Below are 56,250 nucleotides of genomic sequence, written 5' to 3'. Positions count from 1 at the left end.
CCGGTGTGAGGTGGTCGAGCGGCGAAACCAGCAGCGCCAGGCCGGTGTTGAGCAGCTCGAAGGGGGCGCCGACCACGGCCAGGGCGGTGTTGACCCAGTGGCTGACCACACCGACTTCGCCCTGTTCGGGCGGCGGCGCTTCCTGGAACGGTTGGGCGGTGTTATTGACCACCTCGGCCAGGGCATCGACGCTGGTATCGCCGGTGGGGGCGATCAACGGTTCCGCGGCCGGTTGTTCGCCCGCTTCGGGGAGCTTGGCGGTGGTGTTCCAGTTCATTGGACCGACTCGACCGGAGCGGTTTTCGGCGTGCCATCGTCCAGGGCGGCTTTTTCTGCCGTGAAGCCGCGTACCTGTTCACGCAAACCGGCGTCGGCACAAAGGGCGATCAGGCGGTCGAGGATCGAGCGGCAGGGTTCGAGGCAGCCGAATTGCAGGGCCAGGTCCTTGGCCGTCACCCAGGTGCGCGCCGCTTCGGTGAGCTTGCCGGCCCCCCGCTGCGCTTCACCGAGTTGCTCCAGCGCGTCGAGCTTGGCGTTGAGGAACATCAGCTTGTCGGCGCAGCGCTCGGCCAGTTCCAGATAGCCTTGCGCTTCGCCGCAGCGCCCCAGGCGCAGGCAACTACCGCCCGCAGCCATCAGCAGGTTCAGGGTGACACTCAGGTCATTGCCGTCGGCGGCTTGCGCAAGCGCCTGCTGGTAGCGCTGCCTGGCCAGGGCATGATTGCCCTGGCGGGTCGCAACGTCACCCGCGCCACCGAGGGCCAGCGCCTGGCCGATGCTGTCGTCCTGCTGGTGGTGGTAGGTATGCAGCAGGGCGTATTTCTGCGACGCCTGATCGAGGCGGCCATGGGCCAGGTCGAAGGCCGCGAGCTGGGTCAGGGCCTGCATGCGCTCGGCCACTGGCAGCGCGGGGTCGTTGACGCTGCGGACCAGACCGTCGGCTGCCCTGGCGACGGAGAAATCGATGCTCAGTACGCAGGTGTGGCGGGCCGGCGCGTCGGCGAGCCGGGGCAGCAGGAAGGGCGCGGCTCGGTCGTCGCGGACGATGAAGCGCTGGCCTTCCATCCACGGCTCGACGTCTTCGAGCGCCAGCAGGCGGATGATCAGTTCCAGGTAGCCGTTCGGGTCGCCGATCGAAGCCGGCGCGAATCCCCAGACGATACAGGCGTGCGCCGGCACGCAGCGGCGAATGTGCTCGATGGCGGCTTGCAGCCGCGCTGCCGGCTGGCCCTCAGGGTCGGAGCAGGCCAGCGGCAGCGGCGGCCACGGTGTTTGCTCGTCCTCCACGAGGAATTCGTTGCCGGCGCGAATCTGCATGGCCAGCGAATCGATGCAGCACTGCAGGTAGGCGACACTGTCCGAGCAGTCGAACGGAAAGAGCAGGAAGATATGGCTGGGCCATTGCCGGTCCCAGTTCTTCAGGACGCCGAGCGGGAAGGCACTGTCGCAGTCGGCCATGTCGAGGATGAGCGTGGGCTGGTCGGGTTGTTCGATGAACGCCTGCAAGCCGGCTTCCATCGTGGCGAATTCACGCTGCATGCATCAGCCCCCGTGGTCAGTTCAGCCGGATGAAGCGGCCTCGCAGCACGGTTTCGGCATCGGTACGGATATCGACGCCGCCACGCCCGCCACGCAGTTCGATGGCCCCGGCCCGCAGCCGCAGTTTGCCGTCGACCTGCAGGTCGACATCGTCGCCGATCAGGCGAACCACCGGCCCGTGGCTGGAGGCCTGGACCTCTATCAGCGGGTTACCGCGGGCATCGGCGATGCGCACGCACTGGCCGGACGGCACCGTGATGGTCTGGCTCGCTTCGCTCGGGGGCGGCTGTATTGCGCCGGGATAGGGTGGCTCCAACGTGGCGACCACCAGGGCTTCGGGCCAGTTGGCGGGCTGCTCCAGCAGGACGCGGTCACCACGGTGCGGCACCACGGTGCGGACGCACTCGAGCCATCGTGCGACCTGTTCGCTGCCCGCCGACCAGCGCACGAACACGTAGCCGGGCAGCTCGGGATGATGGGTATCGATGACTTCGCCGAGCAGGGACCGGGGGCGTTCGCTGATGGAACTCGGCGTGGCTTCCAGTTCCTGCCGGGGCGGTGTCCGGCTGCGTTCCAGCAGGTCGCGCAGGGACGCGACGGGATCTTCCGTGGAGGTTTCGGAGGGTAGGGGAGTGGGGATGGGTAGCATGTCGGTCGCCTTTTGTTGGGCTCCGCCCGGAGGGAGCCGGAGGTCACGTCATGGCGCCGACAGCGGGAACTGGTGCCGGTGGGGTAGCGAGGGGAGGACGTTCTCGGCCGGGTTTCTGGGCCGAGCGCTTGGGTTCCATTCGAACGCGCCTGCACATCACGGGCTCGTTGGCATTTCACACGGCGTGCGGGAAGGACTTGAAACTTTCGGAGAGAACCAATGGGGAGGGTCAGCCAATCTGCCAAACGCCGGTAGTTTGCGGCGAAACATCCTTTGCATTTGGCTGAACGATAAAGGGCGTCATCGATCAGCGTGTTCACTTTGAATAATCCGTTATTTGCAGTGATTGATTTCCATTAGTGAGAAACGGTAGCTCAAGGCGAGGTTTGACTTCAACGAAACCGAATATAACGATTATTTATCGATGAGCCGCTGGCATGTAATGTGTGGAATTTGTATGTATTTCATATTTAGCGTGACCGGGCAGAGATGCTTTGTTTTTTGTTCTTTTTTTCTTATGTATTTCAATGATTTGCAAGTTTCGAAATTGCAGTTCGCTGGACGCCCCATGAAATCGAAAAGCAGGCGAAACGAAATCTAGATAAAGTCTTATGGCCAGCATTCTGATTGCTAATAATGCTTTCATACTGACGCTTATCATGAGTGCTTATTGCAAAATAATCTTTCAACAAACGAAGTCATCCAAGCATTCAGGGAGCAATCTGAATTGAGGCCTCGGCTTTTGGCATAGGAATAGAAAGCCTGGATCGCCCGCAGATGTGCCGCAATAGTGTTGTAAGCGCGGTACCTGAGTTTGAGTTGTACGTAGATGAACGGGACAAGTATCAGCAACGGTGCCGCATCTCCAGTTCGCACGAGCAACGGTACACGCTGACCGGAAGAGAAGCGGCACTCAAGGACTCGTCATGAACACGAAGGACATGGCCTGACACGAACACTGGGTTTCTTCATGCCTGAGGGCTTGTTTGTGGTTCGTAAGCCCTGGCGGGGGAATGCCCTTGCCATTTGAGTGCATTCTCAGACTGTTGGGTGCAGCGCTATTTCTGGCGGCATTGCCGTTGTCACTCGTCCGCCGATTTCTTGATTCTTGAAGCAGGGAAGGGTTGTGGTACCTCCTGACGCTGCGACTGGCTTTGCAAGCGCTTTTTACGCCGTGTCCACATGCCGGATCATGCTAATGCCATAGAACCGTTTATTAAGGAAAAGTGCGCAGGTTGTTCGGCATTTCTCGCGTTATGTCTTAAAGTAGCCGGTTGCCGAAAGAACCGTCATGGCCATAGCCATGAAGGGCTTTCATCCTTTACAAATAAGTGTGGTGAAGATGAACAAGCCTTTCATTTCGCTGTGCCCTGAAATTACTCGGGCACATGCGCTGACGTTGAAGGATTGGTTGGAGGATGAGCGCGTCACTTGCTATCTGAGCGATTCACGTGACGTTTCCCGCTCCATCGAGCAAGTCATTGATCGGACTCAATTACCGATCCTGACCCATCTATTCAACCGGGGTGGCCGATTCTTCATGGCCTATGACCGGCATGACGCCCCGGTGGGCTTTGTCCGTCTCATCAAGACCGGCTCGAATTGCGAAATAGTCCTGGTCATCGGAGACAGCGACAAATGGGGCCGAAACCTTGGCGCCCGCACGATCCGCGAAGGCATGAAACTGGCCTTCCTCGACATGCGGGCCGAGAAGCTCATCGCCAAGATCCACCCGGACAACGCTCGCTCGCTGAAAGCCTTTCTGCGCAGCGGCTTTCTGCTTGAGAGCGAAACGCCGGCATTGAAGTCGTTTTCCATGACGGCGGGGCGCTATCTCCAGTTATTGCGCGAAGGTGCCGTTGGCGACTCCACGGGGATCTACATCACTGAAATCGACAAGGCCAGGCTCGAGAGTCTGATCGCGCTTGAGCAAGGCCCGGCCGTTGTTGAACTCGAACATGAGCTTGAGCGAGCCATTGTCGTCAAGCCGCAGCAGGTGGCGCGCAATGTCGTCACGATGAACTCCAGGGCCTTGCTGCAGTTGGACGACGAAGAGATCGAAGTGGCCTTGGTCTACCCTGACGACGCGGACAGCAGCGCCGGGAAGCATTCCGTGTGTTCCGACATCGGCGCCGCCATCCTGGGCTATCAGGAGGGGGACGCCATCGACTGGCGAATTTCTGATCGGACCCGCCGGATTGAGATCAGGAAAGTGCTTTACCAGCCGGAGGCCGCGGGTGATTTCCACCTGTAATTGCGCCTTTAGCTCAGTGTTCGTCCATCAGGCGCGAAGATCCCCCAAAGGACGGGGCCTCGAACTCCCGCGTTGAAGTCGAATGCATGGCGGTAAAATCCTGAAAGTAAATTTGATGGTCTGCTGATTCGCTCTCGATCACGAGATGATCAACTTCAGTGATGTGATCCAGGCGACAGGGGTTGCGGTTGCATCGCTGGAGATTGTCGATTGCCGACTCAAGAACTGGGGCATCCGCGACGGCAGACCAGGACCTGTGTGTGCTCGTCCAGATCGAGACGCAAGCGGCATTGGACAAGATCGAAGAAGTCGCAACTGAGAGCAGAGCATCGACGGAATCTTCATTGCCCGTTGAGAGAGTGGACATCAGAAGCAGGTTTGTCGAATCAGTGGTTTAACACGCTCATGAACATACATAACACATGATTTAACATAATATACATTATGCGAATCATCATATGCAGAGCTGAGGCTAAGTTGGCCAAATTTTCAGCCTGGCAAAGCCTCCATTCTCGTAATCATGCACGGTGTGGCGTCGGTTACCGCTGCACACTTGAATGCCGTCCTCAGAAACAACGCCGTTGGCATCCCTCCGCCTCAAACCATGACGACAGCAATTGGCACCACGCCGATAGAAATCGCTAACTCTTGGGCAGCTCTCCCCACAGAAAAACCCAAGCATTTACCAGCTTGTCAATAGTGTCGTTGAGCGACTGTGCGGGAGGCAGCGCAATGGTAGGTTTTCATGGCGCCACACTACGCGAGTGCCCGATCTGTTCAGATTATTGATAAAGGCAGGTCAGGCCGATGTATAAGCCGCATGTCAGATAACTGAAAGGATTCGAACATGAAAAAGCCCATAACTTCTCTGGCCGTATCCGCGACGCTCGCTTTCACCGCAACTGTCGCGAACGCTTCCGTGCATCCGACCACCATCAAGGCCCCCCAGACCGTCAATCAGGTGACAGCTTCTATTGACACTCCTTTCGGAACCCATCAAAAAGCTGGCGAAATCCAGATGGCCAGCCTGGCCAGAAGTTGCTCCGATGAACGATATTCCTGGTGGGAATACAGCGGTTGGGAAATCGTCGGCTGTCTCATAAGCGGCCAGTGGTAATTATTGACGGGCCTGGTGCGTGACTTGCGTGGTGAGCGTGCACCAGAGCCTGTTGTAGGCTCCTCGATTTGCCGCGTAACTTGCTGACAACGGGCCTCAACAAAAGATACGAAAGTCTGCATTTTCAACCTTGCTGTCCCAGTGATCATTGCCTTCCAAGTCCAAATGAATTCCTCTGGCGGTGGTTTATCGCCACAACACACATCAATAGAGTATCCAGACAGGGCATGCTTCCGACTCCGTCCTGGTTGATGGCGCGCCATATCCTGGCGCTGCCCCCCTCCCCGATCCCGGATGTTGCCGGGTGTTTGGAGCTCTGCAATGAAAACTCGTACCTTCCTTGTCACCGGTGCCAGCAAAGGCATTGGACGTGCGCTCGCGAACCAATTGTCCCAAGCGGGCCACCATGTAGTCGGCATCACTCGCAACAGCAACGATCCACACTTTCCCGGCCCCCTTATTTCCCTCGATCTGGGCGACCGGGCGCAGACCGAAAGAACGTTGGCGGGGCTCGTTTCTCGTTATGACTTCGATGGTTTGATCAATAACGTTGGCCTGGTACGCCCGCAGGCATTGGGCGATATACAGCTCGATGACTTTGATGAGGTCATGCGGATCAACCTGCATAGTGCCTTGCAGGCAACGCAAGCACTGCTACCGGGTATGCGCAATCGCGGTTGGGGACGGATCGTCAACATCTCCAGCCTGACCATTCTGGGAATCCCACACCGCACCGCCTATGCCGCGGCAAAAGCCGCGCTGGTCAGCTTCACGCGGTCCTGGGCATTGGAGTTGGCAACCACCGGGATCACCGTCAACGCCGTTGCTCCAGGCCCCACGGAAACCGAATTGTTCCGCGCCGGCAATCCGCTGGGCAGCGACGGTGAAGCCCGTTACCTGGCGAGCGTTCCCATGGGCAGGCTCGGTCAGCCGGATGAGGTCGCGGCGGCTATCGCCTTCCTGTTATCGGAACAGAGCGGCTTTATCACTGGCCAGACATTGTTTGTCGATGGCGGAGCGTCCGTTGGCAAATCGATGTGCTAATACAACAGCGCCGAGCCCTGCGTCGCCCTTGCTGGTCTGCTCAGCGATTACCTGAAGTCGTCCGCACGATCGAGGTCCCGTGTGCTGGCAGTGATCAGCTCTGCAAATGACATCGCACGCGCTGCTGCTCATTCTCCAGCAAGGCCTGGGGCTTTTCGCAGCCAGCGGTGCACAGGCCGCAACGTTCGCGGAAGAAGCAGCCACTCGGTAGCCGACGGTTCCCTGGTAATTCGGTAGGCGCCGCGACGTGTTCGGCATGCAGCGGCACGCCTAGTCGTGGTACCGCCTCGAACAACAAGCGGGTATAGGGATGGCGTGGCTGATCGAGAACCTGGGCTGCGCTGCCAAGTTCAACGATTTGCCCCAGGTACATCACCGCTACCCGGTTTGCCATATGGCGGACTACTGAGACGTTGTGGGAAATCAGGATATAAGTCAGGTTGCGAGCGCTTTGTAACTCCACCAGAAGGTTAAGGATCTGTGCCTGAACCGAAATATCCAGCGCCGATGTCGGCTCGTCCAGGACAATAATATCCGGGTCTGATGAGAGGGCTCGGGCAATGGCAATCCGCTGTCGCTGACCACCGGAAAACTGGTGGGGAAAGCGGTCCAGGTACTCCGGGCGGATGCCGACTTGGGCCGCGACCCGGGCCGCCACATCGCGCATCTGCGCGCGGGAGGCGTGACCTCGGGCGTATAACGGCTCGGTGATGATTTTCCAGACAGGCAAGCGTGGATCAAGCGAAGACTGTGGGTCCTGGAAAACAATTTGAACGTTGCTGCTGCCCTCGCCGCCGCTGCGACTGGCCCAGTTCAGCTCGCCGCTGCTGGGCGGCACCAAGCCCATCAATAGCTGCGCCAATGTGCTTTTGCCACAGCCTGACTCGCCCACTATTCCGAGGGTTTCTCCCGCCCGTACCTGAAGGTCAATGCCGTTCAGAGCGTGGGCATATCCCCGCGGTCGACCGAGCCAATCATTACTGATGGGGAAACGGACGCGAACATCGTCAAGTTGGAGAATCGTGGGTGCCATTTGGGTGGTGGTATGAATGACGGCATTGTTCATCACGAAAGCTCCTTAACCGGTAACCAGCACGCACTTTTACGTTGGTCATTACCATTAATGCTGTTGAGGTTCGGGCGTTTGCTACAAACCGGCATGACGTAGGGGCAACGCTCCTGAAAGGTGCAGCCCCCAGGCAAAGACGCCAGGTTTGGCACTTGACCGGGGATGGTCAGCAGCGGCTGACCCGGCTCGACCATTTCCGGAAGGCCACTGAGCAACCCTTGCGTATAAGGATGTTGCGGGTTGCCCATCACTTCGACGGTACCGCCCTCTTCAACCACCGCGCCGGTATACATCACATACACCCGGTCGCAGAACTGTGAAACCAAGGCCATGTCATGGGTAATGAGCAGAATGGCGGTGCCCCGTTGCCGGGCTTTTTCCCTCAGCAGCAACAGCACCTGGCGTTGCACGGTAACGTCGAGGGCGGTGGTCGGCTCGTCGGCGATCAGCAATTGCGGCTCACAGGAGAACGCCAGCGCGATCATCACCCGTTGCCGCATGCCTCCGGACAGCTCGAAAGGGTAACTCTCCAATACTTGCTCCGGGCTGGCGATGTGCATGTCACGCAACAATGCAATTGCCTTGAGACGGGCTTGGGCAGCGCTGATCTTTTGGTGATGGATGATCACGTCGAGCATTTGCCGACCGATGCGCCGGGTCGGGTTCAGGGCCGTCATCGGCTCCTGGAAAATCATCGCGGCATCGCGCCCACGCATCTGTAGCAGCTCCTTTTCAGGAGCCGCCAGCATGTCGCGACCGAGCATGCTCAAGCTGCCGGCGGTGATCCGATAACTGCGCTCTGGCAGCAATCGCATACTGAGCATCGCCGTGACCGACTTGCCCGACCCCGACTCGCCTACCACGCCGACGATTTCGCCGGGATTGACGTGCAACGACACGCCGTTCAGGGCCTTGACGTTATTTTTGTAAGCCGGGAATTCCAGGCTCAGGTTATCGATGGCCAGTACTGGACTCGAAGTGTGCATGGTCATTTCCCCTGTTGCCGTGGATCGAGCAGATCGCGCACGCCATCGCCCAGCAGGTTGAAGCCGGTGGCTGTGATCAGAATCGCCAGACCCGGAAAGGTCGAGTACCACCAGTTATCCAGGATGTAGTTACGCCCGGTAGCGACCATCGCGCCCCACTCGGCCGTGGGCTGTTGTGCCCCCAGGCCGATAAAGCCCAGGGCCGAGGCCATGAGGATCGCACTGCCGATATCCAGGCTCAGTTGCACCAGCAATGGAGGCATCGCGTTGCGTGCCACGTGCCAGTGCACCACGTGCCAGCGTCCAGCCCCGAAGGTCTGGGCGGCCTTGACGTACCCCATCTGCCGGATGCTCAAGGCCTGGCCACGGGCCAGCCGCACATAGGACGGAATTCGCACGAGGGTAATCGCCAGCATGGCGTTGAACAGGCTCGCGCCCAACGCCGCCGCCAGGGCCATAATCAGTACCAGCGACGGCACCGACAGCATGATGTCCATCAGGCGCATGATTAACGCGTCGAAACGACCACCGACCACTCCCGAAAAACATCCCAGCAACCCGCCAATGAAACAGGAGGCAAAAGCCACGAACAGGCCGACGCCCACCGACTGCTGGCTACCGAACAGCACGCGGCTGAACAGGTCGCGGCCGACTTCGTCGGTGCCGAACCAGTGGTCGCTGGACGGTGGCGCCAGGCGTTCGGCGAGGTTCAGTGCGTTGGGATCGTGGCTGGCGAGCCAAGGGGCGAAGATCATGCACAGCAACACGATAGAAGTGATCGTCAGGCCCGCCATGGTCAGCGGGCTTCGGCGGATCTGGTAGGCCAGGTAGGCGGTTTTTTCGCTCCAGCGCGGGCGGCGCGCTGCCGTCAGGGTTACGGACATTTCAGTTCACCTCGCCGATGCGTGGATCGATCACGCGGTACAAAAGATCGATGGCCATGTTCAACAGCACGTAGATGAACGAAACCAGAATGGCGAAGCCCATCACCGCGGGGAAGTCCAGCGATTGGATCGACTTGACGACATAGGCGCCCATGCCAGGCCAGGCAAATACTGTTTCGGTCAGCACTGCGCCATACAGCAAATCACCCAGGGTCAACCCGAGGACAGTCACCGAAGGAATCAGGGCGTTGGGCAGTGCGTGGCGCAGGATCACGGTCCATCGGGACAGGCCATAGGCGCGTGCGGTGCGGATATAGTCCTCACCCAGTTGATCAAGCATGGCTGAACGAATCTGTCGTGCGACGACACCCAAGGTCACGAACCCCAGCGTTGCAGCGGGAAGAATCAGGTGCTCCACAGCATCGAGAAACAGTCGGCCATCACCGGCGAGCAGCGAGTCGATCAGATAAAAACCGGTGATTGTCGGTGGCGGTGCCAGCCCTTCGGACAACCGGCCACCACCCGGTAGCCAGCCAAGGTGACCGTAGAACAGAACGATTGCACCAAGACCGAGCCAAAAGGCCGGCGTGGAAATTCCAGTGACCGCAAGGGTACGGGCGATCTGGTCAATGACCCGGTTGTGATAAACCGCTGACAGCACGCCAAGCGGGATGCCGACCAGAACCGCCAGCACAAGCGCTACCAGCGCCAGTTCCAGGGTTGCCGGGAAGAACGCTTGCAAGTCTTCCAGAACGGGACGACTGGTGCGTATCGAGGTGCCCAGGTCTCCGTGCAGCAGGTCCATCAGATAACGACCGTATTGTTGATACAGCGGCAGGTCCAATCCCAGCTGATGACGGATGCCGGCCACCAAGGCATCGCTGGCACGGTCGCCAGCGATCAGTCGGGCAGGATCGCCCGGAATCAAGTGCGAAATTGCAAAGGTAATCAGCGAAACACCGAACACGACCAACAACAGGCCGAGCAGACGCTTGCGCAACAAAGTCAGGAAGGCCATTTGGCACCTCAGTAACACGAGCGACGAGAGTCAGAAGCCGCGCCAGCCGCGAACAGCTGGCGCGAGGAAGCAGGTTTACTTGCTCATACTGCCCAGGTTGAACACCTGTTCGAGCATGGGGTTGAACAGGTAGCCCTTGACCGAATCACGCATCGGCAGCGTGTAGCTCTTCTGATAGAGGTAGGCGTAAACGCTGTCCTTGAGCACCACCTTCTGCGCGCTCTGGTACAGCTCGACGCGCTTGGCGGTATCGCTGGTAGCGGCTGCTTCGCGGATCAGTTTGTCGACTTCCGGGTTGCTGTAGAACGAGCGGTTGCCTTGCAGGCCTTGCATCTTGGAGTCGAACCAAAAGTTCATGAACATGTACGGGTCCGCGAAGTCCGGGCTCCAGGCCCCGGCAGCGATGTCGTAGTCCGCCTGGCCGACGCGCTCACGCAATGTCGCGTTGGCGAGTTTTTCCAGCTTGAGGTTGATGCCCAGTGGCGCCAATGCGGCTTGCAGAGTCAGGCCGATCGGTTCCCAGTTGGGATCCTTGTCCGAATACATGTAGCTGAGGTTGGTGATTTTCTGCGGTGCCTTGGCGAGGCTGTCCTTGGCGGCTGCCATGTCTTGCCTCATCGGCGACAGCGAGCTGTCATAAGCCCACATGCCGTCCGGGATCGGCCCGTTCATCAGCTTGGCTTTGTCCTTGAGGATGCCTTTGACTATGCCGTTGTAATCCACGGCTTCGGTTATCGCACGACGGGCATCGACGCTGGTCAGCGGACCCTTTTTGTTGTTCAGGTACAGGTAGGTCACCCGCAACGACGGGAAATCCTTGACCACGACGCCCGGCTTGCTGGCGAGAGCGCCAAGCTGGTCTTCGGGCATGTCTTCGATGATGTCCAGGTCACCGCGTTCCAACTGCAGGCGGCGCACGGAGGGCTCACCGATGATCTTGATGACCACGGTTTTCAGCGCTGGTTTGGGGCCGGCGAAATAGGTGTTTGGCTCCATGGTCAACGACTGGCCTTTTTGCCAGTTGCTCAGGCGGAAAGGACCGGAGCCCGCGGTGTGGCTCGACAGCCAGGCGTTTACGTCCGGACTCTTGTTGACCACATCGGGGTTGATGATCGAAGCACCGTTGTGGGCCAGGGTAAACAGGAACGGCGCGAAAGGCGTTTTCAGGGTGAAGCGGATGGTCTGCGGATCGACGACCGCCACCACCATGTCCTCCGGAAATGCGCCGGAAGGCCCTTGCTTGAGGGTCATCAAGCGATCAAAGGAAAACTTTACCGCTGTGGCATCTACCGGGGCACCGTCATCGAATTTATTGCCCGGTTTGATTTTGAACTCCCAGACCAGGCTGTCTGGGGAAACGGTCCAGCTCTCGGCCAGATCGCCCTGCACTTCAGTGCTGCTTTTATCACCCTCGACCTTGTAGCCGACCAAGCGTTGATACGACGGATAGGTGATGGTCCAGTCGTTGTTATCAAAGGTCACGGCCGGGTCGAGGGTCTGCGGATCGGCGGGTTTGCCGATGACCAGCGTGTCTTGGGGTACAGCCGCCGCAGCAGCCTGCCAGGCACCGAGGCTCAATGCACTGCACAAAACGCTCAGCAGCAGATTGCCGGCGCCGGGAAAGGTTTTGCTGGTCACGGTGTTCATTGGGTTCATGCCGGTTTCCTTGATCATTCGATAGGGAAGTAGGTCAGGTTTTTTATAAAAGCTATAACCGGGCAGTTGCAGGTGAAACGTAAGTGATGCTGGTTTGTTGTTGTTATCAGCCACATTGAAAGTGGGCTGTGCAGTGTGCTTTTCGAAAACTCTGTGGTTTTTCCGGGGGCGGTGTTGCGGTTCGATTGGCTTGTAAAACCCGTGGCTTACTCGTCCTCCAGCAATGGGTAATCGTCGGCGTTCGGTAGTTCGTAATGCCACCACTCGGTGGGAATTGCCTGGAAACCAGCATCCAGCATGATCCCCAGCAGCAGCAGACGATTGCGTTGCACGTCTGCTGGCAAGTCGGGGTAGAACTGATGGGACTTTTCTTCCATCGCGTCGAATGCGGTGCCCATGTCCAGTGGCTCACCATCGGCGCCCACCAAGGTCAGATCCACCGCCACCCCACGGCTATGGTGGGAGCCCAAGTGCGGGTCACGCACATAGTCGTTGTCTGGTAGCGCTTCCCACAACAGGTACTGGGCGTAGGGTGGCCGGTAGGCGTCGTAAATGCGCAGGACAAACCCGGCCTGGCGCGCGAGCTGGCTAGCTTTTTCCAGGCAAGTCGCAGCCTGACGGTGCAACCTGCAACGAGCATTCGGATAGATCACTTTTCCAGCCAGATTTTCTGCGCCGGCGTAGATCAGGTCGATTTGCACCTGATAGCGCTGGGCATCAATCTCTACAAGTGGGCTGTTGTTCACGCAAACACTCCAGTTGGGATTCGGTGGGACGATGGGATCAGCTTTCGAACTGACCGAAAGCTTTTTGCAATTGACGGTTCTTGGCCAAGCGCTCATCGAGGCGATCGCCGTATTTCTCCGCGACGGCCGACACGATGAGATTTAACAGGCAGGCCAAGGGTGCAAGGGAGTCCCAGAACTGCCCGACATCGGTTTTCAGTTGCAAGAGGTCAAGCGGGTAATCCCTGGCCCAGGGGCACTGCAGGTCTGTGATCAGGGCCAGTGGCAGGTCGTTGTCTACCGCCGCGTCGCAGAAGGTCTGGGTCACGCTGGAATAAGCACGGAAGTCCGAAATGATTGCGTAGGGATTGGCGAAGCCGGAGTTCAGGGTTTCTGCGTAGATTCCTGACAGGCCATCGACGTAGTAGACCTTGGGCCGAATGTATTCAAGGTGGCTATGAAACGCTGTGAGAATCCCGCGAGTGGACTGGATTCCGAGGATGAATACGGCATCAGCTTCGTAGATGCGCTGCACGATATCGGCAAAGGCACTGCTGCGCGCTAGACCGTACACGTGCCGGATGGCCTCGATTTCGCGACTCATGGAACGATCGAGAGCGTCTTCCTGATTGCTTTCGGCACGAAAGGCACCGATGCGGTCGGTAATCAGCCACGAGGTGGGCGTTTCACCGCGCAGGCTCTGTTTGACTTCATCAATGTTCTGGTAGCCAAGGGAGCGAAAAAAGCGCCCCACGGAAATCCCTGTGGTGGAGGTCCGCTGCGCGATGCTATCGGCCGACTCGAACGGAAGCTGTTCCGGGTTACCCAACAGATAGCTGGCGATGCGCTTGCCGGTAGGGGTCAGGCTGGAGAACTCCTGCTCCAGCAACTGTAGGAAGCTGTTCTTTTCCGTAGGCATGTCAGAGCCCCTGAGCACAGATTGTTATTGACTTGTCATCAATTTATGCAATGTTAAAAACATAACATGCGTTTTCGAGACAACACAATGCCTTTTTTCAGCAGGCACCCTAGGGCCCTATCAGGCAAGTGGATCTGCGCCGTTTCGGCTCACGTCAAAGGGTGACTCGGCGACCCGGAGCCAGATCGGGGGGGCTTCTTGCGATTAGTGGGCGTTCAGCCGGACAGCTGCTTTGCATGAGTCCAGAAACGCTGGTGCTCCTCTGGAAGCACGAGCGAGACGCCGTATCGGCGTTCGTGACCTCGAGGTCTTCAAGGTCTTCGAGACAGGTTTGAATGGAGTCCACTGCCATCAGCAGCTTGTTGAGCTAAGGCGATGCCGTTGAAGCCTCTGCGCTGTACGCCTAGTACGCGGCACATTTTAGGCTGCTGGCCGAGGCCCACCTGCACATCAAGGCACTGAAGGTGGGCTTTGGGTAACCGCAGGCCAAGCGTGAGGCGGTCACCAGGTCAAGTAGCCTACCGACAGAGCTCTTTGTATTGATTCACGTTGGAAACTGCAGAGCTTAGTGCTGTTGTTTTGTATTGATAGTAGCGGATTGCATCTGCCTGAGCGGGTCCAACATTACCGAAATATTCTTCCCAAGCGTTACTCTTAGTTAGCAAGTCAGAGAGCATGGTGCTTAGGTCGTTTGCCGTCCAAACTGTCTTGTAGCCTTTAATCTCGCCAGGGGCTGGATGGATATGTTTGACATACTTATCCACCGAGTACCCATACTCGTCGCCCTTTTTATGCTCGTAAGCCATAAAGACCGTATACACCGTCCCGACTGACTGCTTGTACCAAGGGATAACGACAAAGTGATGAACCGCTGACCCCGTAATAAGAAAGTGCCAAACAGCTGTCTGCGAGTGATCACCACGAAATAAAAGTGCTTGTTCGATTTGGTACTTCATGCTCGCATTGTTTTCGATGACATCATTTCCAACATCATCTTGCACCTTCCCGTAAACAGCGCAGCTCATTTGAGCTGGCACACCAGGACAATTCTTCAATCCCATGAGTGTTGTGTTGTTGTTTATAGCCCTGATCAGATCTTCCCCTGTCATGTCTCTTGGCTCCTGCCCGGATATTTAACACGTACTTGGAAATAATTAAGCTCACTGTCCTTGGTGAATATAGCTTCGATCCGCCCTTTATCAAATTCATCCAGTGGGTGAACAAAGATGTCAATGGTGATCAGTGTCGTGCCATTTTTCTAAAACTAAACGTTCTTAAGAACCACAATAAAAAAGGTGTCGGCCTACGGCTGATGCGTACCTTGGCAGGCGGAGACTGGCAACCCAGGGCGGTGCTGCGCCACCCTCCCCTTGTTGCCCTGCGGTCGGGCCACGCTCGAAACCTCGAGAGGACGGCGATGGCGTCCTCTCTTCTAGCGGGTTCGCCTGCTACATCAGTTCCGCTGTTTCGGCTTGCCTCTGCTTGACAGGAATGATCTTGAACCAGATGGAGTACATCGCCGGCAGGAACACCAGCGTCATGATGGTGCCGACAAATGTACCGCCGATCAGTGTGTAGGCCAGGGTCCCCCAGAAGACCGAGTGCGTCAGCGGGATGAACGCCAGGATGGCTGCCAACGCTGTCAGCAATACCGGGCGGGCACGCTGTACCGTGGCTTCGATCACTGCGTGGAGCGGATCCAGTCCTTCTTGTGCGTTGTGATGGATTTGCCCGATCAGAATCAGCGTATTACGCATCAGGATGCCCGAAAGTGCGATCAGGCCGACCAGGGCGTTGATCCCGAATGGTTGCTGGAAGATCAGCAACGTCGGCACCACGCCGATCAATCCCAGCGGCGCGGTGAGAAACACCATGATCATCGCCGAGACCGAGCGTACCTGCAGGATGATGATCAGCAGCGTGACGGCAATCATGATCGGGAGCAGCGGCAAGATCGCCTGGCCGGCCTTGCCCGACTCCTCGATGGCCCCCGCCTGCTCGATACGATACCCGGCAGGCAAGGTGTCGATGACCGGCTGCAGCTCCTTCATGATCACGCTCGAGACGTCCGGTGGCTGCAAGCCTTCGGCAATATCGCCGCGCACGGTAATGGTCGGGGTGCGGTCACGACGCCGAAGGATCGGATCCTCCATGCGCACATCCACCTCTCCAACCTGGGACAGGGGGATACGCTGACCCGCCGCTCCCACCAATGTGAAGCCTTCAATCCGGGCGGGGTCGAGCCGGATGTCACCCGCGGCGCGCCCCATCACCTGCACTGAACGAATATCTTCACGAACCGCCGTGATCGGCACCCCGGCCAGCAGGAACTGCAACTGCTGGGCGACTGCGTTGGATGTCAGGCCAACCGCCTGCAAACGATCCTGATCCAGGCTGAAATGCAGCGTTGGCGTCAGTGGTCCCCAGTCGCGGTTGACCGTCCTCATCATCGGGCTCGCTTGCATGACCTCTTGTACCCGGCCGGCAATCTCGCGCAGCGTCATCGGGTCAGGCCCCATTACCCTGTAGGCGACGGGGAATGGCGAATAGGGACCAAACACCAGTTGCGTAACCCTGACCCGCGCTTGCGGGGCAAGCCCTTCAGCAATGGCCTCGCGCAGACGGAACTTGAGGGCCTCGCGCGCCTCCTGGCTGTCCGTCAACACCACGATCTTGGCGAACGAGGGATCGGGGAGCTCCGGCGCCATCGCCAGGTAGAAGCGCGGCGCGCCTTGCCCGATATAGGCCGTGACAATTTTTGCTTCATCCTGTTTGTGCAGCCAGGCCTCGACCTTTGCGGCAGTGGCACTGGTCTGCTCGATGGAGGTTCCATAGGGCATTTGCACTTCGACCAGCACCTCGGGACGGTCCGAGGTGGGGAAGAACTGCTTCTTGACCAGGCTCATGCCGAGAATCGCCACGACAAACGCCGCGATAACCGTGCCGGCCACCAGCCATTTGCGAGCGATGACCCGCGTCAGAATCCGGCGAAAGCGATTGTAATTAGGGGTGTCGTAGATGGCCGCATGACCACCTTCGACCGGCTTGATGTCCGGCAACATTTTCACCCCCAGATAGGGGGTAAAGGCCACCGCGACGACCCAGGAGGCGATCAGGGCAATGCCCACGATCCAGAACATGTTGCTGGTGTACTCGCCGGCGGTGGACTGGGCGAAGCCGTTGGGCAAAAAGCCGATGGCGGTCACCAGCGTACCGGAGAGCATTGGCGCGGCCGTATGACTCCAGGCGTACGCGGAGGCTTTGATACGATCGTAGCCCTCCTCCATTTTCACCACCATCATCTCGATGGCAATGATGGCGTCGTCCACCAGCAGGCCAAGCGCCAGAATCAGCGACCCGAGGGTAATACGGTCAAAGTTCTTGCCCGTGGCCGCCATCACCACAAACACCACGGCCAGCGTCAACGGCACAGCGGCGGCCACCACAATACCTACATGCCAGCCCATGCTGAGAAAGCAGACAAGCATCACAACCAACAGGGCGACGAAGAACTTGACCATGAACTCGTCGACGGCCGAACTGATGTTCACAGACTGATCGGTGACCTTGGTCAGCGTCATGCCCAGCGGCATGCCTTCATTGATTTTGCTCGTCTCGGAGTCCAGCGCCTTGCCCAGGTCCAGGCCGTTCCAGCCGTCTCGCATCACGATTCCCAACAACAGAGCCTCTTCCCCGTTATTGCGCACAAGGAAGGTTGCTGGATCTTCATAGCCCCGTTCGACAGTTGCCACGTCAGAGAGCTTGAGCGTGCGCCCCTGGACCACAATCGCAGTGTCACGAATCTTCTGCACCTTATCGAAGGCACCGTCGAGACGAAGGAAGACTTGCGGCCCGTCGGTTTCAATCGAGCCGGCAGGCGTGAGCGCGTTCTGATTGTTCAGCGCGGCAAAAATATCCTGGGCAGAGACGCCCAGCGTGGCCAGCCGATCATGGGAGAAGGAGACAAAGATGCGTTCGGCCTGCTCGCCGATGATGTTGACCTTCTTCACGCCTGGCACGTGCAGCAGGCGCTGGCGTAACGACTCCGCATCACGCACCAACAGCCGCTGCGGCTCGCCTTTGGCTTTCAAGGCGAAAAGCGCAAATGTCACATCTGAGAACTCGTCGTTGACCATCGGGCCAATGACCCCCGCCGGTAGCTTGATGGCCTCGTCGTCGAGCTTTTTACGCGCCTGATAGAACTCGTCCTGCACTTGCGAGGGCGGCGTGCTGTCAAGCAACGACACCATCGTGAACGCGAGACCTGGACGCGTGTAGGTTTCCGTGCGGTCGTACCATTTCAGTTCCTGCAGGCGTTTTTCCAGGGGCTCCGCAACCTGGTCCTGCATTTCCTGCGCCGTGGCGCCCGGCCATGCGGTAATGACCGTCAGCTGCTTCACCGTAAACGGCGGATCTTCCGCCCGCCCCAGCTTGAAGAACGCCAGGGTGCCAGCAACAGCGATCAGGAAGATCAGGAATACCGTGATCGAACGTTCGCGAACGGCGATCGCCGAGAGATTGAAGCGCCCCTGGCTCATGGATGGCTCCCGGCAACGTTGACGTCACCCTGTTGAGCCAGTCTCACCTCCTCACCCTCGCGCAGCAGATGCGCGCCCAAGGCCACAATCCGTTCGCCGGCCTTGAGATCGCCGGCAACTTGCGCTGCGTCGTCGCTCAAGCCCAGGACCCGGACAGGTCGCCAGGCCACCTTCGCCGGTGTGCCAGCAATGACCCACACGCCAGTGCCTTGGCCCGGGTCATGAATGGCGGCGATCGGCACTTGCAGCACCTGTCCATTGGCGCTGCCCTCGGCGATCCGCAGGGTGACGGTCGAACCCAACGGCGCATTGGCCAGCGCGCCCTCAAGCACATACCGCGCCTCGAAGGTGCGTGTCATCCGGTCGGCCGAGTCAGAAAGCAACCTCAGCTTTGCTGTAACAGCTTGCGTGGTGTTGCCATACAGCGTCGCCTGCGCGATGGATCCCGCTGCCGGACGTAGCGTCTCGGGCAGGTGCACGATGGCTTCGCGCTGCCCTGCCCGCGCCAGTCGAACCACGGGCTGCCCCGGGCTGACGACTTGCCCGGGCTCGGCCAGCGTCTCCACCACCACGCCATCGGAATCGGCAAACAGCACCGCATAACCAGAAGTATTGCGGGCTACGTCAGCCTGCGCTTCGGCGGCGCTGAGCTGCGCCTTTGCGGTATCGGCTGCGGCTTTGACCTGGTCATAGGCCGATGCAGAAATAGCCCCCGCGGCGACCAGGTCGCGATAGCGCGCCTCGTCATCGGCTGTCTGCTTGGCTCGGGCCCGAGCGGCGATGACCGCCTCTTGCTGCGCTCGCGCCTGCAGTCCCAGGTCGATTGGGTCGAGACGCATCAGCGGTTGCCCCCGCTTGACGGTCTGGCCCGTGTCGACCAAGCGCTCAAGTATCTTGCCCGATACCCGAAAACCCAGGTCGCCCTGGACGCGGGCCGCCACGACGCCAGTGAAAGAGCGTGAAACACCGGACGCCCCCTGCACCGCAGAGGACCTCACCAGAGGGGCCTGCGTGCGTGGATCTTCAACGGTGGATGAGTCGCCACACGCCGTCAGGACTAGAGGCAACAGGCAAGCGGCAATGGGGACAGATCGGAGCCGGCGCATAGGTTCCCTTACTTGAACAATAGGACATGCAGCACATTCTCAGCATAGTGACCATATCTGTCAATGGTCACAGCCTGTGACGTATCAGGATTCTCCAAGCCCATGGGAAAGGCGCAGTATTCATTGAGCAAACTTTATAAGTTGATCAAATTGTACTGATTGACAGAGTGTGACCATAACGTAATATGGTCACAAACATCCTCGATTTAAGGAGCCTCAATGCCTCCCCTCCGCCCCATTGCTCTTTGGGTGAGCGCCAGCTTGATGGCAGGCTGCGCGGTCGGTCCGGACTATCAACGTCCACACGCCCCGCTGCTGGATCGTTACCTGGGTCAATCTGCCGTCGAGCAGAGGCCTGTGGCGAGGCCGGCCAGCCTTGTGGCCTGGTGGGAAGGTTTTGGTGATCCCGTGCTGACCGACTTCGTCTCCAAGGCGCTTGAACAGAACCTGGATCTGGCGCAGGCATCGGCGCGAGTCACGCAGGCTCGGGCAGGATTGGGTGCCGCAAATGCCGCCTTGCTGCCCTCGGGGAACATCAGTGGCCAGGCCGCGCGTTCCTACCAATCGATCGAGACCCCGCTCGGCCAGGTGTTGAACCCGACGCCTGGTTATGATCGGTATGGAAACTCCTACGAGGTTAACCTCGGTGCGGGCTGGGAGGTCGATGTCTTTGGCGGCCTGCGACGCGGACGCGAAGCCGCACTCGCCGAGTACCAGGCTTCCGAGGCGGGCGCCGCCGCCACACGGCTGGCCATCGCCGCGCAGACCGCCGATATCTACATCACCCTCCGCGGGTTGCAGGCCCGGCTGGACATTGCGAACCGCCAAGTCAAAACGCAGCAGGGGCTGCTAGAGAAAGTCCGCTTGCTTTACGGCAAGGGCCTCGCTGCCAACTATCAGGTTCAGCAGACCGAGGGCGCGCTATCGCAGGTCCAGGCGACCGTGCCGGTCCTGCAGACCGACCTGGATGCTGCCATGAATGCACTGGATGTCATGCTCGGCACACCGCCAGGCACTCATCGCGCGCAACTGGCCAATGCAGGGAGCATTCCTCTTGCGCCGCAGATAAAGGCCACGGGAACGCCGGCCGATCTGCTGCGCCGCAGGCCCGATCTCATCGTCGCCGAGCGCCAGCTTGCGGCTTCCAACGCGCGCATCGGGGTGGCGATTGCCGAGTACTACCCGAAATTCTCCCTCAGCGCATTGCTGGGTAGCGCTACGGCTGTCTCCGCCGGCAATCTTTTCACCGGCGGCGCCAATCAGTCGGCGGGGGTGTTGGGGCTGCGCTGGAGACTGTTCGACTTTGGCCGCATAAACGCTCAAATCGATCAAGCCAAGGGCCAGGAAGCGCAAGCCCTGGCCGCTTACCGTCAGTCCGTACTGCGCGCCACCGAGGATGTCGAGAATGCCTTTTCCGCCCTGGTGAATCGGGAAGTCCAGGCAACCACCCTGAGCGAAGGCGAAACCTCCCTGACGCAGGCTCGCCAATCGTCGTTCATGGCCTACCAGAAAGGTACGGCCAGCCTGATCGATGTCCTGCACGCCGACGAAACGATGCTGCAGGCTTCCGATGCCCGAGCGCAGGCGCGAACGGAATCGGCACGGGCGGCGGTTGCGGCATTCAAGGCCCTCGGTGGTGGCTGGCAACCTCCTGACACCCGGTCCGTGGCGACTCGATGACTTGACCAGGCGACGCAGCGCTTTATGCACGCCCGCGACTACCCGTTCGAGAGGGGGCTATGAAAGCGAGCGAGAATTCCTGGGTGCTCATCACCGGAGCCGCAAGCAGATTTGGCGAGGAGTTTGCCCCACGCCACGCCGATTTCATCAGGAGCTCATGTCACGCGTCATGGCGTGTGAGTGGCGACGAAGCGGCTTCCCCGAAGGAAATATGCTTTGAAAGGCCGGGAGGTAACCTGCACTCCCGGCCGGAAAACTATCGTAGAGCGACGCCCTATCTTAGAAACGATAGCTGACGGAAGTGCCGAGCCCGCTCGCGCTGTTCTTGTACTTGGCACTGTATGCGCCCCGGGTCGCGGAGGTACCGTTGACCTGCACGCTCTCCTCCCACAGATAGGAATAAGCGACATCGATCGTGACATTGTCCGCCGGAGTCCAACCAGCCCCGAAGCTGATAACCGTCCGGTCGCCCGTTGGAATACGGGGCCCGCGATGGGTGTTGTTGGCGGGCGACTGGTCGACTGACAAGCCGGCACGAAGTACCCAGCGATCGTTCAGTTTGTACGCCGTACCGATAGCGTGGGCCCACGTATCGTGCCAGTCCTGTTCTTCGGTAACCGTGCCCAGCGAGCCGCTCAATAAAGGAGGCAAGCCCGTGTTCTCGATGGTTAATTCCTTGAAGCGACTCCAGCGGGTCCAGGTGCTCCCCAGATAGAGCGTCCAGTCATTACTGAGCTGATGAGTTACCGAGAAGTCCACCGACTCCGGCGTATCCACATCCAGCGAAGCGTCATAGCTGCGGCCGCTAACCCCCAATACGCTAAAGATGCCGTCAGTGACCTTGGTCTTGGCATCCAGGTGGTAACTGACCTTGGAATGGTAGGTCAATCCGAGGCGGGTTCGATCGGTAGCCTGCACCAGAATGCCGGCGTTGAAACCCAGGGCCGTATCGTCGCCGGTGCTTTTGAGTTTCCCGTCGTTGCGACCAGGGCTGAGCGGATTGGGCACCATCCCGGACAACTCGCCGCTGATACGGTTGATGGTGGGACCGAACCCGATCGAAACGGTGTCGTTAAAGGCATAGCTGATGGTGGGCTGGAAGGTGAATGTCGTGACCTCGCTTTTGTTAGCGTAGTAACGCCCCGCAAAGCCGCTGCCATAATCGGTTATCAGGCCGAAAGGCACATAAACCCCGACACCGAATGCCCAGTGCTCATCAATGGGTTTGACGTAGTAGCCCATAGGTACCGTAGTCGTGGGCACCATGTCGCCGTCTTCCTGGCCTGCGAATGTACTGCGGGTCTGGCTGATGTCGGACTTCGCGAAAAGCGTCGCCGCCCCTACGCTGACTTGTTCTCTTTTCAAGCGTGACATGCCCGCCGGATTACCGAAGACCGTGCTCGCATCTTCAGCGGAGGAGGAACGACCGGCAAATCCAGAGCCCATCCCGCTGATGCTCTGTTCATTGAGAGCGAAGCCGCTCGCAGACACGTAAGAAGACGCAAGCGCAACAGCGAGCCCAAGCGGGCTCATGAGCAATATTTTTTTCATTATTAGAACTCTAGGGTTATCACCGAGATAAAACAGCAGAAGCAACGGACGCATACTTATCCATGTGACTATTTCAGTCAATAGTCACATAACAGGTAAATAAATGCCCTTCGACGGTTGGAGGAAGGGCAAAGTGAAAAGCCGATTGAGCGATACCTCGCCCAGAGCAGCAGGCGTTCGAGCGTTAGCCGAAGATCAAGGCATGAGGCTGCGCAAGATGAGATTGGAGGTGAGCGTGGGCGCCTCTTCGACAAAATCGAGGTTGTACTGCAGCAGTAGAGGATTGACGAATGGCCGCAGAGCAAGATGTATCGCGTCTACCGTCTCGTCCAGGGGAGTCTTGCGTTCAAACTCACCGACCTCTCGCCCTTCACGCACAATCTGCAAAATGAATTGCTTGATCTGTGCGTCATAAACTTGCGAACTGGACCAGCGCTCCGATACAGAAAACGCTGCAATGTCATAGAGCTTCCGATCGTTGAAGAACAGGTTCACACCTGTGGCGATCACCGTTTTGACCAGGCGCCGAAAGCGCTCCGTTGCCGAAAGAGTCTCTCCATTGATGGCCTGTTCAACAGCCGCAACGATTTCTGCCAGGCAATTTGTGCAGATGGCTTCACCGATCGCCTGCTTGGAATCAAAAAACTTGTAGATATAGGCTTTGGAAAAACCAATGGCTTTAGCCAGGTCGGAGACCGTGGTTTTGCCATAGCCGTACTGACTGAAGTGCTCGTTGGCCGCCGCGACAATCTGGTTTCGAATGTCGTGATCGGCTGGGCCACGGGCGCTGGGCGGAGATATCGATGGCTGATTCATGGGAACAGCTTACTCACCCTGTAGCGGACTGACAACTTGTGACCGATAAGATATCTAGTCACAAAACCATCGTTCCGAACGCCTTTCCAGGGCAACTGGAAAAACTCCGGCCGAACCTGCTCTCAATACCGTCCTCATAAAGCGAAGCCGGTATTCACCGGCCTCGTCGTCAGTCATGTTTGACCAGATTGAGCGCCGGTAAAGGCCCTCCGGGAAATTGCGCGAGTTGCCCTTGTTGCAAGTCGCCCAAGTCGATGCCATGGAACCCCAGTTGCTGGATCAGCTCGCTGACCTGCTGCTTGGCGTGCGCATGCTCTCCAGAGACAAACAACACGCGCTTGCCCCCTTCGGCGTTCGGGTTGGCCAGCAGATTCGACGATAGATGGTTGAAGGCCTTGACCACGCGGGCGCCGGGCAGCATTTGCGCCACGACCTGGGTGGAAGGTTGGCCTCCCAGGTCAAAGGGCTTGAACAGCGGCGCTTCAATCGGGTTGTTGGTATCCACCACAATCCTTCCTTCCCAGGGGCCCAGCCCGGCCAGTGCCGATGGAATCTTCGACCAGTTCACCGCCAGGAACACCAGGTCTGCGGTAGCCGCTTGCTCGGCGGTAACGGCTTGAGCCTTGGGCCCCAGTTCGGCGATCAGCGACGTGAGGCTGTCAGGGCCACGGCTGTTGGCGATGCTCACGTCCAGGCCGGCCTTCGTCAGTAACCTGGCGATCGCGCTGCCTATGGCGCCTGCTCCAATGATGCTGATACTCATGTTCATGTCTGGCTCCTCAGGCGGTGAAGCCGCCGTCGATCATCAATTCGGCACCGGTGACGAAACTGGCTTCGGGGCTGGCCAGATAGGCCACTGCGCTGGCGATGTCCTGGCCTTCCCCGTAGCGTCCCACGGCGATATTGGGGCGCACGAAGTCCGCCACCGGCCCCTCGGCGGGATTCATGTCGCTGTCGGTCGGCCCGGGGTGGACGGTATTCACGGTGATACCGCGGGGTCCCAGGTCTCGCACCAGGCCTCGGCTGAAGCCCGCCACGGCGCCCTTGGTCAGGGTGTAGGCGGAGGCGGTGGCGAAAGCCGCGTATTGCACCATGGAGCTGCCGATATGAATGATTCGCCCCCCCTGCCCCATGTGCTTGAGCGCCTCCTGGGTGGCCACGAAAACACCGGTGACATTCACCGCGAGGATGCGCTGGAAGTCCTCGAAAGCGATGTCTTGCGGAGCACCGAGCACACTGATGCCGGCGTTGTTGACCAGGATATCGACCTTGCCGAATAACGTGGCGACCTGCTGGACCGCGGCGCGTACGGCCTCGGGATCTCCAGCATCGGCCGCCAGCGAAATAGCTCGACCGCCGGCAGCAGTGATCACCTCGACCAGGGCCGCGGCACGATCAGGCGAGGCGTTGTAGGTAATGGCGACAGCGGCGCCGTCCGCGGCCAGGCGTTGGGCAATGGCCGCCCCGATGCTGCGTGAACCGCCGGTGACGATGGCGATCTTGCCAGACAGAGGAAGGGTGACAGGGTTCATGGTGTGAGCCTCAAGTGGTGGTTGGTGAGGCTATGAAACGCTTTTCTTTTTCCATCAAGTAGTAGGGAGTGACTAGAATCACTTTCAACGTTTGCTTGAAGGTATCGATCATGGAAACCCTGGCCAATCTGCAATCTTTCGTTCGCAGCGCAGAGGCAGGCAGTTTCTCTGCCGCCGCACGGCGCCTGGGTATTACGCCGGCCGCGGTGAGCAGGAATGTCGCCCAACTGGAAGCCAACCTGGGGGTACGCCTGTTTCAACGCAGCACTCGCCGACTGGCCTTGACCGAGGCTGGGGAGCGTTTTCTGGCTAACGTCGAGGGTGGGCTGGAAACTGTCCAGGCGGCGATTGCCGATGTAACCAGCAACGCCGGAGAACCGGCTGGAGTGCTGCGTATTTCCGCGGCGCCCGCTTTTGGCCGCGATTACCTGCTGCCATTGATGCCGCAGTTCATGAAGCGATATCCAGCGGTGGTTCCCGAGTGGCACTTCGACAATCGCCAGGTGGAGCTGATCGCCGATGGATTTGACGTCGCCATCGGCGGCGGCATCGAGCTTTCGCCCGGGGTGATCGCCCGGGATCTGTCACCGGCGCATTTGGTGCTCGTGGCATCGCCGGACTGTCTGTCCAGGCACCCTCTTGTACGTCGTCCCGAACAGTTGAATGACCTTGAGCATCTGGCCATGCGCTCGCTACAAAGCGGCAAGGTCCGCGGCTGGACACTGCAAGGCCCCAAGGAACAGCGTGCGGCACTGGAGTTGCGCCCACGGTTGCTGGTCAACGACCCACAAGCACTTTGCCAGAGCGCGCTCATGGGACTGGGCGTCGCGCTATTGGCGATTCCCGACGTGCTTGACCATCTGCAAAGTGGCGCCCTTGAACGGGTGCTGCCGGACTGGTATGTCGACGCGGGGCCCATCTCGCTGTACTTCGCTGGGCAGAAACTGCTGCCGGCCAAGACGCGGGTCTTCGTAGACCTGCTGGTGAGTCATGCCCGCGAGCAGCAATGGGCGAAACGCTTTGATGCGCGAGGCTAAAGTTGCCCCACAGGTTGGCCAAAAGCAGCCATGCCCTCCTCCCCTTCACCAGCAGCGCGGATTTGTGGGGGTCATGAAGAGGTTTCCCGGGGCGAGGAATGGCTGGCCGGCCGCGCGGCCGGTGTCCGGGACAGCAAGACAATGCCTACGGCGATCATCACGCCACCCAGCATTTCGTGGGTGGAAAGCATGTCGCCGCTGATGGCGAAGGTGATCAGCGCGGCAAAGAAAGGGCACAGAAACAGGAAGCCGCTGGTGCGCACGGCGCCGCCCGTATGCAGGGCCGCGAACCACAATCCCATGGCCCCCGTCGAAGCGGGAATGGCCAGCCACAGGAACGCAACCATCGTTTGGGCCGGCAGGCTGAACGACTCGCCACGCCAGGCGGCCAGCAACGCGAGCGCGACCGCCCCAATGAGCATCTGCCAGAACGCCAGCGTCCAGGTATCGACGGCCAAGCGAAAGCGCTTGCTGGCCAGCGTGGCGAGAGCCCAGCAGGTCGAGCCCGCCATGACCAGCGCTTCCGCGGGGCCGATTGCGCCGGTCATCACCGACTGCACACCGATGCAGACCACCACCCCGGCGAAGGCCAGCAGCAGGCCCAGCCAGGCCAGGGGGCGTACCCGCTCCTTGAGCAGGATGCCGGCCAGCAGCGCCACCAACAGTGGATTGCTGGCCATCAGGATTGCCGCCTTGGATGCACTGGTCTGCGTCAGGCCCATGGTCAGGAACGCCATGACACCGGTCGTCTGCAACAGGCCGATGATGGTCAGTCGCAGCCAGGGCATGACCTTGACCGGAACCGCTGTGCCGGCAGCGACCCGGGCACGGTGGCGCAGCCACAACCAGGGCAGCAGCGAGAGAGCCGCCACGAAAAACCGCAGCGCCGCCAGCCACAGCGGCGGCAATTCACTCAGGACAATCTTGCTGGCGACGAAGGACGAGCCTTGCAGAAAGGTGGAGCTGAGGATCAGCAGGAGAAAGCGCCGTTGTGCTGCATGCGGGTCCATGGAAGCCCTATCAATCGTGGCGGCGGACAGTAGGCCGCCGAATCACTTGATAGTGTGTTGTCCCGCCTCTCGTCACGCTTCGCGCAGAAAGACAACCTCTACGTCAAACAGGACAAGCGCACGCCCGGTCGACTACGCAAAGTAGCGGCTGGGCGATGCTCCAAGCAGCCGCTTGAACATGGCCGAGAACGCGCCCGGCGTGTCGTAGCCCATGTCCAGCGCCACAGTCGTCACGGGTTCGCCCGCGGCCAAGCGCGGCAACGCCGCCATCACGCGGGCCTGCTGTCGCCACACTTGAAACGGCACCCCGAGTTCGGCCGTGAACAGCCGCGACAGCGTGCGCGCTGTCGCGCCATGCTGGCCGGCCCAGTCGTTCAGCGTGCGATTATCCTGTGGGTTGGCCAGGATCGCTTCGCAGGTGGCCACCAAGCGCTTGTCGCGGCCCGTGGGCAAATGCAGCCCTTGTTCCGGCGACCAGGCAATCTCTTCGAGGATCAGGCTCAGGATGCGGCCATCCCGGCTGTCCTCGGAATAATCAAGGGCAATCGTCGCCGCACGCAGGATGAGTTCGCGCAGCAGGTTCGAAACCCGTACCGCGCCGGGGTGCACGGGTGCATCAGTGGGATAGCGATCCTGGCGAACATAGGCTGTGCGCAATGCCACCGGGCTGCCTCGGGTCTGCATGGCATGGGAGATTCCCGCGGGCATCCACAAGGCGCGTTGCGGCGGCACCAGCCACAGGCCTGTGCCCGTCCGGATCTCCATGACGCCGGAAACCGCGTAGATGAGCTGCCCGCAGGAATGGGCATGCGGCGCCACGGCATATGCGGCCGGGTAGTCCTTCGCCATGACCACGATGGGGCGGTCTACATTTTCATAGTCGCGCCTATCTACACTTCTAGCCAAAACAGAAACTCGCAGGTTGCAATCGTTCAAGGCTACAGGCTAATCCCTTAAAGCGTCTTCATTCGGCTTGCTTCTCAGCCAAACATTCGCATTCGGTGAACCGATATCTCGATGACGGCGCTGTGCCCTTCGATAAACCTTCAATATTGATAGCAGGTTCAAGGGCTCTGGCCGCTCGTAGCCAATAGCCAACGCCTTACATCTCACACAGCCAAATGCGGACATACTTTTCACTGCTGCCTGATAGCTTAAGGCCATCCAGCGGCATGCCCTATAAGCACAGCTGCTGCAGACAAGACACGGAGGTCTGGCAGTCATCATTCATCGAAGGCTGTTTCCATCAGGCACAAGGATCTGAAGCCGGCGACCACCTCATCCTCCATGACCAACGGTTCGCGCCCGCCACTTGCTGGCCTGCAGTGCGCGGCTTGTGCAGTACGTGCCGGTGTTCTCCCCATACCCTGTTTCACGATGAGCAGGCGTTTGGGAAACCCACTCGGCACAATGGATTCCGGAAACCATTCAATAAACGGGGCGGACTCCGAAAAGCCAGACGAGTAGGAACTTATATATGGAGATATATCGTATGTCGGCTCAAGAGAACTTTGTTGGCGGATGGACTCCTTACCACGAACTGACTCCAAAGGATCGGGAAGTATTCAAAGAGGCCCTGGCCGGGTTCGTGGGTGTGCACTACACCCCTGAAAAAGTTTCGACCCAAGTCGTCAACGGCACGAACTATCGTTATCTGTCGAAAGCAACGGTGCCTGGCTCGTCGGACAGCTGGCAGGCCGTAGTGGAAATCTACGCGCCTATTAAAGGCAAGCCGCACATCACCCAGATCCACCGGATCTAAGCAGGGATCAAACCCGTCGGGTCGCGCACAGGTTGCGCGGCCCGACGGTTCATCGCGACGTTCTCCTTCCAAACCCTCCCCCAAGCCGTAGCCAGCCCATAAACCCCGCCTTGTCTGTCACTCGTTGCAGTTGCTCGACGCCTTCCATCCCCGCGTTATTGCGCATTCCTCTGGAATACTTGCCTGATCCTCTGAGCTTGCCGGGTATCGGATAGGAAACCCTTGGCCCCTGGGCTAGAGTCCGATCACTAGGAGCCAGCCGCCATGACCCAAGCCCGCGCCGGCCAGGCATCGCCCCTGGCACACACCCTCGACACCTCCTCGCATTTTCTCTCGCTGGACCTTCCGGCCTACTCCGACGTGCTCGCGGCCAGCCCGGCGCACGAGGCAGCGGATTGGCGTATCCGCCCCTTTACCCGCGTTTCTTGAGCAAGGACGCGCCTGGTGGCGCCTCCTGAAGAAAAAACAAAGACACACCAACCGATGATCAGCAGGTGAGCCATGGAACTACGAATCAACCAGAAGACCTATCAGGTCGATGCCGACGCCGACACGCCGTTGCTGTGGGTGATCCGCGATGACCTGGGCCTGACCGGCACCAAGTACGGCTGCGGCCTGGCCCAGTGCGGCGCTTGTTCGGTGCTGGTGGACGGCAATGTGGTGCGCGCCTGCGTCACCCCGGTGGCGGGTGTGGTCGGTCGCGAGGTCACCACCATCGAGGCGATCGAGGCGGACGCAGTCGGCAAGCGCGTGGTCGCCGCCTGGGTCGAGCACCAGGTGGCCCAGTGCGGCTACTGCCAGTCCGGGCAGGTCATGGCGGCCACCGCGCTGCTCAAGCACAGCCCCGCGCCCAGCGATGCGCAGATCGAAGCGGCGATGGTCAACCTGTGCCGCTGCGGCACCTACAACGCCATCCATGCCGCCGTGCATGACCTGGCCGCCCAGCCTGCCAAGAAGGAAAGCGCCTGATGAACAAGCCCATCGATTTCGCTGAAGACCTCCTGGACCTGCCGCTGGACGAACCGGTCAACCTGTCCCGCCGGCGCTTTCTGACCGGCGCCGCCGTGGGCGCGCTGGTGCTCGGTTTCGGCCTGCCGCTGGGTTCGGCCAGGGTCCTGGCCGCCACGGCGAGCACCGCGGAACGCGGGACCCAGGTCCCGGCGTTCCTGGAGATTCGCCCGGATGGCAGCGTGCGCCTGCTCAGCCCCTTCATGGAAGGCGGACAAGGCACCCACACCGCCATGGCGCAGATCGTCGGTGAAGAGCTGGACGCCGACCCCGCCACCTTCGTGGTCGAGGCCGCGCCGCCCGGCGAAGCCTACGTGGTGATGGAGAACGGCATGCGCATCACCGGCGGCAGCATGTCGGTGCGCATGAGCTACCCGACCATGCGCCGCCTGGGCGCCCTGGCGCGGGCCATGCTGCTGCAGGCCGGCGCCGAGCAGCTCGGCGTACCGCTGGCCGAACTGTCCACCGAGCCTGGCCGGGTGCTGCATGCCGCTTCCGGTCGTTCGCTGGGCTACGGTGAATTGGCCGGTCGCGCCCTGGACATGCCGGTGCCCGATCCGGCCAGCATCACCCTGCGCGACCCGAGCCAGTTCCGCTGGATCGGCAAGCCGGTGCGGCGCGTCGATGCCTACGAGAAATCCACCGGCAAGGCGCTGTACAGCATTGACCTGAAGGTCGACGGCATGCTCCACGCCGCCGTGCAGCACGCGCCGCGCCTGGGCATGACCGTGGGCAGCCTGCGCAACGAGGCCCAGGTCAAGGCCATGAAAGGCGTGCACTCCGTTCACCAGTTGCCCGGCGCGGTGGCGGTGGTCGCCGAACGCTGGTGGCACGCCAAGCGCGCGGTGGAAGCCATCCAGGTCGACTGGCAGGAAGCGTCCGCCGATTCGAAGGTACGGCCAATGCCCGCTGACTTTTCCAGCGATGCGTTCCGCGATTTTCTCGCCGCCCAGCAAGGCCCGGCCCGCGACGACGAAAACGAAGGCGACATGCCCGCCGCCCTGGCCAGTGCCAAGACCCGGGTCGAGGCCACCTACCACAATCAGTACCTCAACCACGCCCAGCTGGAGCCCCCTTCGGCCCTGGCGCGCTTCAATCCCGACGGTTCGCTGGAGGTCTGGCTGCCCAACCAGGCGCCGGACATGTTCCGCGCCGACATCGCCAGGCGCACCGGTCTCGATCCCTCGCGGATCACCCTGCACTCGCCGCTGCTGGGCGGCTTTTTCGGCCGGCATTTCCTCTATGACTCGGCCAGTCCCTACCCACAGGCCATCGCCCTGGCCAAGGCCGTCGGCCGTCCGGTCAAGCTGATCTGGAGCCGCGAGGAAGAGTTCCTGCGTGACGTGCTGCGCCCGGTCGCCGTGGTCAAGTTCCAGGCCGCGCTGGATGCCCAAGGGTTGCCGGTGGCGATCGAAGCGGTGAGCGCCACCGAAGGCCCCACCGAAGCCATCGCCGGCAAGCAGGGCGAAAAACTCGACCCTTCGGCCCTTGAAGGTCTGTCGGGCAAGCCCTACGCCATTGCCAACAAGCGCATCGCGCAGATCTACGTCAAGGGACCGGCCATGCTCGGCTACTGGCGTTCGGTGGGCAATTCGCTCAACGACTTCTTCTACGAAGCCTTCCTCGACGAACTGGCGGACAAAGGCGGCCGCGATCCGTACGAGCTACGCCAGCACCTGCTGCGCGACAACCCGCGCCTGACCACCTTGCTGCAGGCGGTGGGCGAACTGTCCGGCGGCTGGAAGCGCGGCCCGTTCACCGCCGAGGACGGCACTCGCCGCGCCCGCGGCGTGGCCATGGCCTCGCCGTTCGGCTCGCACACGGCGGCGATCGCCGAAGTGTCGATCGAAAATGGCCAGGTCAAGGTCCACGACATCTGGCAGGCCATCGACCCGGGCAGCATCGTCAACCCGGCGATCGTCGAGGCCCAGGTCAATGGTGCCGTGGCACTGGGGTTGTCCCAGACGTTGGTGGAAGAAGCGGTCTACGTGGACGGCAAGCCCCGGGCGCGCAACTACGACCTGTACCCGATCCTGCCGCCTTCACGCATGGCGCGGGTACATGTACGGATTGTCGAGAGTGGCGAAAAGATGGGCGGCGTCGGCGAGCCACCGCTGCCCGCGGTGGCGCCGGCGGTGGCCAACGCGGTGGCGCGGCTGACCGGCCAGCGCATCCGTAGCCTGCCATTGAGCCGATACACCTTCAGCTGACCGACAAGGACTGCCCATGAATAACCGCCGATTCGCAAGAACCGCAGGCTGGCTGGCCTTGCCGTGCCTGGTCGCGGCAGGCCTGCTGGCCTGGTATGTCACCCGCGAGCCCGTCTCGCCCTTCGAGCAGGAACAGGCCGCGGCGACCCGCTTCGACCCCGCCTTGGTGAGCCGCGGCGAGTACGTCGCCCGGGTCAGCGATTGCGTGGCCTGCCACAGCCTGCCGGGCAAGGCGCCCTTCGCCGGCGGCCTGGAAATGGCCACGCCGCTGGGCGCCATCCACGCCACCAACGTCACCCCCGACCGGGACACCGGCATCGGCGCCTACAGCCTGGCCGACTTCGACCGTGCCGTGCGCCATGGCGTCGCCCCGGGCGGTCGGCGGCTCTACCCGGCGATGCCCTACCCGTCCTACGTCAAGCTCAGCGACGATGACATGCGCGCGCTGTACGCGTTCTTCATGAAAGGCGTGCAACCGGTCAGCCAGCCCAACGCCCCCAGCGCTATCCCCTGGCCGCTGAACATGCGTTGGCCTATCGCGCTGTGGAACGGCCTGTTCGCCCCGAGCACGCCCTACGCGGCCAAGCCTGCGCAGGATGCGTTGTGGAACCGCGGCGCCTACATCGTCCAGGGGCCGGGCCACTGCGGCAGCTGCCACACCCCGCGCGGCCTGGCGTTCAACGAGCAGGCCCTGGACGAGTCCGGCGCGCCGTTCCTCGCCGGCGCCCTGCTCGACGGCTGGTACGCGCCGAGCCTGCGCCAGGACTCCAACACCGGCCTGGGCCGCTGGAGCGAGCCGCAGATCGTGCAGTTCCTCAAGACCGGGCGTAACCAGCACGCGGTGGTCTACGGCTCGATGACCGAGGCGTTCAACAACTCCACCCAGTTCATGGCCGACGAGGACCTGGCGGCGATCGCCCGCTACCTCAAGTCGCTGCCCGGCGATCCGCAGCGCGACGGCGCGCCCTGGCAGTACCAGGCCGTGTCCGCCGCCACCCGCCTGGACAGCCCCGGAGCCCATACCTACGTGACCCGCTGCGCCTCCTGCCATGGCCTGGACGGCCAGGGCCAGGCCGAGTGGATGCCGCCTTTGGCGGGCGCCACTTCGGCACTGGCCAAGGAAAACGCGTCGGCGATCAACATCACCCTCAACGGCTCGCAGCGCGTGGTCGCCGCCGGCGTGCCGGATGCCTACCGCATGCCGGCCTTTCGCGAGCAATTGTCGGACCGGGAAATCGCCGAGGTCCTGAGCTTCGTGCGCGGCACCTGGGGCAATTCGGGCGGCGCGGTCGACGCGCAAGCGGTCGGCAAGCTGCGCGGGCATACCGACCCGGCCAGCAGCAGCCCGATCATCCTGCACATGCGCTGAAAAAAGGAGCGAGGTGCTGGCGATCCCCCTGGCCAGGAGCGGATCTGCCAGCAACCCCTCCCATGAACAACCGAGGTCCCCATGGAAAGCATCGATCTACTGGTCCTGAGCACCGCCCATGACTGGCTCCAGGCCGGTCACCGCGTGCTGCTCGCCACCGTGGCCCGCACCTGGGGCTCCTCGCCTCGCCCCGTGGGCTCGATGATGGCCCTGCGCGGCGATGGTCGGGTGGTCGGCAGCGTGTCGGGAGGTTGCATCGAGGACGACCTGATCCACCGCTACACCAACGCCTACGATGGCAGCGGCCTGCCGGACGGGCCGCCGCAGGTGGTGCGCTACGGCATCAGCGCCGACGAAGCGCACCGCTTCGGCCTGCCCTGTGGCGGCACGCTGGAGCTGATCCTCGAATTCACCCCCTCGAGGGATGCCCTCGAACGGCTGTTGACCCGACTCAACGCCGGCAAGCTGGTGCGCCGCAGCCTGGACCTGGGCAGCGGCCAGGTATCCCTGACCATCAGCGCTACCCCGGAGCAGTTCATCTTCGATGGCCGGCAGATGGTCAACACCCTGGGCCCCGGCTACCGCCTGCTGCTGATCGGGGCCGGCGCGCTGGCCGAATACCTGGCGACCATGGCGCTGTTCAACGGCTTCCGGGTCGCGGTCTGCGACCCCCGCCCCGAATACATCGGCGGCTGGAGCGTGGCGGGCGTGGAACAGTTGGTTGGCATGCCGGACGACATCGTCCGCGAATTCGCCCCGGACCTGCGCACCTGTATCGTCGCCGTCAGCCATGACCCCAAGCTCGACGACCTGGCCCTGCTCGAGGCCCTGCACAGCCCGGCCTTCTACATCGGCGCCATCGGTTCGCGGCGCAACAGCCAGCTACGCCGCGAACGCCTGATCGAACACTTCGGCGAAACCGAAGCCTCGCTCCAGCGCCTGCACGGCCCCATCGGCATCTACATCGGCAGCAAGACCCCCGCCGAGATCGCCGTAAGCGTCATGGCCGAGATCCTCGCCGCCAAGAACAGCGTCGCCCTGCCCCTCACCCTTGACGTTTCGAACGCCAAGCAAGCCCGCGAGCAAGAGGCGCCCGTGGCCTGATCGATACAGCCGCTTCGGCGGTCAATCGCCGAAACTTGATTTTGATCAAATTCTCCACTGCCTTGCTGGCTAGACTGAAAACCGATACGACGTCATAAGTCGAGGTTGTACTTCATGTCCTGGTTCCGCCGTCATCGCCAACGCCTGTTGCACCTCACCCTCGTGGTATGGGTGTTGGCCATGGGCGTGATGGCCATCCAGGGCTGCCTGGTACAGGCGAATCACGATCTGGCCGCGCCACATAATGTCGAACAGCATGTGGCGGATGACCATGCCCTTCACAGCAGTGGTTGCCTGAAAAACTGTGAGGACACGGTCACGGCGATAAAACCTGCATTGCAGCATCCAGCATTGGACGCCCTCCAGTGGGCCGCCCTCTTGCTGTTAACTGCGGCAGTCATAAGGGTGCTCGATCCGGCGAAAGAATCCTCCTTTGCCGCTCTTGCACTGAAGCGCCCCGCCCCGCCGAAAGAACCGGCCCGCCTGACTTTCGTCCGTTTCAACGATTAACCCCCCTGGTTAAAAAGTGCCAGCGCACGGGTCGCTCCGTTTTGCTGCGCCACTTTTCGCGCCTCTGTCCTTGCTGCTTATTCCCTCACGAGTTCAGGAGTTCATCATGCACAAGCATTCAACATTCGTTCTAGCTGCCGTCTTGGCTGGCGGGGCACTCATGGCCTCTGCCGAGGATGCGCATCACCCGGCCGATGCACCAGGCAGCGCAATCGAGAGCACCGCACCGACGCCGACGGCCATGACTGAAGCCATGACCGAGCAGATGGAGAAAATGCAGGCTGCCCATGACAAGGCCGCAGCAGCCAAAACGCCCGCCGAGCGCCAGGCCGCCCTGCAAGAAGGCATGAAAGCGCTGAAGGACAGCATGGCCATGATGAGCAAGGAGCAGGGCTCCATGGGGTGTATGGGGATGTCCGCAGCCAAGGACGGCACTGGCAAAGGCATGATGGACATGATGATGCAGATGATGGAGCAGCAGTCGTCGATGATGGATATGCCAATGAAAAAGTGAAAGGCAATCGTCGTACCTGCGCAATGCAACGCAGCTCATCGAGCTTCGGCTGGCGTTGGGGGGCATGGCTACATTAAAAGCGATGAATCTCCAACGTTGCCCGCAGCCCTCCAGAGTGGCGATTCTCCAATCTGATCTGCCCGCCCAGGCGCGCTGCAATGGCCTGCACGATGGTCAGCCCCAACCCGGCTCCCTGAGCGTTTCCGCGACTATAGAAACGCTCGAAGAGCCGCTCGCGTTCAGTCTCATTGATTCCCGGCCCCTGGTCTTCGACGGACAGTTCGTAGTGATCCTGTTTCTTGGCCAGCCGCACCGTGATCAGTCCGTGGGGCGGCGAAAAGTTTGCTGCATTGGTCACCAGGTTGTTCAAGGCGATATCGATGGCGGCCGCGTTGACTCTGACACGGCCGATGCCTTCGCCGACATCGAAAGCCAGTTCGAGCCCCTGGTTCAACAGCCAGGGCGTCAGCTGGACCAGGCTTTCGCGAACCGTCGCCGCCAGATCGATGCAGGGTGCTGCATGGGTGTCCGTTTGCGGTTCAATACGCGCCATCGTCAGCAACTGATTGACCAGCCGAGTGGTTCGGTCCACGCCGGCAATCAAATGCTCGAGCGATTCGCGGCGATCCTCCTCGCTCCCCTCCTCCATCAGGTTCTGCGCATGCACCCTGAGTACCGCCAATGGGGTGCGCATTTCATGGGCGGCGTCAGCGATAAAACGCCGTTCACGGCCCATCACTTCCTGAATCTGTGCCAGCACCCGGTTGAGGGCCGCCTGCATGGGCTCAAGTTCAGTGGGCAACGGCATCAACTGCAACGGTTCGAGAGAGCCGGGATGCCTCGCGCGCAGCGTCGCCGCCATATCCACCAGTGGTTTCAAGCCCCAGCCGATCGCCAGCCAGATCACCGCAGCGAGCATCAGGCTGCCAAGCAGATTAGGGACGACGGTGTGACGAACTATCCGGTCAACCAGGTCGGCGCGTACATCGTCCCGCTCGCCGACCCATATCTTCAGGCCGTACTGCGTGTCATCAAGGGTGAATGCCCGCCATTTACGGCTATTCGGATCGGTCACGTCGCTGAAGCCGGGCGCGGCCGACGCCGCTGAAAAGACCGGCGCGCTCAAGGTGTGAACCAACAGCTCACCCTGGGCGTTCCAGACCTGGAACGCGATCTTGCTTTCATAAGGGTGGCCATCGACTTTGGGGGCTGCCTGGCCCAGCGCCTGGTTGAACGCCTGATACAGCTCGGCGTGCTCCTTGCTGGCCATCGGCATGCGCATGATCCCTTGCAGCAGGCGAGCATTCTGAGCCAGCTGGGCGTCGTAGACCTCGTCTATTTCATGATTGCTGTCGTGAAGGTTGAGTACGGTCATGATCAACAGGCCAAGGAACAGCAGCCCGAGGATCAACGTCAGGGTACGACGCCTGATGGAGGTCATGGGCGGCCTTCCACCAGGTAACCGACGCCGCGGACGGTACGGATGAGCTGGCTGGAGAACTTCTTGCGCAGGTGGTGGATATGTACTTCCAGGGTGTTGCTTTCCGCTTCCTCGCTCCAGCCGTAGAGCAACTGCATCAGGTGGTCGCGGGTGATCACGCGGCCAGGCGGCGACAACAATTCGTGGAGCAGTTGATATTCCTTGGGGGTCAGGGCCACCGGTTCGCCCTGGTAGCTGACCTGCTGGGTACCGGGGTTCAGGCTGATGCCTGCATGCTCGATCAGCATCTGGGCACGGCCGGCGCTGCGCCGCAGCAAGGCGCGCAGGCGCGCCTTGAGTTCCGCCAGGTCGAAGGGCTTGATCAGGTAATCGTCGGCCCCGGCGTCGAGCCCGGCGATGCGGTCTTCCGTGGCATCCCGAGCGGTGAGGATCAGCACCGGGAGGTTGGAGCCACTGTCACGCAGGCGTCGCAGCACATCCAGGCCGTCCATGCGCGGCAGGCCGAGGTCGAGCACCGCCAGATCAAAGGTTTCGCTGAGCAGCGAATGCAAGGCGCTACCGCCGTCCTGCAGCCAGTCAACGGTGTAGCCCTCACGTTCCAGGGCATGCTGGATACCCTCGCCGAGGGCCACGTCATCCTCAATCAGTAATAAGCGCACACGGACTCCTGTCAGTTGAGTTTCTTGTTCACGTCCACCAGCAGTGCCTCGATCTCCTTGCGGCGCCCGGCGTCGGCGGTTTCCCGGCCGGGTCTCGGGGCTGCCCGCAGGGCCTTTTGCAGTGCGTCGCGGGCTTCGCCGTAGCGTTTTTGACGGTAGAGATGATCACCCCAGAAGTACAGACTGTCGATGCCGTCGGGGTTCACCTGCAAGGCCTGCTTGAGCAACTGCTCGGCTTTTTCCGCGTCGCCGAAGCCGATGGGCCAGCCCGGCACCCGGTCGTACAGTGCGGCCAGACTCGTGTAGGCCGAGCCTTGCAGAGCCTTGGGGTCCAGGGCCATGGCCTGCTCCAGATAGCCTTTCGCCGCCTTGGCCTTGCTCAGCGCGCCGAGACCACCCTGGGCGCCGGCCCAACTGCTGGTGACGATGCCGGACCAGATCCAGGCTTCGGCCAGCGATTGACGCTCCCGGGTGAACGCAGAAGCCTGGCTGGCCAGTTGTTCGAACGCGGCGGTGCGTTGGCCTTCCGGGATTTCGTATTGGATGTGCGCCCAGCGTTGCTGAATGCCGTTCAGGCGTTGCTGGTCGGCGGGGTCCAGCGCCCAGACGCTCTGGCTCAAGGCCCCCAGCAGCAGGCAGGTGATGAGTTTTTTCATGGTTTGAGATGCTCGTTATCGGGCTTGTGGCTCAGGCGACGGATCAGCGGCAACTGCTTGCGCAGGCCCCGGTCCACCAGATTGGGCAGCAGGCTGTTGAGGCGCATGAAAAAGCGCTCCGGCCAGCCCAGGTACAGGTCACGGCGGTCACCGGCGATGGCATGGATCACCGCCGCGGCGACGGTCTGCGGATCGTCGACATTGGACTTGAGCGCGTCATTCAAGGCCTGGGCCGCCGGGCTGTTCATGCTCGTATGGGTGGCCCGTGGCGCGACATACAGAACACCGACCCGGGTGTCCGCCAGCTCCCGGCGCAGGGCTTCGGAAAACCCGCGCAAGGCAAACTTGGTGGCGCAATAGACGGCGTAACCGGGGTAGCCGATGGAGCCGTAGGTCGAGCCGACGTTCACCACCATCGCGCTCTCGGCTTGCTTGAGCAGCGGCAGCAAGGTCTTGGTCAGGCAGACCGGAGCGCTGATGTTCACTGCCAGCATCGCATTGATGTCGCTGTCATCGAGCTGGTCAAGCATGGCGAAGTGATTGACCCCGGCGGCATTGATCAGCAGGTTGATGCCGCCCATGGCCTGTGCGGCAGTCAGCACTTTGCGCCGGTCGGCGAGGAAGGTCAGGTCCGCCGCCACCCAGTACAACTGGTCCGGATAACGGGCGAGCAAAGGCTCCAGGGGTTCGCGTCGGCGCGCTACGGCCAGGACCTTGGCGCCACTGGCGCACAGGTCGCCGGCGATGGCCAGGCCGATGCCGCCGCTGGCCCCGGTCAGCACTACGCGAGCGTCAGACAGGCGCATGCAGGTTCTCCCCGCCGTGGGGCAAGCCGCGGAACATGTCGGTGTAAAGCCTGTACACCACCTTGGAGGCATGAACGACCGCGGCCTGGTCGGCCGGATCGTCGAGGGTATTCATCAGCCGGCGGTAGGTCTGCATGTGCTCGATATCCAGCGAACCATGGGAGCTGAGGTAGCTGAACGCGCTTTCCGGCAAGCCCAGCCGTTGGCGAATGCTGCCAGCGGCATGGGTGGCCAGGGCAATGCTGGTGCCCTCGAGCACATTGACCATGCCGAACAGCCCCACCGGATTGTCCCGGGCGATCAGGTCGTAGAGAAAGCTGACCATCAACTCGATTGGCAAGGAGGGACGACCGTTGCGCACCTCGTCCCTGTCGCCGCCGCAGGCTTCAATGTCATCGAGCACCCATTGCTCATGGCCATACTCATCCTCGATGTACTCGCACACCGCTTTGCGCAGCCACTCCAGGCGCAGCGGCAGGCGCGCGCCGCAGGCCATCATCAAGGGCACGGTGTGACGCACGTGGTAATAGGCTTGCGCCAGGAAGGCCCGGTAGCTTTCCAGGCTGACCTGGCCCTGCAGGGCGTCGAGAATGATCGGCAGGTTGAACAGCTCGTTGCGTTCCTGCCGGGTAGCTTCTTGCAGCCGGTCAAAAAAACTCATGGTGCGGATTCCTCGGAAAGTACGGGTTCAGTCAGTTGCGCCCGGTAACGCTCGACGATGGCGTCGCGACGCGGTCGGCCATTGGCGGTCAGCAGGCCATTGGCAAAGGTGAAGGGTTGATCCAGCCGGGACCAGTGGTGAACCTGGGCATAATCAGGCAAGGCCTCGTTGGCTTCGGCCACGGCGGCGGCCAGCTCGTCGTCGCTACAGTCCGGGCGATGGGGCCAGAGCAGAGCATGGTTGCGCGGCATGGCTTCGCCGTAGACGAAGGCCTGGGCGATATGGCGGCGCTGGGTCAACTCGGCCTCGACCCATTCCGGGTTCACGTTGCGGCCGAAACTGGTGACGAACTGATGCTTCTTACGCCCCTTGAGGTAAAGAAAGCCATCGGGATCGAACTCGCCGAGATCGCCGCTGGGCCACCATTCATCGGCGTGCGGCGTTTCTCCCAGGTACCCGAGCAAGATCGAACCCTTGATCAGCACTTCGCCGTCTTCGGCCAGGCGAACCTGCACATGGGGCAATGGCTGGCCGACACTGCCGGGGCGGTTCGCCTCCGGGCGGTTAAGGCAGACCACCGATGCGCATTCGGACAGGCCATAGCCTTCATAGACCGGCAGGCCGAGGCGTTGCGCACGCTGCAACAGCGCAGCACAAACCCGTGCCCCACCCACCGCGGCGAAACGCAGCGCGGCGGGATTGAAGGCTTTGTGCTCGGCGGCGCCGACCAGCATCTGCAACAGCTGCGGCACCAGGATCAGGCTCTGCGGCGCACGGTTGGCCAGGCAACCGAGCAGGCGCGGTACATCGACGCCACTGGCGCCCTGGATGCCCAGGGTTTTCTGGCTGGGCAGGCTCAGGGTCGCGCCGGCGTGCAAGGCGGCATAGCAGCCGAGATTTTCCAACAGGATCGCCAGCGGCAAAAGCGCAAGGTGGTGCTGCGGATCCGCCGGTTTGCTGGCCCGATCCAGCTCGCGAGCGACCCGCAGCATGCTCTCGGCGCTCAGGCACACGCCTTTTGGGGTGCCGGTGGTGCCCGAGGTGAAGGTCAGTTTGGCGGTGCCTTCCAACATCCGGTCCGGGCCACTGAAAGCGCGCCGCCAGAAGGTTGCGGTTTGCGCGTATCCGGCCGCTTTCAGCTCGGCTTCCAGCTCCGGCTCGGCAATCACCCACCCGGCCTGGCTCTGTTCCAGGCAATGGGTCCGTTGGGCCGGGCTGAAGAACGGCGGCAATAGTACGCAAGTCAAGCCTTCGAACAACACGGCCAGGTCCCAGAGCATGGCTTCGACGCCGTTGTCCAGGGCCAGGGCAACCACCTTGGCGCCTTCGTCGCGCAAACGCTGCTGGCGCTGCATCACTTGTGCGTACAGCGTGGCGTAGTCCAGCTTCAGGTGGTCGCCCCACAAGGCAACGGCATTGGGCCGGTGCTCGGCATGGTCACGTAGCGCCTGCTTGAAGCGTTCCTTTTCAGGCGACATGGCTGGCCTGCGCAAAAGACGACGGCAACCCGAGGCGATCGAACATCCCGATGTTGCGCAGATGAATGAAGCCGGCGCGAATGTTGCCGACGTGTACCCAAGGCTTGCTCTCGTAATAGCTGCCCCAGCTGTGCCGTTCATCACCCAGCCGCTGTGGGTCGGCGGCACAGAGGGTCACGGGTTTCAGGCCCAGGCGATGAAAGCTGTTCACCAGGCCGATATTGCCGGTGAACGCCACCCACTCCAGGCCCCCCATGGCCAGCAAATAAGTCATGGCGATGATGCTCAGCCGCGCACTGCCCGTATCGCTGGCGGCCAGGTTGCCGACTTCGACGATGTCCACCCGGTCCACGGCGCAATCGGCGGCTGCACTGATCAACGGCTCGATCGGATCGTCCAGATAGCGCTCCAGGAACAGCTGCTCGTGACCTGCCAGGCGCACGCCGGCCACTGCACAGAGCTCACCCGATGCGTTGTTGCTCATGCCAAACAGCAGCGGCATGAAATGACGGATGTCGGCACCGTGGGCCTTGCGGAAACGGCGCTGGATAAAGGCTTCGAAGAGCGGACGCTGAGGCTCGTCCGGCAATGCTCTGGCAAGACACATCGGCGGCGCTTCGATTTGGCCGAAGTGCAAAGGCAGAGCGATGTGCCAGTCGTGATCAGGCATGGATGGATGCCTCCCTGGGTAAGTTCGGGAGGAGTATCGGTGGCGTTTCTTAACGGAATCTGAAGGTGCCGAAACAATCCGGCAGGACGGCTGGGGCGACTTGAAGCCGGGCCAGTTTGCCCCTTGCCGGGAAACCGGCAAGGGGCTTTTTGCTGTCAGGACGGCAGATGTGGGGGCTGGTCGATAAGGGAAAGCTCGACGCTGTCGCGATACTCCGGCACCGAGACCGACCATCCCAGCTCCTGGCTGATGCGCCGGCGCAGCACGTCCGAGGCGTTGGGTTCGCCGTGCACCACAAAGGTGTGCTTCGGTGGCCGCTTGAACCCGCGCAGCCACTGCATGATTTCATCGGCGTCGGCGTGCGCGGACAAGGTTTCCATCGGCACTACTTCGGCGCGGATTGGCACATCCTTGCCGTGGATACGCACCGACTCGGCGCCCGCGACTATCTGCGCGCCGCGGGTGCCGCCGGCCTGGAAGCCCGGCACCAGCAACGTATTGATCGGGTTGGGGGCCAGCGCCTTGAGGTGGTGAACCACCCGGCCACCGGTGGCCATGCCACTGGCGGCGATGATCACCGCGGGCGTGCGTTGCAGATCCAGGTTGATCGATTCCTGGGTCGTGCGCACGAAATGCGCGACATGGCACATGCCTTCACACTCTTCCTGGGAGAGACGGTGCTCACTGCGAAAACGCTGGTACAGGCGCGTGACATCGGTGGCCATGGGGCTGTTGAGGTAGATCGGCAGGTCTGGGATCGCTCGCCGCTGTAGCAGCCGGTACAGGTGATACATCAGCAATTGCGCGCGCCCGACCGCAAACGACGGTACCAGGGTGATGCCGCGGCGCATCGCGGTACGGTTGATGACCTGTGCCAGTTGCTCTTCCGGCGACTCGACGGGGTGCCGGCGATCGCCATAGGTCGACTCCACCAGCAAATAGTCGGCGTGCTCGATGGTTTCCGGGGCGAACATCAAAGGGTCGTTGGGTCGCCCCAGGTCCCCGGAGCACACCAGCGTGACGCCGCCGGCCACGACTTCCACCGTGGCCGCGCCAAGAATATGCCCGGCGCAGCGCAGCTGGATGCTCATACCCGGGACGATATCGACCCGATGGTGCAACTCCAGCGGCCGCAGCAGCTTCAGGGCACGTTCCGCGTCCTGCTCGGTATAGAGCGGCAGCGCCGGGGTGTGTTTCGAGTAACCATGGCGATTGGCGAACTCGGCCTCTTCCTCCTGCAGGCGGCCACTGTCGCGCAACAGGATTTTCACCAGCTCACAGGTGGCGGCCGTGGCATACACCGGGCCTCGGTAACCGTTGCGCGCCAATACCGGCAGGTAGCCGCTGTGATCCAGGTGGGCATGGGTCAGGACAATGGCGTCCAGCTCGCGAACCGGTAGCTGGAACGGGTCCCAGTTATGCAGGCGCAACTGCTTGTAGCCTTGGAACAGGCCGCAATCGATCAACACGTGCTGGCCTTCATGCTCCAGCAGGTACTTGCTGCCGGTGACTGTGCCAGCCGCGCCGAGAAATGACATTCGCATGGCTGTCTCCTTGAACCTTCATGGGAGGGCTATTGATCGCTCCTTTCGCCCTTGCGACCGTTGACTTTTATCAACCGTGGCTGTGCCCACGGTCATTTCAGCCGGTCTCGGCGGGCGGTTTGACCAGCATCAGGCTGCAGGGGGCATGGCGCAGCAGGCGCTCGGCGGTACTGCCGACGAACATCTCGACGCCGTGGCGGCAGGCCGTGCCCAGCACGACCATGTCGAACACGTTCCTGCGAGCGAAATGGCCGATCACCTGATGGGGAATGCCGGCCAACAGATGTCGGTGTTTCTGCTCGACCCCATAACGTTCGGCGAGCAGATCGAAGGCCTCTTGCTGGGCATCGTTGACCGCATCGCGCAAGCTGCCGTCCAGGCTCGAGGTCGGCACACTCATCACCGCGTCGCCCACCACCGACCAGTTGCTGACATTGAGCAGGTGCAAGGTCGCGCCGCAGGACATTGCCAGCGTCGAGGCCAGGTCGAGAATCCGGGCATTGAGCCCTTGGGTCAGGGCCTCCAGGTGCGACAGGTCGATGGCGGCGAGGATCTTCAGCGGCTTGGGGTTTTCCGCACTGCTGACCAGGTGCAAGAAAGCGGGACAATCCCGCAACAGCAGCCAGTCCAGAGGCCTATGGAAGACCCGGTCGAGTGCCGGCACCCGTTGCACATCCTTGATCAGCAGGTCCGGGTGGAAGTCGTTCACGTACTCAAGCACGTGGGCCGGGCTCAACCTGGCCCAGACCACTTCAGTGGTCACCCGCAAGCCCTCGCAGCGTTGAAAGCGCGCCTGCTGTTCGAGCCAGTGGCGGTGCACCTGCAGGTAACCTTCCCGGACCTGGCTCATGGCGTCGTGGTCGAACAGGCCGGCCACCGCCAGCGCGTTGACATGATCGAAAGCGACAATGTGCAACATCGCACCGGTTGCGCTGGCCAGCGCCAACGCCCGGTCGAACGCCGGGGTGCGGGTCATCTCGATTGGGGCAATGAGCAATAAACGCTGGATTCTCGACATCGCACACCTCGTCCTGGTAACGCTTCGCCTGCCTTACCGCAAGCCCGGCTTCCTGCCGGAGCCTTGGTACCCTTGCCGATGGGTCATCGGCGATGCGCGGCGCCCGATCCCGGCCAGGGCCGCGCCCTTCTGCCCCTGCTCTGCCCGAAGCCTGCTCCGGTGCCTCCCCTAGACCGCCAGAACGCTGCAAGGCGCCTGATACAGAATATGTTCGATCGTGCTGCCCACCAGCTTGGCCAGCCCGCGGGACTGGTTCCTGCCCATCACGATCACATCCACATCCTGCGCGTGGGCAAACTCGCTCAGCACCGAGACGGGTGGGCCCTTGATGAAGTGTCGACAGTCGGCAGGCACGCCGAAGCGCTCGGCCAGTCCGAGGAAGGATTGTTCCAGATCCTCGCGCAGCTTGCGGGTAAGGTCCGCCAGGGTCAGACCGACGCCGCTCATATTTTCCAGAAAGGCCGCGGAGATATCACAGGCGTACAGCAGGTGCAGCTCGGCATCGCACTGCAAGGCGAGACTGGAAGCCTCATGGATGATCCGCTCATTGAGTTCGTTGTCCGCAGGCTTGGTGTCCGACACTTCGACCGCGGCCACGACTTTGCGCGGCAAGAGGCTGCCATTCCCGCCAGTCAGGTACACCGGTATCGGGCAATGGCGCAGCAAGTGCCAATCCAGGGGGGTAAAGAGCGCGCGCCTGAGCCGCGGCTCATGCTCTATCTGCTTGATCAACAGGTCGGGCTGCATTTCCACGACATGGTCGAGGATGCCTTGCTGCATGTCATCGACCCATGCCACCTCCATCGTCACGGCCAGCCCCTGGCCGTGCAGGTCTTCTACCTGGGCCTTGAGCCAGTCGCGATGGTCCTGCAAGTAGCTTTCCCGGGCCTGTTGGCGATCGCCCTCTTCGAGCAACCACAGAATATCCAGCGACCTCATCAAGGCCGCGATATGCAGGCTCGCGCCGCTGGCCCGGGCCAGGGCCGCGGCGTGATCTATGGCATGGGAATGGCGTTGAGCCGGGTTGATGATCAGCAACAACCGTTGGTACTGGCTCATGATCGACCTCCAGACAGGTGGGCTTCGATGCCAGGTGCCCGTTGATGAAGGCAGCCGCTGCGCCCTCGCGGGATCGGCATCAGTGTCGACCCAGACTCCTCCCTGCGCGCCTCCAGGGTTCTGATCTATGTCAGATCCCCGCGCGAAGCGCCGAAAAGCGCCCCTGCGCAGATAAACCTGAGGACCCGCCCCTGGCGCGTCCTGCCTGAGCTCGATGAGGGGGCAGGTGTTTTTCCCATTCGTCGCCTGCTTTTCGCCAGCAGCCGAGCGGCCCGCCCTGGCAAGGCACAGGAACTATGCTTCACCCACCAATAGAGGGCTTACTGGCATGCCCGACACCCGAGTGTCCCCCAACCACTATCTCAAGGCTGCATGCGCCAACTGCAGTGTCCTGGAGTTGTGCCTGCCGCTTGGCCTGAGCGGGCCGGAGATCGAGCGTCTGGATACTCTGATCGTGCAACGCTTCAAGGTTAAAAAAGGCGCGGCCCTCTACCGTACAGGCGATCCCTTGCGCTCGCTGTATGCGGTCCGCATAGGCTCGTTCAAGACCAGCATGGTTTCAATCGACGGTCGAGAACAGGTCACCGGCTTTCAGATATCGGGCGAGATGCTTGGTCTGGATGCCATCAGTGCCGACGAACACGCCTGCAGTGCGTTCGCCCTTGAGGACAGCGAAGTCTGTCCCATCCACTTTGCTCAACTGGAGAAACTCGCCCAGGACTTGCCATCCTTGCAACACAGCCTGAACAAACTCCTGAGCCGAGAAATCGTGCGCGATCACAGCATGTTGATGCTGATGGGCAACATGAACTCCGACGAACGCCTGGCGGCCTTCCTGCTGAACCTGTCGCAACGCCTGAGCCTGCGTGGCTACTCGTCCAGGGACTTCATCCTGAAGATGCGCCGCGAGGAGATCGGCTCCTACCTGGGGCTGAGGCTGGAAACCATTTGCCGGGGCATCGCGCACCTGCGGGACCAGGGGCTGGTGGAAATTTCCGGGCGGGAAGTCAAGGTCCTGAACCTGGAGGGGCTCAAGCAATTGGTCGCAGGTTGCCACCGCTCGGCCCTGCGCTGACCCTGCACGTCCGGAGAATCGTCATGCGCGCCATGGTCCTGCATACACCCGGCGAGCCGCTGCGACAGGAACAACGCCCGGTCCCGACACCCGGCCCCCGGCAACTGCTGATCAAAGTCCTGGCCTGCGGCGTCTGCCGCACCGACCTGCACCTGGTCGATGGCGAGTTGCCCCAGGCGCTGCTGCCACGGGTGCCGGGCCATGAAATCGTTGGCCAGGTGACCGCGGTGGGTGCAGACGTCGCGCCCGGCTGGATCGGCCAGCGGGTGGGCGTTCCATGGCTCGGCTGGACATGCGGCGAATGCGAGTTCTGCCGCACCGGCCGGGAAAACCTGTGCGACCAGGCGCAATTTACCGGCTGTCACCTGGACGGCGGCTACGCCGACTACACGGTCGCCGACGCCCGTTTCTGCCTGCAGATTCCCGAAGCGCTCCCGACCACCCAGGCCGCGCCGTTGCTGTGTGCCGGGCTGATCGGTTTTCGGGCGCTGCGGATGGCCGGGAACGCGCGCCACCTGGGCCTCTACGGTTTCGGCGCGGCGGCGCACCTGGCGATTCAGGTGGCGTTGGGCCGGGGGCAGCAGGTGTATGCCTTCACCCGACCCGATGACCGCGCGGGCCAGGACTATGCCCGGTCGCTGGGGGCCAGTTGGGCCGGTCCCTCGGATCAGGCGCCGCCGCACCCGCTCGATGCCAGCCTGATCTTCGCCCCCGTCGGCCCGCTGGTGCCGGCGGCGCTGGCGGTCACGGTCAAGGGCGGCTGCGTGATTTGCGCCGGCATCCACATGAGCGACATCCCGGCATTCCCTTACCGACTGCTCTGGGGCGAACGCAGCGTGCGCTCGGTAGCCAACCTGACCCGTGAAGACGGCAGCGCGTTTTTCGCAGAACTGCAGCACACCCCCGTCCACTGCGACGTCACCTGCTTCGCCCTGGACGATGCCAATCAGGCACTGGAGCGCCTGCGGGCCGGTCAGTTCAACGGGGCGATCGTGCTCACGCCGTGACGCCCGAACCGTTCACCTGACCGCCAGAATACTGCCCGGCACCGAGTACAGCGCCCGCTCGGTCGTGCTGCCGATCAAGCGGTCGATCCCCATCCGGTGCACAGTCCCCATCACCACCACATCGGCCAGGTACTGCTCGATGAAATCGCTGATCGCGGGCACCGGCGGGCCCGGGACAAAGTGCCGGCGTTCCGGCGCGATGGCATAACGCTCCGCCAGGCTGACAAACGCCAGATGCAACGACTCACGCAGCTCCTCGACGACGTCCATGCCCCAGCCACCGCTGACCAGCGGTGCATCACCATTGAAGGCCGGCGACAGGTCATAGGCGTACAGCAGGTGCAGTGGCGCATCGCATTGCAAGGCCAGGGCGTTGGCCGTCTGGATGATGGTGTCGTTCAGGCCGCTGATCTGGGTCGGTGGATCGAATGGGTCCACCGCCGCCACGACCCTGTGCGGCAATCCGTAACGGGCCTGATTGACCAGATGCACGGGGATCGGGCACTCACGCAGCAGATGGCAATCCAGGGGCTTGATGAACACCCGCTTGAGCAGCGGCTCCAGGCTGACGTCCTTGATCAGCAGGTCCGGACCGAGCTCCTCGACCGTCTTCAGGATGTCCAGCAGCGGATGGGTGGTGAACAACACGTCGACCGTCGCTTCCAGCCCCAGGTCGCCGAGCCGCTGGGTCTCTTCGGCCACCCATCGGCGATGGCGACGCAGATAACGCTGATAGCCCGCCTCGTCGACTCTCTCTTCCCACAGATGCACCACCGGCGCCGGCTCGGCGAAGCCGCGTACATGCAGCACAGCCCCGCTGGCCCTGGCCAGCGCGACAGCCCGTAGCGAGGCTGGCGACTGATGCAGGGTTGGATCGGCGATCAGCAGCAAACGTTGGTAATGCCCCATCACACACCTCGCTCAGGCACCGGTCGAACAGGCCGGCATAGACCTAGAGTGCGCCTTGTCCGCCGGCAAGTGCCTTGATGTACATCAGATCCCACTCGATGAGCGACGCCTGTCGCCGGTGTCTGATCCAGATCAGATCCGACCGTCATCAGCGGGGTAAAACGAAGCGAACCGCGTGTGCCCTGCCGCGCGGCCCCTTTCGGCCGTATGGAGAACCCCATCATGCTCACTGTCAAAAACCACAACGAACGGGCCGCCGCCGTCTACGCCGCGGTCCCCGGAGAACACTGGATCGAAACGCTGAAGGACGGCCATCATGTGCTGATCCGTCCACTGGCGGAAAAGGACCGCGAGCGGGAGTACGCCTTTATCAGGCGCCTGTCTCCCGAATCCAGGCACATGCGTTTTCTCGCCCAGATCAGCGACCCCAGTGGCGCCTTGCTCGATCAGTTGATGCACACCGACGGCAAGCAGCACATGGCGTACGTCGCGCTCGCTCACGAAAACGGACAACTGATCGAGATCGGTATCAGCCGCTACGCCGCCACGGGCGAGCACGAATGCGAATGCGCGGTAACCGTCGCCGACGAATGGACGCACCTGGGCCTGGGAACCTTATTGATGGAGCATCTGATCAAGGCTGCCCGCAAGAACGGCTTTCGCCAGATGTATTCGGTCGACGCCGCCAGCAATGCGCCCATGCGTGACCTGGCCAAGACCCTGGGTTTCGAACGGAGTCACGATCCCGACGACAGCCGCCAGGTCATCCATCGCCTCCACCTGTAAACCAGCGCCCCGTGGCGTACCGGCCAGCGGGCCGCCACGGGCGATTCAATCCTCAATCAGAGCGTCTTGTCCGGTTTTATCGCCAGTACGCTGCACGGAGCCCGGTGCAAAAGCTGCTCGGCGGTGCTGCCCAAGAGTTTTTTCAGCCCCTTGTGCTGCACGGTTCCCATGACAATGACGTCAGTCCGGTGGGCAGTCGCAAAGTCACAGATACACGACAGCGGCGTACCCTCGATGAAATGGCGACGCTCTGGAGGCACGCCATGGCGTTCGGCCAGCGCCGCGAATGCCTCGAATTGCGCCTCGCCCAACACTTCGTAGATCCCGACGCTCAGCGGCAGCACGCCAACCCCCATGTCCTGGGCATATACCGTGGCCCAGTCATACACATGCACCAGCTCGAGTGCCGCGGCACACTGCCCGGCCAGCTTTATCGCGGCGTCGATAATCTGGTCGTTGAACACCCTGTCCTGCTCATCGCTGCGCAGCACATCGACGATGGCCAGTACGTTGCGTGGCCGTGGGTTGAGGGCATTGGTCACCAGGTGCACCGGTACCGGACAGTCCCGTAGCAACTGCCAATCCAGGGGAGTGAAGAACACGCGCTTCAAGGCAGGCTCTTCTTCGGCATCCTTGACGATCAGGGCCAAGGGCATCTCATTGACGAAGTGCAGGATTTCTTCGAACGGATGCTGCACCCAGAGCACTTCGCGAGTGACCTCGATCCCCTGTTCGCTCATCGAGCGAGCCTGCTCGTCAAGCCATTGCCGATGGCTTTGCAGATACCCGTCCCGGGCCTGGGCGATCTGTTCGGGTGCGAACAGGCCGGCCACCGCCAGCGCCTGCAAATAATCGAACGCCACGATATGCAAGGGTAACTGCATCGCCCGGGCCAGCGCCGCAGCGCGGTCGAATGCCGGTGTGCGGTTCATGGAGGGAGGGGCAATGAGCAGTAAACGCTGGGTCTGCGACATAAGGCACCTCGGCACGCGGCCATCTCAGAACACGGAATGGAATTGCAGATTGAGCGTTCCAGGGCCGGGTGACTTGATCTTTGTCAGCTACCCGAAGCGACAGGTTTCAGTACAGCCAGATGCCGGCCCACATCGCCAGCGGCAGCACGACCAGTGCGGCGATCAGCAGTACCAGCCCGTCGCGCATTTCCGCTTCGCTCAATTGACTGCGGGCGAAGTGATGCAACTTTTGTCGATACGTCAGCAGCCCCGCCATCACCACGCCAATGGCAATCGCCAATTCCGGCGCCGTGCCGCACATAGCCCCCAGCGCCAGCACCGTGAGCAACGCCACTTCGCTGGTCACGCCCGGGTCGCTGCCCAGGCTTCGCCAATACGCCACGGTGATCAGCAAGGCCACGCAGATCTCCATGATCCCCAGCAACAGGGCACCACCGACCTGCATCGCCACATACCCCAGCAGCGCGGTAATGGCGAACGTGCGCAACCCCGCACAGGCACGGCTGTCTCCTCGCCCCTTGTGCCGTTCGCGCTCCAGACCGATGAGCAAGCCGATTCCCAGCGCAGCCGCCGCGCCTTCCAGGCCAAGGGTCGCGCTCATAGAGCCTCCCTGTGGATGAACCTTGCCGCCCTGGCCACGAGGGTCACTTCAGCAGGCCAGGGCAAGCCCCCTTCCTGGTAGCCGGAGCGGATCGGTCGCCGGCTGTCCGAGGGGGGGCCTTCGTCTGGCCAGGGCTGGTCGGCCAGGGATGCGGCGCATCGATGCGCGCCCGGAGTTGACCGACGAAAGCCGTCGCGGCTTCCAGGCTGCAGAAGCCCACCGTCAGGGCATCCATGTGCACGAGCCAGCCATGGCCTGTCGGTTTCGCTGTGATGTCGATGATCATCGATCGCCTCCGCTCAAGCACCCGCGTCGCCCGGCCGGGCATCACGGGGTAATCGCCACCTTCATGACCCCGTCCCGCTGGTGAGCGAACAACTCATAGGCGGCTTCGATATCGTCGAGTTTGAAACGGTGGGTCACCAGGGGCGACAGATCGACCCCGCCGCTTTGCACCACCGCCATCAAGCGGCGCATGCGTTCTTTGCCGCCGGGGCACAGGGTACTGACGATGCTGTAGTCGCCCAGCCCGGCGGCGAAGGCGTCGAGGGGAATGTGCAGGTCGCTGGAATAGACACCGAGGCTGGACAACCGCCCGCCTGGCCGCAAGACGCGCAAGGCGGACTCGAAGGTGCCCTGGGTACCCAGCGCTTCAATGGCCACGTCGACGCCACGGCCATCGGTCAGCGCCATGATCTGCTCGACCACGTTACCGTCCTTGAAGTTGACCACATGGGTGGCTCCCAGGCGTTTGGCGACCGTCATGCGCTCGGCCACGGCATCCACGCCGATGATCTGGCTGGCACCCTTGAGCCGCGCACCGGCTACCGCGCAGAGGCCGATCGGCCCCAGGGCGAATACCGCGACGGTATCGCCGATACTGACCTCGCCACGCTCTGCCCCGGAAAACCCGGTGGACATGATATCGGGGCACATCAGCACCTGTTCGTCGCTGAGGCCGTCGGGGATCGGGCACAGATTGGCCAGGGCATCCGGCACCAGCACGTACTCGGCCTGGCAGCCATCGATGCTGTTGCCGAACTTCCAGCCGCCGATGGCGCGAAAGCCATGGCGGGTGTCCGGGCCGTCCTGGGAAGCGCAACCGCACAAGCAGGCATAACTTTGCCCGCTGGGCGTGATGGCCCCGGCAATCACTCGCTGCCCCTCGACAAAACCGCGCACCTGCGAGCCCAGCCGCTCGATGATTCCCACCGGTTCATGACCGATGGTCAGGCCCTTGGCCACCGGGTACTCGCCCCGCAGGATGTGCACATCGGTGCCGCAGATCGTCGTCGTGGTGATACGCACCAGGGCATCCAGTGGCCCCACTTCGGGGATCGGCTTTTCATCGAGCACGATCCGGTTCTTTTCAACGAAAATTGCCGCTTTCATGGTGGCCATGACGATCCTCCAACCTTGAGCCCGCGCTGAGCCCGGCAAGGCTTTCAGGCTGCGCCGGGAGCAAGGGCCTGGACTTGATCATGATCAATAATTCATCAATGGCCCCTCGCGACTGACCACACGTCAGCTGGCCCGCTCCACTGTCGGACGGGTTGATACAGATCAAGCGCGCACCGCCGGCCGCAGGCAGGATCGCAGAGGGTTTCACGGCCAAAGACGCGTTGCCGTCAATTACCCCTGGGAGAGTCGTCATGTCCGAGCAATCACGTTTCATGCTGGTCGCCTCGCCGCTGATGGAGAACAGCCCCGCCTTCGATCGGGCCGCCGCCCTGGCCAGGGCCGAAGACGCAGCCCTGCACATCGTCGCCTTCGACTACCTGGAAGGCCTGGCCACGGCCAGCCTGGTCAACGAACAGGCCCTGGAGCAGATGCGCCTGGGTTATGTCGAACGCCATCGCCAGTGGCTCGAAGAACAGGCCCGTCCGCTGCGCAAACTGGGTGTCACCGTCACCACTGAAGTGATATGGGTCGAAAGCCCGCTGCAGGAAATCCTGACGCACCTCAAAGAACAGCCCATGGCCCTGCTGATCAAGGCCCTGGAGCATCAATCGCGGCTGTCGAGGGTGTTCTTCACGCCCCTGGATATCCACTTGCTGCGCGAGTGCCCGGTGCCCCTGCATTTTGTCAGCCACCTGCAGCATGCATTGCCGCGCAAGATCGTCGCGGCGGTCGACCCGTTCCATCGCGATGACCAGTACCAGGACTTCAACGACCGGATACTGCATGAGGCGAGCAAACTGGCCAGCGCCTGCAACGCCGAGCTCGACGTGGTCTATGCCCATGACCTGTCCTCTATCGGCGCGGACGAATTCAACTTCGACCAGAGTTCGACGTTTTTCTCGACAAGCAAGGCCAAGACCCTGTTCGACGCACAGGCCGCGGCCTTCGACGAACTGGCCGAACGCAACGGCATTGCGCCGGAACGCCAGCACATGATCATGGGCAGCCCGGCCAAGGTCCTTGCCAGTTACGTCGCAGCCTATGACATCGACGTGATTGTCATGGGCAGGGTTGGCCATCGCGGCAGCTTGGGGCGCCTGATCGGCAGCACGGCGGAGCAGTTGCTGTACCAGCTGCCTTGCAGCGCATGGGTGGTGTCACCCCAGGTGCTGATGGCTGAATAACGCCCTTTTTCAGGAGACTTGCCCGCGCGCGCCAGGCCGGCCACCTTGCGGCTTTACCAGTCAGTCAGCGCGGCGCGCCAGTTGCGTGAGGTAGGCGCAGAACATGTCTGCCATCGCGTCGGCGTAGGTCTTGATCTCTGCGGCGGTGCGCGGGCTTTCTGAAAAGTCCTTGCCCACGCTGCTGAGCGTGGCGGTGATCAAGTCGCTGGCCAGGGCGCGGGTGGCCTGTGGCGCCTCGGGCAGCGCCTCCTCCATGAAAGCCTGGAAGATCCGCTCTCCTTGCGCCTTCACGGCCTGCGCTTCGGGGGCGTCGCGGTACAGCGGCGCGGCGTCGTTGAGCGCCACGCGCATCCTGGCTTCCTCGCATTCGGACTGGATAAACACCCGGACCAGCACCCGCACCCGCTCCAGTGGGGCTTTGCCACCCTCTTCGAGGATGCCGCGCAGCATCTGCGTGGTCTGTTGCCACTCATCGCTTTGCAGGCGGAACAGGATCGCCGCCTTGTTCGGGAAATATTGATACAGCGAACCGATGCTGACGCCGGCCTTCTCGGCCACCCGCGCGGTGGTGAAACGCTGCGCGCCCTCCTTGGCCAAAACCTGAGTAGCGGCTTCCAGGATCGCCGCCACCAGCTCCGTCGAGCGTGCCTGTTTAGGCGCTTTGCGCGAGGAAACCTGCGGGGTCCGGCGGTTGCTCATGATGGCCCGACAGGGCCGCAGCCAATGCGAATAGCCGAGAGGGTCACTTGCTCATATCCTCTGAATGCGACGAATTGATCGCATTTTAGCCACGCGCCGCAAGGCGTCAACTTCGGACGGGATGCCCCATGACCAGCACATTGACCACCTCCCCACTCGCGCCCCTGCTCGATCGCCTGTTCGAGCAGGCCGATACGGCGACCAGCCCGGCCGTCGCCGGCATCTCCCGCGAGGAACGCGAACGCCTGATGCACAGCAAGACCGAATACCTGGATTTCTATGGCCGCCTGAAAGACCTCTGGCTGCCCGTTTCCCGCGAGACCGGCGAGCTGCTGTACATGCTGGCGCGCAGCACCCGGGCCCGGCACATCGTCGAGTTCGGCACCTCGTTCGGCATCTCGACCCTGCACCTGGCGGCGGCCATCCGCGACAACGGCGGCGGCCGCCTGATCGGCAGCGAGTTCGAGGCGTCCAAGGTGCAACGGGCGCGCCAGCACCTGCTCGAAGGCGGCCTGGCCGACCTGGTGGAAATCCGCGAGGGCGACGCCCTGAAGACCCTGGCGGTCGACCTCCCCGAGTCCATCGACCTGCTGCTGCTCGACGGCGCCAAGGCGCTGTATGCCGATATCCTGGCCCTGGTCGAAAGCCGCCTGCGGCCGGGCGCGCTGATCGTCGCCGACAACACGGACTACTGCCCGGACTACCTGGCCCGGGTCCGTTCGCCCGCCAGTGGCTACCTGTCCGTGCCCTTCGGCGGCGACGTGGAACTGTCAATGCGGTTCGCCTGAGTCGCCCCTGGAAGGCGAGGCCCGGTCAAGATCGGGACCTGATCACCCATGACTTTGTCAATGAATCGCGCCACTGCCGCTCAGCGATCCTCGCGCCCTTCCCCCTCCAGCGGATGCTGCGCGAGGTAGCTGTCGACGGCATCGCCGATGGTCGGGAAGAACGCCGCCTCGCCGAAGCGTGCGAACAGCCCGAACCGCTTCAGCTTGTCCTTGACCGGGTCTTTCATCTGGGCCACGCACAGCTTGATGCCGGCCTGGTGCAGGGTGTCGTCCAGTTCCGCCAGCATGTCGGCGGACGTCACGTCGACGCTGGTGACCGGTTCCGCCGCCACCACCAGCCAGCGAACCGGCGTTGGCGAGGCCGCCACGGCGTCCAGCACCCGGTCATGGAACAGCTCGGCATTGGCGAAGAACAACGGGGCGTCCCAGCGAAACAGCACCACGCCGGGGATCAGGCGCGCGTCGGGATAGCGCGTGATGTCGTGATAACCCTTGACCCCTTCCGCCCGCCCCAGGACCGCCGAGTAAGGGCGCCAGCCATCCCACAGGAACTCGATGACGGCGATCACGATGGCCAGGCCGATGCCCTCGATCGCGCCCAGCACGGCCACGCCGATGGTGCAGACGATGGACAGCCAGCACTCCCATTGCTGGATGCGATAAATCCGCCGCAGGTCGCTGACTTCGATCAGGCCGATGGCCGATGCGATCACCACCGCGGCCAGGGCGCTGGTGGGCAGACTCTCCAGCAGGTTCGGGGCCAGCACCAGCAGCAAGGCCACGGCCAGGGCGCCTATGACTCCGCTCAGCTGGGTCCTGGCACCGGCGGCCTCGGCCACGGGGGTGCGCGACGAGCTGCTGCTGATGGCAAAGCCCTGGAAAAATCCGGCCGCCAGGTTGGCCACGCCAAGCCCGACCATCTCCTGGTTCGGGTCGACGTAGGTGCGGGTCCGCGCTGCGTAGACGCGGGACAGCACGCTGGTATCGGCGAACGAAACCAGGGCCACCGCGCAACCGCCGATCAGCACCGGGCCGATATCGGCGCGGCTGATCCAGGGGATGGCGAACGTCGGCAGGCCTTGTGGCAGAGAACCCAGGACCGACACACCGGCTGTTGCCGCAAGGTCCAGCACAGCGACAGCGACGGTCGCCGCGGTGACGGCGATCAGAATGCCCGGCACCCGCTGGCTGTTCTTGAACAGCAGGATCACCGCCAGGGTCGCCGCG

53 protein-coding genes and 1 pseudogene (2 of these 54 only partly in view) are annotated in these 56,250 nt (G+C 61.9%); 18 read left to right on the top strand and 36 right to left on the bottom strand.

All coding sequences use genetic code 11. From position 1 onward, the window contains the following. The 3 genes in view from AC3RCP_RS16120 to AC3RCP_RS16110 are tightly spaced (at most 16 nt apart) and all read right to left on the bottom strand, a layout consistent with a single transcriptional unit that may run on beyond the window. Positions 1-277, bottom strand: partial view of an RHS repeat-associated core domain-containing protein gene (locus AC3RCP_RS16120; protein WP_492570394.1) — the beginning only. Its footprint begins 7,244 nt before the window's first position; only the first 277 of its 7,521 coding nucleotides appear in the window; it begins with the start codon at positions 275-277; its stop codon lies beyond the left edge, outside the window. After that, positions 274-1,539, bottom strand: a complete 1,266-nt coding sequence (locus AC3RCP_RS16115) for a hypothetical protein (RefSeq protein ID WP_492570393.1) — start codon at positions 1,537-1,539, stop codon at positions 274-276. Before AC3RCP_RS16115 ends, AC3RCP_RS16120 begins: the two co-directional genes overlap by 4 nt. A gap of 16 nt (positions 1,540-1,555) precedes the next feature. Then, entirely contained in the window at positions 1,556-2,188 is a 633-nt protein-coding gene (locus tag AC3RCP_RS16110) for a hypothetical protein (RefSeq protein WP_492570392.1), read from the bottom strand. A gap of 1,291 nt (positions 2,189-3,479) precedes the next feature. Here AC3RCP_RS16110 and AC3RCP_RS16105 point away from each other — a divergent pair. The 3 genes from AC3RCP_RS16105 to AC3RCP_RS16095 all read left to right on the top strand — a co-directional run bounded on the left by AC3RCP_RS16105 (position 3,480) and on the right by AC3RCP_RS16095 (position 6,603). Further along, the gene (locus tag AC3RCP_RS16105; protein WP_492570391.1) at positions 3,480-4,442 is read left to right on the top strand and encodes a bifunctional GNAT family N-acetyltransferase/nucleoside diphosphate kinase regulator; all 963 of its coding nucleotides are present in this window, start codon (positions 3,480-3,482) and stop codon (positions 4,440-4,442) included. 847 nt (positions 4,443-5,289) lie between these two features. After that, positions 5,290-5,559: a hypothetical protein gene (locus tag AC3RCP_RS16100; RefSeq protein WP_087090967.1), complete on the top strand. Its 270-nt coding sequence runs from the start codon at positions 5,290-5,292 to the stop codon at positions 5,557-5,559. A gap of 321 nt (positions 5,560-5,880) precedes the next feature. Beyond that, on the top strand, positions 5,881-6,603 hold the full coding sequence (locus AC3RCP_RS16095; protein WP_492570390.1) for an SDR family oxidoreductase: 723 nt from the start codon (positions 5,881-5,883) through the stop codon (positions 6,601-6,603). Between the two features lie 94 nt (positions 6,604-6,697). Here the strand turns inward: AC3RCP_RS16095 and AC3RCP_RS16090 are convergent, their stop codons facing one another. The 10 genes from AC3RCP_RS16090 to AC3RCP_RS16045 form a co-directional block, all read right to left on the bottom strand. Next, on the bottom strand, positions 6,698-7,669 hold the full coding sequence (locus AC3RCP_RS16090; RefSeq protein ID WP_492570389.1) for an oligopeptide/dipeptide ABC transporter ATP-binding protein: 972 nt from the start codon (positions 7,667-7,669) through the stop codon (positions 6,698-6,700). Then, positions 7,669-8,658, bottom strand: a complete 990-nt coding sequence (locus AC3RCP_RS16085) for an ABC transporter ATP-binding protein (protein ID WP_492570388.1) — start codon at positions 8,656-8,658, stop codon at positions 7,669-7,671. Before AC3RCP_RS16085 ends, AC3RCP_RS16090 begins: the two co-directional genes overlap by 1 nt. Positions 8,659-8,660: 2 nt before the next feature. Next, complete coding sequence (ddpC, locus tag AC3RCP_RS16080; RefSeq protein WP_053261166.1) at positions 8,661-9,542, bottom strand: D,D-dipeptide ABC transporter permease; 882 nt, start codon at positions 9,540-9,542, stop codon at positions 8,661-8,663. Position 9,543: 1 nt separating this feature from the next. Continuing rightward, the gene (locus AC3RCP_RS16075; protein ID WP_097139546.1) at positions 9,544-10,560 is read right to left on the bottom strand and encodes an ABC transporter permease; all 1,017 of its coding nucleotides are present in this window, start codon (positions 10,558-10,560) and stop codon (positions 9,544-9,546) included. Positions 10,561-10,635: 75 nt separating this feature from the next. After that, a complete protein-coding gene (locus AC3RCP_RS16070; RefSeq protein WP_492570387.1) occupies positions 10,636-12,216 on the bottom strand; it encodes an ABC transporter substrate-binding protein in 1,581 nt (526 codons plus the stop codon). A 206-nt stretch (positions 12,217-12,422) separates the two neighbouring features. Beyond that, a complete protein-coding gene (gene ddpX, locus AC3RCP_RS16065) occupies positions 12,423-12,962 on the bottom strand; it encodes a D-alanyl-D-alanine dipeptidase (RefSeq protein WP_053261163.1) in 540 nt (179 codons plus the stop codon). Between the two features lie 37 nt (positions 12,963-12,999). Then, positions 13,000-13,860: a MurR/RpiR family transcriptional regulator gene (locus AC3RCP_RS16060; RefSeq protein WP_053261162.1), complete on the bottom strand. Its 861-nt coding sequence runs from the start codon at positions 13,858-13,860 to the stop codon at positions 13,000-13,002. A gap of 518 nt (positions 13,861-14,378) precedes the next feature. Next, positions 14,379-14,969 (bottom strand): hypothetical protein, encoded by a 591-nt coding sequence (locus AC3RCP_RS16055; RefSeq protein WP_053261161.1) that lies wholly within the window; start codon positions 14,967-14,969, stop codon positions 14,379-14,381. Between the two features lie 339 nt (positions 14,970-15,308). Then, the gene (locus tag AC3RCP_RS16050) at positions 15,309-18,398 is read right to left on the bottom strand and encodes an efflux RND transporter permease subunit (RefSeq protein WP_492570386.1); all 3,090 of its coding nucleotides are present in this window, start codon (positions 18,396-18,398) and stop codon (positions 15,309-15,311) included. After that, complete coding sequence (locus AC3RCP_RS16045) at positions 18,395-19,504, bottom strand: efflux RND transporter periplasmic adaptor subunit (protein WP_492570385.1); 1,110 nt, start codon at positions 19,502-19,504, stop codon at positions 18,395-18,397. Before AC3RCP_RS16045 ends, AC3RCP_RS16050 begins: the two co-directional genes overlap by 4 nt. Before the next feature lie 219 nt (positions 19,505-19,723). On the opposite strand from AC3RCP_RS16045, the gene AC3RCP_RS16040 reads away from it, so the two are divergent. After that, positions 19,724-21,184, top strand: coding sequence for an efflux transporter outer membrane subunit (locus AC3RCP_RS16040; protein ID WP_492570384.1), 1,461 nt, complete (start codon positions 19,724-19,726; stop codon positions 21,182-21,184). A 279-nt stretch (positions 21,185-21,463) separates the two neighbouring features. Here AC3RCP_RS16040 and AC3RCP_RS16035 read toward each other — a convergent pair whose 3' ends face one another. The 4 genes from AC3RCP_RS16035 to AC3RCP_RS16020 all read right to left on the bottom strand — a co-directional run bounded on the left by AC3RCP_RS16035 (position 21,464) and on the right by AC3RCP_RS16020 (position 25,083). Continuing rightward, positions 21,464-22,735, bottom strand: a complete 1,272-nt coding sequence (locus tag AC3RCP_RS16035) for an OmpP1/FadL family transporter (RefSeq protein ID WP_492570383.1) — start codon at positions 22,733-22,735, stop codon at positions 21,464-21,466. Positions 22,736-22,930: 195 nt separating this feature from the next. Further along, entirely contained in the window at positions 22,931-23,551 is a 621-nt protein-coding gene (locus tag AC3RCP_RS16030; protein ID WP_102680284.1) for a TetR/AcrR family transcriptional regulator, read from the bottom strand. A gap of 169 nt (positions 23,552-23,720) precedes the next feature. Next, positions 23,721-24,314 carry an NADPH-dependent F420 reductase gene (locus AC3RCP_RS16025; protein WP_256593485.1) on the bottom strand — a complete coding sequence of 198 codons (594 nt, stop codon included), beginning with the start codon at positions 24,312-24,314 and terminating at the stop codon, positions 23,721-23,723. Between the two features lie 16 nt (positions 24,315-24,330). Beyond that, positions 24,331-25,083: a 3-oxoacyl-ACP reductase family protein gene (locus tag AC3RCP_RS16020; protein WP_492570382.1), complete on the bottom strand. Its 753-nt coding sequence runs from the start codon at positions 25,081-25,083 to the stop codon at positions 24,331-24,333. A gap of 110 nt (positions 25,084-25,193) precedes the next feature. On the opposite strand from AC3RCP_RS16020, the gene AC3RCP_RS16015 reads away from it, so the two are divergent. Then, complete coding sequence (locus AC3RCP_RS16015) at positions 25,194-26,120, top strand: LysR family transcriptional regulator (RefSeq protein WP_114760529.1); 927 nt, start codon at positions 25,194-25,196, stop codon at positions 26,118-26,120. Positions 26,121-26,191: 71 nt separating this feature from the next. Here AC3RCP_RS16015 and AC3RCP_RS16010 read toward each other — a convergent pair whose 3' ends face one another. Both AC3RCP_RS16010 and AC3RCP_RS16005 read right to left on the bottom strand, forming a co-directional pair. After that, positions 26,192-27,130 carry a DMT family transporter gene (locus tag AC3RCP_RS16010; RefSeq protein ID WP_492570381.1) on the bottom strand — a complete coding sequence of 313 codons (939 nt, stop codon included), beginning with the start codon at positions 27,128-27,130 and terminating at the stop codon, positions 26,192-26,194. 132 nt (positions 27,131-27,262) lie between these two features. After that, on the bottom strand, positions 27,263-27,979 hold the full coding sequence (locus tag AC3RCP_RS16005; RefSeq protein ID WP_101337971.1) for an AraC family transcriptional regulator: 717 nt from the start codon (positions 27,977-27,979) through the stop codon (positions 27,263-27,265). Between the two features lie 643 nt (positions 27,980-28,622). Here AC3RCP_RS16005 and AC3RCP_RS16000 point away from each other — a divergent pair. From AC3RCP_RS16000 to AC3RCP_RS15965, 8 genes are all read left to right on the top strand, one after another. Continuing rightward, on the top strand, positions 28,623-28,892 hold the full coding sequence (locus tag AC3RCP_RS16000; protein ID WP_007925627.1) for a hypothetical protein: 270 nt from the start codon (positions 28,623-28,625) through the stop codon (positions 28,890-28,892). A 264-nt stretch (positions 28,893-29,156) separates the two neighbouring features. Next, positions 29,157-29,321: a hypothetical protein gene (locus tag AC3RCP_RS15995; RefSeq protein ID WP_157832253.1), complete on the top strand. Its 165-nt coding sequence runs from the start codon at positions 29,157-29,159 to the stop codon at positions 29,319-29,321. A 72-nt stretch (positions 29,322-29,393) separates the two neighbouring features. Then, positions 29,394-29,861, top strand: a complete 468-nt coding sequence (locus AC3RCP_RS15990) for a (2Fe-2S)-binding protein (RefSeq protein ID WP_009043866.1) — start codon at positions 29,394-29,396, stop codon at positions 29,859-29,861. After that, positions 29,861-32,110 (top strand): xanthine dehydrogenase family protein molybdopterin-binding subunit, encoded by a 2,250-nt coding sequence (locus AC3RCP_RS15985; RefSeq protein ID WP_492570380.1) that lies wholly within the window; start codon positions 29,861-29,863, stop codon positions 32,108-32,110. Before AC3RCP_RS15990 ends, AC3RCP_RS15985 begins: the two co-directional genes overlap by 1 nt. A 16-nt stretch (positions 32,111-32,126) precedes the next feature. Next, positions 32,127-33,479 carry a c-type cytochrome gene (locus tag AC3RCP_RS15980; RefSeq protein WP_101337969.1) on the top strand — a complete coding sequence of 451 codons (1,353 nt, stop codon included), beginning with the start codon at positions 32,127-32,129 and terminating at the stop codon, positions 33,477-33,479. Between the two features lie 81 nt (positions 33,480-33,560). Beyond that, positions 33,561-34,583 (top strand): XdhC family protein, encoded by a 1,023-nt coding sequence (locus AC3RCP_RS15975; RefSeq protein ID WP_101337968.1) that lies wholly within the window; start codon positions 33,561-33,563, stop codon positions 34,581-34,583. Positions 34,584-34,697: 114 nt separating this feature from the next. Further along, positions 34,698-35,093, top strand: a complete 396-nt coding sequence (locus AC3RCP_RS15970) for a hypothetical protein (RefSeq protein ID WP_492570379.1) — start codon at positions 34,698-34,700, stop codon at positions 35,091-35,093. 106 nt (positions 35,094-35,199) lie between these two features. Beyond that, a complete protein-coding gene (locus AC3RCP_RS15965) occupies positions 35,200-35,607 on the top strand; it encodes a hypothetical protein (RefSeq protein WP_123412730.1) in 408 nt (135 codons plus the stop codon). Between the two features lie 73 nt (positions 35,608-35,680). On the opposite strand, the gene AC3RCP_RS15960 is transcribed toward AC3RCP_RS15965, so the two are convergent. The 10 genes from AC3RCP_RS15960 to AC3RCP_RS15915 form a co-directional block, all read right to left on the bottom strand. After that, entirely contained in the window at positions 35,681-37,048 is a 1,368-nt protein-coding gene (locus AC3RCP_RS15960; protein WP_492570378.1) for a sensor histidine kinase, read from the bottom strand. Next, positions 37,045-37,707 (bottom strand): response regulator, encoded by a 663-nt coding sequence (locus AC3RCP_RS15955; RefSeq protein WP_123412731.1) that lies wholly within the window; start codon positions 37,705-37,707, stop codon positions 37,045-37,047. The genes AC3RCP_RS15960 and AC3RCP_RS15955 overlap by 4 nt, the downstream gene beginning before the upstream one ends. An 11-nt stretch (positions 37,708-37,718) precedes the next feature. After that, positions 37,719-38,363 carry a tetratricopeptide repeat protein gene (locus AC3RCP_RS15950; protein WP_123412732.1) on the bottom strand — a complete coding sequence of 215 codons (645 nt, stop codon included), beginning with the start codon at positions 38,361-38,363 and terminating at the stop codon, positions 37,719-37,721. Next, entirely contained in the window at positions 38,360-39,169 is an 810-nt protein-coding gene (locus AC3RCP_RS15945; RefSeq protein ID WP_457240805.1) for an SDR family oxidoreductase, read from the bottom strand. The genes AC3RCP_RS15950 and AC3RCP_RS15945 overlap by 4 nt, the downstream gene beginning before the upstream one ends. Further along, a complete protein-coding gene (locus AC3RCP_RS15940; RefSeq protein WP_253364279.1) occupies positions 39,156-39,830 on the bottom strand; it encodes an iron-containing redox enzyme family protein in 675 nt (224 codons plus the stop codon). Before AC3RCP_RS15940 ends, AC3RCP_RS15945 begins: the two co-directional genes overlap by 14 nt. Then, on the bottom strand, positions 39,827-41,308 hold the full coding sequence (locus AC3RCP_RS15935) for an AMP-binding protein (protein WP_492570377.1): 1,482 nt from the start codon (positions 41,306-41,308) through the stop codon (positions 39,827-39,829). The genes AC3RCP_RS15940 and AC3RCP_RS15935 overlap by 4 nt, the downstream gene beginning before the upstream one ends. Further along, complete coding sequence (locus AC3RCP_RS15930) at positions 41,298-41,978, bottom strand: thermostable hemolysin (RefSeq protein WP_492570376.1); 681 nt, start codon at positions 41,976-41,978, stop codon at positions 41,298-41,300. The genes AC3RCP_RS15935 and AC3RCP_RS15930 overlap by 11 nt, the downstream gene beginning before the upstream one ends. Before the next feature lie 155 nt (positions 41,979-42,133). Further along, entirely contained in the window at positions 42,134-43,522 is a 1,389-nt protein-coding gene (locus tag AC3RCP_RS15925) for an MBL fold metallo-hydrolase RNA specificity domain-containing protein (RefSeq protein ID WP_101337964.1), read from the bottom strand. A 97-nt stretch (positions 43,523-43,619) separates the two neighbouring features. Beyond that, positions 43,620-44,540 (bottom strand): universal stress protein, encoded by a 921-nt coding sequence (locus AC3RCP_RS15920; RefSeq protein WP_492570375.1) that lies wholly within the window; start codon positions 44,538-44,540, stop codon positions 43,620-43,622. A 168-nt stretch (positions 44,541-44,708) separates the two neighbouring features. Continuing rightward, positions 44,709-45,599, bottom strand: coding sequence for a universal stress protein (locus AC3RCP_RS15915; RefSeq protein ID WP_492570374.1), 891 nt, complete (start codon positions 45,597-45,599; stop codon positions 44,709-44,711). A 328-nt stretch (positions 45,600-45,927) separates the two neighbouring features. Here AC3RCP_RS15915 and fnr point away from each other — a divergent pair, with 328 nt between their 5' ends. Further along, entirely contained in the window at positions 45,928-46,674 is a 747-nt protein-coding gene (fnr, locus tag AC3RCP_RS15910) for a fumarate/nitrate reduction transcriptional regulator Fnr (RefSeq protein ID WP_053261125.1), read from the top strand. Between the two features lie 23 nt (positions 46,675-46,697). Next, positions 46,698-47,681: a zinc-dependent alcohol dehydrogenase family protein gene (locus tag AC3RCP_RS15905; protein WP_492570373.1), complete on the top strand. Its 984-nt coding sequence runs from the start codon at positions 46,698-46,700 to the stop codon at positions 47,679-47,681. A gap of 12 nt (positions 47,682-47,693) precedes the next feature. Here the strand turns inward: AC3RCP_RS15905 and AC3RCP_RS15900 are convergent, their stop codons facing one another. Further along, positions 47,694-48,590: a universal stress protein gene (locus tag AC3RCP_RS15900; RefSeq protein ID WP_492570372.1), complete on the bottom strand. Its 897-nt coding sequence runs from the start codon at positions 48,588-48,590 to the stop codon at positions 47,694-47,696. A 222-nt stretch (positions 48,591-48,812) separates the two neighbouring features. Here AC3RCP_RS15900 and AC3RCP_RS15895 point away from each other — a divergent pair, with 222 nt between their 5' ends. Next, entirely contained in the window at positions 48,813-49,376 is a 564-nt protein-coding gene (locus AC3RCP_RS15895) for a GNAT family N-acetyltransferase (protein WP_101337959.1), read from the top strand. A gap of 56 nt (positions 49,377-49,432) precedes the next feature. On the opposite strand, the gene AC3RCP_RS15890 is transcribed toward AC3RCP_RS15895, so the two are convergent. From AC3RCP_RS15890 to AC3RCP_RS15875, 4 genes and pseudogenes are all read right to left on the bottom strand, one after another. Continuing rightward, positions 49,433-50,350, bottom strand: coding sequence for a universal stress protein (locus tag AC3RCP_RS15890; RefSeq protein ID WP_101337958.1), 918 nt, complete (start codon positions 50,348-50,350; stop codon positions 49,433-49,435). A gap of 133 nt (positions 50,351-50,483) precedes the next feature. Then, a pseudogene (locus AC3RCP_RS15885) lies at positions 50,484-50,951 on the bottom strand (MgtC/SapB family protein); the annotation flags it as partial. A gap of 43 nt (positions 50,952-50,994) precedes the next feature. After that, positions 50,995-51,237, bottom strand: coding sequence for a hypothetical protein (locus tag AC3RCP_RS15880; RefSeq protein ID WP_178081065.1), 243 nt, complete (start codon positions 51,235-51,237; stop codon positions 50,995-50,997). A gap of 41 nt (positions 51,238-51,278) precedes the next feature. Further along, on the bottom strand, positions 51,279-52,352 hold the full coding sequence (locus tag AC3RCP_RS15875; RefSeq protein ID WP_009043853.1) for an NAD(P)-dependent alcohol dehydrogenase: 1,074 nt from the start codon (positions 52,350-52,352) through the stop codon (positions 51,279-51,281). Between the two features lie 251 nt (positions 52,353-52,603). Between AC3RCP_RS15875 and AC3RCP_RS15870 the strand changes: the two genes are divergently transcribed. Further along, positions 52,604-53,536 (top strand): universal stress protein, encoded by a 933-nt coding sequence (locus AC3RCP_RS15870; RefSeq protein ID WP_101337956.1) that lies wholly within the window; start codon positions 52,604-52,606, stop codon positions 53,534-53,536. Positions 53,537-53,596: 60 nt separating this feature from the next. Here the strand turns inward: AC3RCP_RS15870 and AC3RCP_RS15865 are convergent, their stop codons facing one another. Further along, the gene (locus AC3RCP_RS15865) at positions 53,597-54,235 is read right to left on the bottom strand and encodes a TetR/AcrR family transcriptional regulator (protein ID WP_492570371.1); all 639 of its coding nucleotides are present in this window, start codon (positions 54,233-54,235) and stop codon (positions 53,597-53,599) included. A gap of 128 nt (positions 54,236-54,363) precedes the next feature. On the opposite strand from AC3RCP_RS15865, the gene AC3RCP_RS15860 reads away from it, so the two are divergent. Further along, entirely contained in the window at positions 54,364-55,023 is a 660-nt protein-coding gene (locus AC3RCP_RS15860; protein ID WP_492570370.1) for an O-methyltransferase, read from the top strand. An 80-nt stretch (positions 55,024-55,103) separates the two neighbouring features. Here the strand turns inward: AC3RCP_RS15860 and AC3RCP_RS15855 are convergent, their stop codons facing one another. Next, a protein-coding gene (locus AC3RCP_RS15855; RefSeq protein WP_492570369.1) for a SulP family inorganic anion transporter crosses the window boundary here: on the bottom strand, positions 55,104-56,250 show its 3' portion. It continues 638 nt past the right edge of the window; only the last 1,147 of its 1,785 coding nucleotides appear in the window; the start codon falls outside the window, past its right edge; it ends in the stop codon at positions 55,104-55,106.

This window comes from Pseudomonas sp. GW822-FHT05A08 (assembly GCF_058800485.1).
The sequence above is the reverse complement of the archived record's forward strand: the minus strand, read 5'-3'. Positions and strand labels throughout refer to the sequence as shown.

Excerpts from the sequence above, each read along its gene's own strand:
- AC3RCP_RS16115 (WP_492570393.1), bottom strand. The coding sequence starts at position 1,539 with ATGCAGCGTGAATTCGCCACGATGGAAGCCGGCTTGCAGGCGTTCATC.
- AC3RCP_RS16110 (WP_492570392.1), bottom strand. The coding sequence starts at position 2,188 with ATGCTACCCATCCCCACTCCCCTACCCTCCGAAACCTCCACGGAAGAT.
- AC3RCP_RS16105 (WP_492570391.1), top strand. The coding sequence starts at position 3,480 with ATGGCCATAGCCATGAAGGGCTTTCATCCTTTACAAATAAGTGTGGTG.
- AC3RCP_RS16100 (WP_087090967.1), top strand. The coding sequence starts at position 5,290 with ATGAAAAAGCCCATAACTTCTCTGGCCGTATCCGCGACGCTCGCTTTC.
- AC3RCP_RS16095 (WP_492570390.1), top strand. The coding sequence starts at position 5,881 with ATGAAAACTCGTACCTTCCTTGTCACCGGTGCCAGCAAAGGCATTGGA.
- AC3RCP_RS16090 (WP_492570389.1), bottom strand. The coding sequence starts at position 7,669 with ATGAACAATGCCGTCATTCATACCACCACCCAAATGGCACCCACGATT.
- AC3RCP_RS16085 (WP_492570388.1), bottom strand. The coding sequence starts at position 8,658 with ATGCACACTTCGAGTCCAGTACTGGCCATCGATAACCTGAGCCTGGAA.
- ddpC (WP_053261166.1), bottom strand. The coding sequence starts at position 9,542 with ATGTCCGTAACCCTGACGGCAGCGCGCCGCCCGCGCTGGAGCGAAAAA.
- AC3RCP_RS16075 (WP_097139546.1), bottom strand. The coding sequence starts at position 10,560 with ATGGCCTTCCTGACTTTGTTGCGCAAGCGTCTGCTCGGCCTGTTGTTG.
- AC3RCP_RS16070 (WP_492570387.1), bottom strand. The coding sequence starts at position 12,216 with ATGAACCCAATGAACACCGTGACCAGCAAAACCTTTCCCGGCGCCGGC.
- AC3RCP_RS16060 (WP_053261162.1), bottom strand. The coding sequence starts at position 13,860 with ATGCCTACGGAAAAGAACAGCTTCCTACAGTTGCTGGAGCAGGAGTTC.
- AC3RCP_RS16055 (WP_053261161.1), bottom strand. The coding sequence starts at position 14,969 with ATGACAGGGGAAGATCTGATCAGGGCTATAAACAACAACACAACACTC.
- AC3RCP_RS16050 (WP_492570386.1), bottom strand. The coding sequence starts at position 18,398 with ATGAGCCAGGGGCGCTTCAATCTCTCGGCGATCGCCGTTCGCGAACGT.
- AC3RCP_RS16045 (WP_492570385.1), bottom strand. The coding sequence starts at position 19,504 with ATGCGCCGGCTCCGATCTGTCCCCATTGCCGCTTGCCTGTTGCCTCTA.
- AC3RCP_RS16040 (WP_492570384.1), top strand. The coding sequence starts at position 19,724 with ATGCCTCCCCTCCGCCCCATTGCTCTTTGGGTGAGCGCCAGCTTGATG.
- AC3RCP_RS16035 (WP_492570383.1), bottom strand. The coding sequence starts at position 22,735 with ATGAAAAAAATATTGCTCATGAGCCCGCTTGGGCTCGCTGTTGCGCTT.
- AC3RCP_RS16030 (WP_102680284.1), bottom strand. The coding sequence starts at position 23,551 with ATGAATCAGCCATCGATATCTCCGCCCAGCGCCCGTGGCCCAGCCGAT.
- AC3RCP_RS16025 (WP_256593485.1), bottom strand. The coding sequence starts at position 24,314 with ATGAGTATCAGCATCATTGGAGCAGGCGCCATAGGCAGCGCGATCGCC.
- AC3RCP_RS16020 (WP_492570382.1), bottom strand. The coding sequence starts at position 25,083 with ATGAACCCTGTCACCCTTCCTCTGTCTGGCAAGATCGCCATCGTCACC.
- AC3RCP_RS16015 (WP_114760529.1), top strand. The coding sequence starts at position 25,194 with ATGGAAACCCTGGCCAATCTGCAATCTTTCGTTCGCAGCGCAGAGGCA.
- AC3RCP_RS16010 (WP_492570381.1), bottom strand. The coding sequence starts at position 27,130 with ATGGACCCGCATGCAGCACAACGGCGCTTTCTCCTGCTGATCCTCAGC.
- AC3RCP_RS16005 (WP_101337971.1), bottom strand. The coding sequence starts at position 27,979 with ATGGCGAAGGACTACCCGGCCGCATATGCCGTGGCGCCGCATGCCCAT.
- AC3RCP_RS16000 (WP_007925627.1), top strand. The coding sequence starts at position 28,623 with ATGTCGGCTCAAGAGAACTTTGTTGGCGGATGGACTCCTTACCACGAA.
- AC3RCP_RS15995 (WP_157832253.1), top strand. The coding sequence starts at position 29,157 with ATGACCCAAGCCCGCGCCGGCCAGGCATCGCCCCTGGCACACACCCTC.
- AC3RCP_RS15990 (WP_009043866.1), top strand. The coding sequence starts at position 29,394 with ATGGAACTACGAATCAACCAGAAGACCTATCAGGTCGATGCCGACGCC.
- AC3RCP_RS15985 (WP_492570380.1), top strand. The coding sequence starts at position 29,861 with ATGAACAAGCCCATCGATTTCGCTGAAGACCTCCTGGACCTGCCGCTG.
- AC3RCP_RS15980 (WP_101337969.1), top strand. The coding sequence starts at position 32,127 with ATGAATAACCGCCGATTCGCAAGAACCGCAGGCTGGCTGGCCTTGCCG.
- AC3RCP_RS15975 (WP_101337968.1), top strand. The coding sequence starts at position 33,561 with ATGGAAAGCATCGATCTACTGGTCCTGAGCACCGCCCATGACTGGCTC.
- AC3RCP_RS15970 (WP_492570379.1), top strand. The coding sequence starts at position 34,698 with ATGTCCTGGTTCCGCCGTCATCGCCAACGCCTGTTGCACCTCACCCTC.
- AC3RCP_RS15965 (WP_123412730.1), top strand. The coding sequence starts at position 35,200 with ATGCACAAGCATTCAACATTCGTTCTAGCTGCCGTCTTGGCTGGCGGG.
- AC3RCP_RS15960 (WP_492570378.1), bottom strand. The coding sequence starts at position 37,048 with ATGACCTCCATCAGGCGTCGTACCCTGACGTTGATCCTCGGGCTGCTG.
- AC3RCP_RS15950 (WP_123412732.1), bottom strand. The coding sequence starts at position 38,363 with ATGAAAAAACTCATCACCTGCCTGCTGCTGGGGGCCTTGAGCCAGAGC.
- AC3RCP_RS15945 (WP_457240805.1), bottom strand. The coding sequence starts at position 39,169 with ATGCGCCTGTCTGACGCTCGCGTAGTGCTGACCGGGGCCAGCGGCGGC.
- AC3RCP_RS15940 (WP_253364279.1), bottom strand. The coding sequence starts at position 39,830 with ATGAGTTTTTTTGACCGGCTGCAAGAAGCTACCCGGCAGGAACGCAAC.
- AC3RCP_RS15935 (WP_492570377.1), bottom strand. The coding sequence starts at position 41,308 with ATGTCGCCTGAAAAGGAACGCTTCAAGCAGGCGCTACGTGACCATGCC.
- AC3RCP_RS15930 (WP_492570376.1), bottom strand. The coding sequence starts at position 41,978 with ATGCCTGATCACGACTGGCACATCGCTCTGCCTTTGCACTTCGGCCAA.
- AC3RCP_RS15925 (WP_101337964.1), bottom strand. The coding sequence starts at position 43,522 with ATGCGAATGTCATTTCTCGGCGCGGCTGGCACAGTCACCGGCAGCAAG.
- AC3RCP_RS15920 (WP_492570375.1), bottom strand. The coding sequence starts at position 44,540 with ATGTCGAGAATCCAGCGTTTATTGCTCATTGCCCCAATCGAGATGACC.
- AC3RCP_RS15915 (WP_492570374.1), bottom strand. The coding sequence starts at position 45,599 with ATGAGCCAGTACCAACGGTTGTTGCTGATCATCAACCCGGCTCAACGC.
- fnr (WP_053261125.1), top strand. The coding sequence starts at position 45,928 with ATGCCCGACACCCGAGTGTCCCCCAACCACTATCTCAAGGCTGCATGC.
- AC3RCP_RS15905 (WP_492570373.1), top strand. The coding sequence starts at position 46,698 with ATGCGCGCCATGGTCCTGCATACACCCGGCGAGCCGCTGCGACAGGAA.
- AC3RCP_RS15900 (WP_492570372.1), bottom strand. The coding sequence starts at position 48,590 with ATGGGGCATTACCAACGTTTGCTGCTGATCGCCGATCCAACCCTGCAT.
- AC3RCP_RS15895 (WP_101337959.1), top strand. The coding sequence starts at position 48,813 with ATGCTCACTGTCAAAAACCACAACGAACGGGCCGCCGCCGTCTACGCC.
- AC3RCP_RS15890 (WP_101337958.1), bottom strand. The coding sequence starts at position 50,350 with ATGTCGCAGACCCAGCGTTTACTGCTCATTGCCCCTCCCTCCATGAAC.
- AC3RCP_RS15880 (WP_178081065.1), bottom strand. The coding sequence starts at position 51,237 with ATGATCATCGACATCACAGCGAAACCGACAGGCCATGGCTGGCTCGTG.
- AC3RCP_RS15875 (WP_009043853.1), bottom strand. The coding sequence starts at position 52,352 with ATGGCCACCATGAAAGCGGCAATTTTCGTTGAAAAGAACCGGATCGTG.
- AC3RCP_RS15870 (WP_101337956.1), top strand. The coding sequence starts at position 52,604 with ATGTCCGAGCAATCACGTTTCATGCTGGTCGCCTCGCCGCTGATGGAG.
- AC3RCP_RS15865 (WP_492570371.1), bottom strand. The coding sequence starts at position 54,235 with ATGAGCAACCGCCGGACCCCGCAGGTTTCCTCGCGCAAAGCGCCTAAA.
- AC3RCP_RS15860 (WP_492570370.1), top strand. The coding sequence starts at position 54,364 with ATGACCAGCACATTGACCACCTCCCCACTCGCGCCCCTGCTCGATCGC.